This window comes from Aquirufa antheringensis, from assembly GCF_023921165.1.
Taxonomy (GTDB): domain Bacteria; phylum Bacteroidota; class Bacteroidia; order Cytophagales; family Spirosomataceae; genus Aquirufa; species Aquirufa antheringensis.
This window is the reverse complement of the sequence record NZ_CP049835.1, coordinates 2,001,544-2,058,795: the sequence shown is the minus strand read 5'-3', so window position 1 is coordinate 2,058,795 and position 57,252 is coordinate 2,001,544. Positions and strand designations below refer to the sequence as shown.

Below are 57,252 nucleotides of genomic sequence, written 5' to 3'. Positions count from 1 at the left end.
CCAACCTGAAAATGAGGACCTAATTAACAGCCCCTCCATTCCAAATTTGTTTGTTAGGTTGCACTAATGCCAGACTTCCGTCTGCATCTTCTGCCATCAAAATCATCCCCTCACTCTCAATTCCCATCATTTTACGCGGCGCTAGATTTGCTAAAAAGGTCACCTGCTTACCTACAAGATCTCCCGGTGCGAAATGCTCTGCAATACCAGATAGGATCGTTCTAGTCACAAAACCATCATTCACCTGAAGCTTTAACAGCTTCTTACTCTTCTCCATCTTCTCTGCCGCAACAATTTCACCGATGCGAATATCCATTTTGGCAAAATCATCAAAAGCCACCGTCTCTTTTAGAGCTGGCACCGTTTTAGTCGCTAATTCCATCTGCGCTTTCGTTTGAACTAATTTATCTACCTGCTTTTGAACCGCTTCATCTTCTATTTTCTCGAATAACAAGCCCGGATTTTTTAAGGTTGTCCCTGCAGCAATCACCTCAAAATAACCAATACTTGACCACTCAAAGCTCTCCATACCTAGCGCAGTACGCAATTTCTGAGCACTAAATGGAATGAATGGCTCTAAGGCAATACTTGCTTGAGCGACTAACTGCACGGCATAATTCAAAACCGTTCCAGCCTTCGCCGGATCTTCTTTCATGATTTTCCAAGGCTCCGCTTCCGCTAAGTATTTATTACCTAATCGAGCAATCTCCATCGCTAACACAAGTGCATCGCGGAATTTATAATTTTCTAATGCTACCGCTAGTTTAGCTGGAATTTCAGCCACCGCCGCCATTAAATCAGCTTCTAATCCTGTTCCTTCACTTTTAGGAGGCACAACAGAATCAAAGTTTTTATCAATTAATACAAAGGCCCGATTCACGAAATTGCCTAAAATGGCGACTAATTCGGAGTTGTTTTTGGTCTGAAAATCAGCCCACGTAAAATCGGCATCTTTCGTTTCTGGACTGGAAGCCGTCAACGCATACCGCAATACGTCCTGCTTGCCCGGGAAATCCACTAAATATTCATGTAACCAAACCGCCCAATTACGCGAGGTAGAAATCTTATCCCCTTCCAGGTTCATGAATTCATTCGCCGGCACCTGATCCGCTAATTGATAACCTCCGTGCGCCATACACATGGCGGGGAAGATCAAACAATGGAACACAATATTGTCTTTCCCAATAAAATGCACGATGCGGCTATCCTTCGCCTTCCAATACGTCTCCCATTCCGGCGTTAATTGCTTTGTCATCGAGATATATCCGATGGGAGCATCAAACCACACATAGAGCACTTTGCCTTCCGTATCTGGCAAAGGAATAGGCACACCCCAGTTCAAATCACGCGTCATCGCACGAGGCTTCAAGCCTTCCTGCAACCAGGATTTAACCTGACCCGTCACATTCGACTTCCATTCTGGGTGTGAATTAATATATTTTTCTAATTCCGGCTGCCATTGATCTAAAGGCAAAAACCAGTTTTTGGTCGGCTTTAAAACAGGTTTAGAACCACTCAAAGCCGATTTAGGATTCAATAATTCTGTAGGAGAAAGCGTCGTTCCACACTTTTCACACTGATCGCCATAGGCGCCTGGCTGCTTACAAGAAGGACAATCGCCCGTGATATAACGATCCGCCAAGAATTGTTTCGCTTCTTCATCATAGAATTGCTCCGTCACTTCCTCGATAAATTTCCCTTCGTTATATAATTTCAAAAAGAACTCTTGAGAAACTTCGTGATGTACTGGATCAGAAGTTCTTCCATATATATCAAATGAAATGCCGAATTGCTCGAACGAATCCTTGATTTCTTTATAATAATAATCGACTACTTGCTGAGGTGTCTTCCCTTCTTTCGCAGCCTTAATGGTAATAGGCACGCCATGCTCATCTGTTCCAGACACGAAAATCACGTCCTTTTTCTGCAAGCGCAAATAGCGCACATAGATATCTGCAGGTAAATAACATCCGGCCAAGTGACCGATGTGAATAGGTCCATTCGCATAAATTAACGCTGCAGTAACGGTAGTCCGTGAAAAGTCTGACATAAAATTGGGTAAAATGAAAGCACAAAAATAGGCAAAAACATTCATTGAAATAATCGATTTACCTATTGCGCATCAAAAAAATATGACTATCTTTGCACACAATTTAAAAAAACAGACAAAAGAAAATGTTAATTATTTCGATAAAAGAGAACGAATCAATTGATAAGGCTTTAAAGCGCTTCAAGAAGAAATTTGAAAAAACAGGTGTAGTAAAAGAACTACGTAGAAGATCTGCTTTCGAAAAACCTTCTGTAGGTCGTCGTAAAGAAATGATTCGTGCTGCTTACAAGCAAATCACTTACGGAAATATTAATAACTAATTTCCTATACAATCTTTAAAGGAATTGACTAATTTCGATGATGAATCGTGAATTAGTCAATTTTTTTTTGGACCACCTGTCCATCGAAAGGCGCCTCAGTTCGCATACAATTACCTCCTACTCCACTGACTTAGAACAGTTTAGCGCTTTCATCGCTCCTACGGAGCTATCACAAGTCCAAGCGTTAACCATTCGAAAATGGCTCATCAGTTTATCCGATGATTCCATACAAAACCGCAGTATTAACCGCAAATTAGCCACACTTCGCACCTTTTATAAGTACCTTTTAAGAACAGGAAAAATCGCAGAAAATCCCATGACCTCTATTCGGATGGTCAAAACCACCAAAAAAATACCCCAATTTGTCCGGGAATCAGAGATGGAAAACCTGGTGAATAACCGGAAAATCGCCATGAATTTCAGCGAGGCGAGAGACGAACTTATCCTATTTTTACTTTACGGAACAGGAATTCGTCTGGCAGAATTGATTTCTCTACAAAACAATCAAGTCAATCTAGCGGCTAAAACAATCCGAGTAATCGGAAAGCGAAATAAGGAACGGATGATTCCTATTCCTAGCTTACTTGTTGACTTAATAGCAACGTATCGCAGCTTTTGCACAGTAGAACACGCCCATTTACTACTCACAGATAAAGGGGAACCCTTGTACCCGATGTTTGTGCAACGCTTAGTGAAGAAAAACCTAGGGGAATTTAGTCAGCTAGAGAAGCTTTCTCCACACGTATTGCGTCACACCTATGCGACACACCTTTTGAACAAAGGGGCGGATTTGAATGCCATCAAAGAGTTATTAGGACATGCGAATTTGGCAGCTACGCAAGTATATACCCATAACTCGATGGAGAAAATGAAAGCGATCTACTTACAAGCGCATCCGAAGGCCTAATCGGCTAAAACAACTGGACCTTTTTGGTTGATTTGAGAAACATATTGCTCTGATCCAATACCCAAGGCGGCAAATTCTGCGGCCATCGCTTTCGCTACTTTTTGGGCAGTTTCTTCTCCTTTAGATAAGGCAAATAACGAAGGTCCAGAACCTGAAATGGAACAACCTAGCGCACCGCTAGCAATCGCAGCAGCTTTTACTTCCGCAAAACCAGGGATTAAGATCGCTCGAGAGGGCTCGATGATCACATCGACTAAGGAACGACCAATCAGCTCATAATCGGGCAATAGTAACCCTGCTACTAGTCCGGCAACATTCCCCATTTGGGTGATGGTAGTGGCCAATGAGATTTCTTTATCTAAAATTCCGCGCGCATCTTTCGTATTCACCTCGATTTGCGGGTGGACAATACTCGCATATAGATCTGCAGGCACAGGCACTTGAATGATATCTAAGGGATCGTAGGAACGAATGACAATAAAGCCTCCTAAGAGCGAAGGACCTACGTTGTCTGCGTGCGCGGAGCCGCAGGCGACGCGCTCGCCTTCCATCGCGAAGGGCAAGAGGTCCTTTTGTGATAAAGGGCGGCCCATTAATTCATTTGCTGCAAAAACGCCCGCAACCGCTGAAGCAGCTGAAGACCCTAAGCCGGAGCCTAAAGGCATATCTTTATGCAGCGACAATTCAAATCCTTGATCTTCGCGACCGATATGTGCTAAGTACTTTTGGATGGCAATACCAGCGGTATTTTTCTCTACAGCCTTAGGCAAACGGCCATCATCCCCTGTGATTTCTTTAATAACGATTCCTGGAGTCGCTTTCTTTTCTAACACGACCTCATCTCCAGGATGATTCACAGCAAAGCCGAAGATATCAAATCCACAAGCTACATTCGCTACCGTCGCTGGCGCATATACGCGTATCTTTTCCATATTATGCGAGATGACTACCGATGGATACAATATCTGCAAAAACACCCGATGCAGTCACTTCAGCTCCAGCACCAGGCCCTTTAATCACTAAAGGACGGTCATGGTAACGCTTTGTGGTAAAGGCAATCACATTATCAGCCCCATCCATTTGGTAGAATGGATGAGCTGGACCGACAGAACGCAAACCGATGGTGATTTTTTGGTCTTCTAAACAAGCGATGTAACGTAAAACTTCGCCTTTCGCAGCAGCCTCATTCACCAATTTCTCGAAGAAATCATTGGCCTTATCTATCTCCTCGAAGAAGGCATCCACCGTGGGAGCTGCCTCACAAGCCGGAGGAATGATCTTTTCTATGGTTATATCAGAGAATTCTAATTTCAATCCAATCTCGCGGCTCAAAATCAAAATTTTACGCGCCACATCCATTCCACTTAAATCTTCGCGAGGATCAGGTTCCGTATACCCTTTTTGTTTGGCCGTACGTAATACTTCACCGAATGACTTCCCTGGCGTAAATTGATTGAACAAGAAAGATAGAGTACCGGATAAAATTCCTTCAATTTTCTCAAAGCGATCCCCAGAAGCAATCAAACCTTGAAGGGTATTAATTACTGGTAAACCAGCCCCCACATTCGTCTCATACAAGAACTTAACTCCCTTAGCTAGAGCTGTTTGATGCAATTGTGCATACAAATCATAAGGCCCTGAATTAGCCACCTTATTAGGTGTTACGACCGAAATATTGGACTGGAATAAGCCTAAGTAATTTGTATAAATCTCTTTGTTCGCTGTACAATCTGCGAAAATGGAATTAGGCAAGTTTAAAGCTTTGATTTGGGAAATAAATCCAGCTAAATCGGCTGGTTCGCCTGCGGATTCCAACAAGCTCAAAGCTTGATCTAACTCAATTCCTTCCTCTTTTAATACTTGTTTGCGGCTATTCGCGATTCCGATTAACCTAATTTTAATGCCTTTGTATTTGGCCAAATAATGCTCCTGACCAATAATTTGCTCAATTAAAGTCTTTCCGATTAAACCCGCACCCACTAAATAGAGATGTAATGTTTTAATCTGAGAGAAGAAGAACGTCTCATGAATAACATTCAAGGCCTTAGAAAGGTCCTTATTTTCAATGACGACTGAGATATTTAACTCCGATGAACCTTGTGCTGTAGCGACAATATTGATCCCGTTTTTCCCTAAAGAGGAGAACAACTTTCCACTCACACCGGTGTGCTTACGCATCCCCTCACCCACTACAGCAATAACTGATAAATCTTTTTGGATATCAATTCCCTCAATGTCACCCGCTGCCATTTCAGCCGCGAATTCTTTTTCAAGTATTTTTCGCACTTTATCTGCCACAGAAGGATCAATGGCAAAACAGATGCTGTGCTCAGAAGAGGCTTGAGAAATCAAGACAACTGATATTTTTTCGCGGGCTAAAACCGTAAATAATTTGGCAGAAACCCCAGCTACTCCGATCATCCCTGAACCTTGTAAATTAACTAACGCAAGCTGGTCAATCGACGAAATTCCTGTGATAATGTAAGGACTCCCTGTAGGCTCTTTACTAACCACGGTGCCTTCAAAAGAGGGGTTAAACGTATTAAGTACCCGAATATGGATATTCTTTGCGAAAGCAGGCTGTAAAGAAGGAGGATAAATGACTTTAGCCCCAAAATGAGTCAATTCCATTGCTTCCGCATACGAAATCGAAGGAATTGTAAAAGCTGATTTCACTTTTCGCGGATCAGCTGTCATCATTCCGTCTACATCTGTCCAAATTTCAATCTCTTTTACCCCTAAAGCAGCACCAATTACCGAAGCGGTATAATCAGATCCACCGCGACCCAAGGTTGTTGTCTCCCCTTTAGCATTAGACGCAATAAAACCGGTAACTAAACCAATTTTACCCTTATTCGCTTCAAAATAACTAGAAATCAACGGATTAGTCACCGCAAAATCTACTTCGGAATGACTAAAAGAACTATTCGTTTTAATAATTTCCCGAGCATCTACATAGAAAACGGGAAGACCTTTTTGCTGTAAAATGGCAAAGATTAAATAAGTGGATAATCGCTCCCCAAAACTAACTAACGCATCAGAAGTCTTAGGCGATATCTCTTTAATCAAGTTTATTCCTTTCAACACATCCCGCAATTCATTCACCAAAGTCCGCACATGTGCGATCACTTGGCTCTGACCTGTCACCGGAATAAAATGCTTAATTACGTCGAAATGACGTGTTTCAATCGTCTCAATCAGGGTATTTACCGTGCTTTTCGGCTGAGCAGCCAGTGTGCCCGCTTCCAACAAATGATTGGTCACACCGCTCATCGCAGAAAAGACAACAGCAAAATCTGTGGAGGATTTCCCGTTTGACTCGATAATCGCCAAAACGGATTGAATGCTTTCGATGCTACCACAACTGGTCCCACCGAATTTTAGGATTTTTTCCATTAATTAAGAAAACAAAATGATTCTCAACTCTACAAACAGTTGAGATATAGGACAAATATACGATTTTAGGCCGTATTTTGCCCAAAAAATCGGTGTTTTCTATTTTTTCTTTTCCGCAGCCATCACCATTGACAACTTCAATTTAGCTGCCAGGTCATAGATATTGGTTAATTCTTGAACTGTCTGATTTCGATCCATTCGAACTACTAAAGTCACCGCTTTTTTAGAAGTCACCTCATTCGAAAGTTCAGTCTCTAAGTTCACGACATCTACTAAACGATCATCGATATAATAGTTCAATTTTTCGTCCACAGTTAAACGAATCACTTCATTCGCAGGCGTAGGCATGGGCTTTGCCGTCTCAGGCAAAAGCAATTTGATTGCATCCGGCGAAGCTAACGTCGAGATCATTAAAAAGAACATCAATAGAAAGAAAAGAATATCCGCTAGGGCTCCTGTTTCTACCTCCGATGCTTCTCTGGCTCTTTTTCTGAAGTTCATCGAATTAGGCTTTAGACGCTGGTTTGTGAAGAATATCTAAGAAATCAATGGCTGTAATTTCCATTTTATTAATCGTACGGTCAATCATCGTCGTCAATAACGTATACAAAACATACGCAATAATACCCACGATCAATCCCGACGCAGAAGTCACCATCTTCTCATAAATACCACCGGCAATCGTTGAAATATCAATTTTATTCGAGATAGAGATGTTATGGAAAGTACGAATCATACCCGTCACCGTTCCCAAGAATCCAAACATCGGGGCAATACGCGCGATAGCACTCAGAATCCCTAAATTCTTCTCCATGTTGTAGATTTCTACTTTGGCCTTATTTTCAATCGCCGCTTCAATATCACGTATAGGAGAACCTAAACGGGATAAACCTTTTTCCAAAAGCTTCGCAATCGGATAAGAAGTCGCTTTGCAAAAATTAATCGCCCCTTGCACATTCCCAGCCTGCAACATGTCGTTGATCGTGTGTAAAAAATTCTCATCTAATTTTGCTGTCTTGCGAATGTATAAATAGCGCTCAATAAACAAGAAAACGGCCGCAGCAAACAGGAAACCGATAGGATACATCACATATCCCCCTTTTCCTAATAAGTCTAACACCGAAAATTCTTCTACGACTACTTTAGTCACTTCTTGAACGGGACCAGAAGCATTAACGATAGAATCTGCTACTGCAGAAGAAAGAGAATCGACGGTCGCACCCGCCTGAAGTAAAATAGTTGCTAGCGATAAAGCCATAGGATGAATTGATTAATCTTATTAACTACAAGTTTACACTTTTTTTTTGAAATTCTAAGGCTGACTTACGGAAGATTGGAGTTCTGTAAACCAAAATCCTTCCTTCAAACTATACGACGAAAACCAAAGCTCCTTTATCTCCAATTCCCGGAGCACTTTCTCCACTAAAAAAGTAGCATAAGGGAATATACTTGCCCTGAACGCCTTCATTCCTGGATAATCCACCCGATCTTCATAGGGCAAAGCATCTAAAGTTGTCTTATGCTGCAAAAACACGTCAACATCGATTTCACAAGAGGCCGGAGCTCCACCAGGCCTATTCTCTAATTCCAAAATAGTTTCGAAAGCCCCCGCAGCTCCGATCAAAACGCTGGGCTTTGCCTCGCGACAAGCTTCCAAAAGCGAAATCATTTCCTTCGAAACATACGCATCTAAACCTCCTACTACAGAGAGATTAAACTCATTATCTACCGAAAAAAGCGATTTCAACCGTAATCCCCCTATTTCTAAACTCACTCGATATAATACCTGTTCACCTTTAAATAAGATAAACTCCACACTTCCCCCGCCTATATCCATCACCAAACTTGTTTTCTCCCAACGTTCGGGCAAGGAATTTCGTATGCCGGCATAAATATATTCAGCTTCTTGGATTCCATCGATGATGCGAATCTGAATCCCTAATTCGTTAAAGACTCGGTCCAGAAAAGCACTTGCATTAGAGGCTCGGCGTAGAATGCTCGTCCCGATGGCATAAAAATCACGTAAATCCCCACCTTTGGTGAGAAAAACCTGCTTAAATTCAGCTAGACAGGCGATTGCCCGATCCATCGCATCAGCTTGCAAAGTCACTTCTTCCATCGCCCCCATCCCTAAACCGACCGGTCGTTGCAAGTGCTCCTCCACCAGAAAGGCAGCCAAGGGAGAAATCAATAATTGAAAAGTGTTCGTACCGAGGTCCGCAATGGCGCAGATTTTTGACATTATCAGATGTTTGGAACAAAATTAAGCCGAAAAGGCGTTCAAGAATAAATAATATTCTTTATTTTAGTGAAAATGTATCCAAAAAAATGCTAGATCCCGAATTCGACGAGAACAAAGAAGACATTCAATCTTCCGTTCAACGGTACGAGAACATGATTAATCAGCAAGAAAACGCGTTTTTCGATGCAGAAACTTTGGAACAAATCGCAGAACACTACTTCGTGCAGTCGCGTTTTGACCAAGCCTTAGAAGCGGTGGATTTAGGCCTCAGCCATTACAGTTACTCGCTGGAATTAATTACCCTGAAAGCACAAATTTTAGGCGAAATGCAGAAGCCAGAAGAGGCAATGGAATTAATTGAAAATGCCATTTTACTCTTCCCCAATGACATCGAATTAACGCTCGTAAAAGGTTATTTACTCAGCCAGTTAGGGCAACACGAAGAATCCATACAACTTTTTCTAGCTTCTTTAGACCGAACTGAAGAAAAAGATGAGGTCTATTTTCGCATCGGCCTAAGCTACCAAGCCTGGGGCAAACCTCGTGAGGCGGTAGATATGCTGAAGAAATGTTTAGAACTCAATTCAGAAAATGAAAATGCGCTAGTGGAGCTGGCTAATTGTCTAGATGAAATCGGGAAAATCGAGGAAAGTATCCCCTATTACAAGCAATTCATCGACGCAGATCCCTTTTCATTTACAGCCTGGTACAATTTAGGTATTGCTTATTCGAAGCTAAAGCAGTTTGAAAAAGCGATTGATGCCTACGAATATTCCCTGGCCATTGAACCTACCTTTGGGTCCTCCTTATTCAATCTGGGGAATACCTACATGAATATTCAGGAGTATGCGAAGGCGGAAGAATCTTATCAGCTTTGTTTAAAATACGATGATCCGAATCCGGAACTTTATTGCTGTTTAGGCGCTAGTATTGAGCGTCAACGTCGTTTTGACGAGGCTTTAACTCACTACAAAGAGGCGATTAAGGTCGACCCTCTTTGGGATGAAGGCTATTATGGTCTAGCCGTTTGCTTGACTGAACTGGACAAGTGGTTTGAGGCCTTGCATTTTCTGAAGAAAGCACTGAAATTAAATGATACGAATCCTCTGTATTGGACAGGTTTAGCGGACGTAGAGGCCTACCTAGGCAATCCTGTGTCTTCTGATGAGGCATATGCCAAATCCGTAGATCTAGACTCCTTCTTCGCTCCCACTTGGGTGAAATGGGCACAATTGCACTATGATTTGAATGATTTCGAAAAGTGTGCCGAAATAATGCTTTCCGCCATCGATGAACTGCCAGAAGAAGCAGATTTATATTACCGCGCGGCGATCTTCTTAATTAAAGCAGGTCAATTCAAGGAAGCCTTTCATTTCTTAGAATCCGGTCTTCTTTTAGATTATGATAAACACGAAATTATTTTCGAGTATTTCCCAAACATGGAAACACAAAAGGCGATTTACAAGTTAATCCAGCAATACAAGAAATAATTTTTGCCGTTCATCATTTTATCAGCATCACCGATTTAATTAATTTTTAATTTTCTATTCTAAAAACAAAATACCCCTATGAAGAAAATTATTCTATCGGGTTTACTACTTTGTCTTTTGCAACCTGCATTAGCTCAGCCTAAACCCACTCCAACCACACAAAAGGCATCTGCTAGCCTTCCCATACCTGAAAAGGTAACGGAAGCGGAAGGAATTACGGAATACAAATTAGCCAATGGCTTAAAAGTATTGTTATTTCCAGACCCATCGAAGCAAACCATTACCGTTAACATCACCTATTTAGTAGGTTCTCGTCATGAGGGCTATGGTGAAACAGGTATGTCCCACTTGTTAGAGCACATGGTGTTCAAGGGTACAAAAGAAAAACACAAAGAAGTAGCGAAAGAGATCTCTGATCATGGTGCTCAATTCAACGGAACCACTTGGTTAGACCGTACGAACTACTTCGAAACATTCGCTTCAACGGATGAAAATCTAGATTGGGCTTTAGATATGGAGGCTGATCGCATGATCAACTCTCGTATCTCGAAGAGCGAATTAGAGACCGAAATGACGGTAGTTCGCAACGAATTCGAGCGCGGAGAAAACGATCCAGGGAGTGTTTTAATGGAGCGTATCGTTTCTACCGCTTTCTTATGGCATAACTATGGCAACTCCACTATCGGTGCTCGTTCTGACATCGAAAAAGTGCCTATCGAAAACTTACAAGCTTATTATCGTAAATACTACCAGCCAGACAACGCGGTTTTGTTAGTGGCAGGTAAGTTTGACCCAATTAAAACATTAAAGTTAGTTAACGAGAAATTTGGAATTATTCCACGTCCTGAGCGTGTTTTAACGCCTACTTTCACGGCTGAACCTACACAAGATGGAGAAAGAGAAGTGTCTCTTCGCCGCGTGGGTGATGTGCAAGTTGTAGGTATGGCCTACCATATTCCTTCTGGCTTACATCCTGATTATGTGGCGGTAGATGTGATGGCTGATTTATTGACAGATGCACCATCAGGACGTTTATACAAGGCATTAATTGACACGAAGAAGGCAAGTAGCCAGTTTGGATTCTCCTTCCAATTAAAAGAGCCAGGATTAATTTATTTCGGCGCGGAAGTTTTAAAAGAGAAATCTGTGGACTCTGTTCGTCAGATTATGTTTAATACTATTGAGAATTTTGCCAAAACTCCTCCAACTAAGGAAGAAGTCGATCGCATCAAGACCAAAGGCATTAAAAATATTGAGTTATTATTAAACAATGCACAACGTGTGGGCGTAGGTCTATCAGAATACATCGCACAAGGTGATTGGCGTTTATTATTCCACACACGTAATGAATTAGAGAAAATAACTCCTGAGGATATTCAGCGTGTGGCAGCAGCTTACTTCAAATCTTCTAACAGAACATCTGGAACTTTCTATCCTACCGAAAAACCAGAACGTGCAGAGATTCCAGAGGCGAAAGACGTAGCTACGATTTTAAAAGACTTCAAGCCAAAGGCAGCAGTAAGCCAAGGTGAGGCTTTTGATCCATCTCCAGCTAACATTGATGCACGCACGAAGACGGAGAAAATCGGTGGAGTTCAATTAGCGCTATTAGCTAAGAAAACACGTGGTAATTCAGTTTATGCGCGTATGACTTTACGTTTTGGTGATGAAAAATCATTAATGGGAACAGTGACAGCAGCTGACTTAGCAGCTGATATGTTAACAAAAGGTACAGCGAAACACACACGTCAACAATTCCAAGACGAATTAGACAAGTTAAAAGCGCGTGTAAGTATTTCTGGAGGTGCTACTCAAGCCAACGTTTCTATCGAGACGACGCGCGAGAATTTAATTCCGGCTTTAAAATTAGTAGCTGAAGCATTAAAGCAACCCGTTTTCCCAGCAGCTGAATTTGAGAAATTAAAGCAAGAGAACTTAACCGCTATTGAAGGCCAAAAAAGTGAGCCACAAGCAAAAGGTTCAGAAGCTTTAGGTCAATTAAGAGCGGGTCACTATGATAAGAAAGACGTTCGTTACCAACCTACGATGGCGGAGCAAATCGCTAATTATGGTGCGGTTAAATTAGAAGAGTCTGTTAATTTCTACAAGAGCTTCTATGGCGCATCTGATGCAACATTCTCTGCAGTAGGTGATTTTGATGAAAAAGAATTGAAAGATGTAATTACAGCAGAATTTGCTAACTGGAAGTCTCCGAAGCCTTACAAACGCGTTCAGGATGTATTCAAAGAGACGGGAGGAAAAGCGATCTCCATCGAAACGCCGGATAAAGCAAATGCCTTCTTCTTAGCTTATCAACCGTTAAAAATTTCTGATAGCGACCCTAACTATGCTGCGTTGGAATTATCTAACTACATGTTAGGTGGTGGTAGTGGTTTAAGCTCCCGTTTAATGAACCGTATTCGTCAAAAAGACGGTTTATCTTACGGTGTAGGTTCACAATTTGTGGCTAGTCCTTTAGACCAAAGCGGCGCGTTTATCGGCTATGCGATCTATGCACCAGAGAACCTAGCGAAGCTTGAATCTGCTTTCAAAGAGGAAATTGAAAAAGTATTGAAAGAGGGTTTCACTCAGAAAGAAATCGACGAAGCGAAGAAATCTTGGCTACAATCTCGTCAAGTGACGCGTTCTCAAGATAATGCATTAGTGGGAAGCTTGAACAGCAACTTGTTCTTAGGCCGTAACATGAAATGGTCTGAAGAATTAGAGAACAAAGTGAAGAGCTTAACCCCAGCACAAATTCAAGAAGCAACTCAAAAATCAATCGACTTATTGAAGATGTCCTTCATTAAAGCGGGTGACTATGAAGGTGCTGCGAAGAAAATGGCTGAGAAAGCCAAAAATAATACGTCAGAATCAGGAGCGATGGGCGGTGCACCAAAGCAATAATACTTACTGAAAGGATATAAAAAAAGGGAGCTCCTGATGGAAGCTCCCTTTTTTATGGTATTAATATTAACAAAACTCGTCAAATACACCTTCTAAATGTCCAGCAATCATATCTGCTGAACGACCTTCAATGTGGTGACGCTCTACGAAATGAACTAACTCGCCATCTTTGAACAAAGCAATCGATGGAGATGAAGGAGGGTAAGGTAAAGTATACTCACGTGCTTTTTGAACTGCTTCTGGATCTACACCCGCGAAAACCGTCACTAATTGATTAGGTTTCTTCGCTGATGAAGCTACTGCGTGTTTTACACCTGGACGAGCTGTAGAAGCTGAACATCCACAAACTGAGTTAAAAAATACCAAGGTAGTACCTGGCTTAGCCATCACGTCTTCCACTTCTGAAGCTAACTTCAATTCTTGGAAACCTCCGGCAACGATATCCATCCGCATAGGATGTACTAAATGTTCTGGATACATATATTTTTATATTAGATTTTAAATTAAACGCAATTACATAAAACCAAGTTCCAATTTGGCCACTTCAGACATCATATCCTGCTCGTAAGGAGGATCAAATGTTAATTCTACTGAGACTTCCGCAATACCTTCTATCTCTCTCACTGCTTTTTCAATATCCACCGGAATACTCTCTGCAGATGGGCAAGAGGGTGAAGTTAGAGTCATTAAGATATACACGTTATTGACCGGAAAAATCTTGATTTCATAGATTAATCCGAGCTCGTATACATCCACTGGGATTTCTGGATCATAGACGGTTTTGATCGCCTTGATCACTTCTTCCTTTAATTCTACCTCATTCATTTGACTTGAATTTTCCATACTAAATAATCGCTTAAGAGAAGGCCAACGCATAATGTTGCATTTGTTTTACCATGGAAACTAATCCGTTTGATCTGGTTTGGGCTAAATGCTGGCTCATACCAATTTGCTCGATAAAGTATAAATCCGCGGCTAAAATCTCCGCTGGCGTGTGATTCGACAAAACCCGAATCAACATCGATATCATTCCTTTCACAATAATGGCCTCAGAATCCGCCTGAAAAACGACTAAATCGCCTTGCTTTTCGGCGTGTAACCAAACACGGCTTTGGCAGCCTTTAATCACATTTTCCTCCGTTTTTAAGGCATCTGACATAGGCTCTAACTTCTTACCTAGGTCAATTAAATATTCGTATTTATCCGCCCAATCTTCAAAAAGACCGAACTCTTCAATTAATTCCTCTTGTATTTCATTAATCGACTTTCCCATTATCCTAACATCTGTAAGGTTTTCTCTAAACAAAGTACAAAACGATCGATCTCCTCGAACGTATTGTAGAAAGCAAAGGAGGCACGGCACGTACCCACTAACTCGTAGCGCTGCATCAATGGCTGCGCACAGTGATGTCCGGTACGTATCGCAATGCCAAATTTATCTAATAACACCCCAATATCTTGCGGGTGAACTCCGTCAATCACAAATGAAATAACGGCGATCTTTTCAGGAGCTGTACCCACGATACGTAAACCAGGAATCAATTGCAATTTTTGTGTAGCATAGGCTAAAAGCGCCTCTTCTTGCGCGGCTAAAGCTTCCGAAGGGATAGCCTGAACATAGTCCAAAGCAGCCCCAAATGCGATTACATCTGCAATATTAGGCGTTCCTGCCTCAAATTTATAAGGTAATTCGTTGTAGGTCGTACCCGAAAAACTCACCTCTTTAATCATCTCTCCTCCTCCTTGGTAAGGCGGCATCGACTCTAATAAATCACGCTTTCCGTACAAAACTCCCACACCCGTAGGGCCGAAAAGTTTATGCGCAGAAAACACAAAGAAATCCATATCCAAGGCTTGCACATCTACGGCTAAATGCGCAACTGATTGTGCTCCATCAATTAATACCTTAGCCCCTACTTCATGTGCCAAAGAAATAATCTCAACAATGGGATTAATCGTCCCAATCGCGTTAGAAACGTGATTGACTGCGACTAATTTGACTTTGGGATTCAATAAAGCTTTATAAGCTTCGATATCTAAAACACCGGCATCACTCACCGGAATCACCTTGATCTCTGCTCCTTTTTCCTCCGCAATCATCTGCCAAGGCACAATATTCGAGTGATGTTCAAGGTTAGAAACAATAATTTGATCTCCTTTACCGACGTTCGCACGTCCAAAAGTTTGGGCTACTAAATTAATCCCTGCTGTCGTCCCCGAAGTGAAAATAATCTGATCTGTGGAAGGAGCATTCAAAAAGGCCGCTAGCTTTTTTCTAGTCAACTCATAAGCGGTTGTTGCACGTTCTGCCAAGGTGTGAATACCTCGGTGAATATTCGCATTATCCTGCTCATAATAAGCTGAAAGCGCATCAATGACAGCTTTCGGCTTTTGAGTGGTCGCTGCATTATCAAAATAAATCAATGGGGCCTTGTTCACCTGCTGATGTAAAACAGGGAAATCGGCTCTAATTTGATCTATATTCAATGTTTCCGTCATGATTAAATCGATAAGGAAGTCTGGATTTTTGAAATAATTTTATCTGTCAAACGCAACTTCGTTTCCTCGTGTGTTACGCGATCGATCACCTCTTGAACAAAAGCGAGTAACAATAAAGTTCGCGCATTCGCTAAAGAAATACCTCTTGAACGTAAATAGAATAAAGCTTCTTCGTTCAATTGACCTGTCGTCGTTCCATGGGAACATTTCACATCATCCGCCCAAATCTCTAATTGAGGCTTCGTATTCATCGTAGCACGAGTAGACGCAAGGACGTTTTTGCAACTTTGGAAAGCATTGGTCTTTTGCGCATCTGGACGCACAAAAATTTTACCATTGAACACTCCAGTCGCGTTTCCTAGTAACACGCCTTTGTATAATTCATGCGATTCGGAGTTCGGTTTGCGGTGATCTACCACCGTGTGAGAATCCATTAATTGATCTTCTCCTGGCACGTACAGGCCATTCAGATTCGAAACCACATTTTCGCCATCGCTGTAGAAATGCAGATTATTACGTAAATAAGCCGCATTCAGGGAGAATGTAAACAAATCAACCTGACTATTCGAAAGCTGAGTGATAAACGTATGATCGATGTGGGTCGTGTTTTGGGCCAAATCTTGCTCCTTCACATAGGTCAAATTCGCCTTCTCACTCACATATATTTCTTGTACAAAATTGGACAAAACCTCCGCAGAACCCGCTATTGTAAAGGCACGCTCGATTAAGGTTAAGGAAGCATCTGGTTCTAGATAGACGATTAAACGACTTTGAACCGCTGAGGCTTTTGCCACCGATAAAATATAATCGTGTGTAATTGCCTGATCAACTGAAACACCTGCTTTTACCCATAAAACCTGCGTATTTAGGGTAAGCGCTATGTTTAAATCGTACAATGAGTTCTGATCTAAAATAGGCAAACGTTGCTCCCAAGTAGCTGCAAACGTTGGATTAGCTGCAATGAAAGCATCAAATGAAATGAATTCTACCCCTGCAGGCAATACGCCATGAAAACGAGTGTTCCCATTTTGCGTTTGTAGACTCGCTGAGGAGGTTTCATTTAAAGGAGCAGGTGTCCAATCTAGGTCTTTTTCATTCCACGATTTCAAGGACGCATACTTCCATTCTTCCCATTTGTTGGTAGGAAATCCTTTGGCTTTAAAACGATCTAAAGCCTCTTTCTGAGCCGACGAAGTTAATTCTGTATACAACATCTTATTCTCCTAAAGCTGAAATGATCCAATCATACCCACGCTCTTCTAATTCAAGCGCTAATTCTTTCCCACCTGATTTCACGATCTTTCCCTTGTACAAAACGTGTACAAAATCCGGTACGATGTAGTCCAAAAGACGTTGGTAGTGAGTCACCACAATCGTCGCGTTATCTGGGGATTTCAATTTATTAACTCCTTCTGCCACGATACGCAAAGCATCGATATCCAAACCAGAGTCTGTTTCATCCAAAATAGCCAACTTAGGTTCTAAGACTGCCATTTGGAAAATTTCATTTCTCTTCTTCTCACCTCCTGAAAATCCTTCATTTAAGGCACGAGACAACAAACTTTGATCAATATTCACATAGCTCATCTTCTCTTTGAACATTTTCAAAAATTGAACAGCATCTAATGGCTCTTCGCCGCGGTATTTGCGAATTTCGTTTACCGCTGACTTCATAAAGTTCGTTGTAGATACCCCTGGAATCTCCACAGGATATTGAAAAGCAAGGAATAAACCCTCTGCTGCACGTTCTTCCGGAGCTAAATCCAATAAATCTTTACCCAAAAACTCCACAGATCCACCGGTCACTTCGTAATCTTCACGACCCGCTAAAACGGACGCTAAGGTCGATTTACCTGATCCGTTGGGTCCCATAATGGCGTGAACCTCACCGGCTTTGATTTCTAAATTAATCCCCTTCAAGATTTCCTTCTCCCCTATTCTCGCTTGTAAATTCTTTATTGAAAGCATGGTATGTGTTTTTAATCTGCATTTGAAACACAAAATTAAGACCAATGGTTTTGAAAAACTATACTTTATTTAGATTCACTCTAAATAAAGGTTTTTTTTATCAAAAAAAGGGCTACTTTTGTATCAGATTTTCATCAAAATACGACCATCATGCTTACGATAACGGATTTAGCTGCCAATAGAATTAAGGAATTACGTTCTAAAGAAGGTTTAACGGAAGAATTCAACATCCGCGTGGCTGTAGAAGGAGGCGGTTGCTCTGGCTTAATGTATAATTTAGATTTCGCCGCAGAAGCACAGCCAAACGATATGATTTTCGAAGACAAAGGGGTAAAAGTAATGGTAGACAAGAAATCAATCCTCTACCTGGCTGGCACCGAATTAGATTTCTCAGACGGCTTGAATGGAAAAGGTTTTCAATTTAAAAACCCGAACGCAAGCCGCACCTGTGGTTGTGGCGAAAGTTTCTCTATCTAATCAGAAGCTGCTTCCCGTCTAAAATATAAGGTTTCATGAATTGATACACGTCAAATATGGGCAAGCCCATGACCGTGTAAAAAGATCCCTGAATGGACTCTATGCCTACCATTCCTAAGAAATCTTGCACACCATAAGAGCCTGCCTTGTCTAAGCAAGATCCTTCTCGAACATAAAAATCAATTTCCCAGTCCTCGAAAGTCCTGAATTTGACTAAGGCCGAGTCTGCTTTGGTAAACAAACCTTGAGGGGTATGTAACGCAATCCCTGTGACCACTTCGTGCGTTTTTCCAGATAATTGTTGCAACATATAGATTGCTTCCGATTTATCCTGCGGCTTATTCAGAATATCATTTCCAAGTATAACAACCGTATCAGCCGCTAACACTAAGGCATTAGGGGAAATTCGCGCTAATTCATTCGCTTTTCTTTCTGCCAAATGTACCGGCACCTCTTGAGGCCTCATATCAGCAGAAAAGGATTCATCCACATCACTGGGTAAAACTGCAAATTCGAAACCAGCGGAACGTAAGATCTCCTTTCTACGAGGTGAATTAGAAGCTAATATAAAAGGATACTGGAGGGATAAGGATGTCTGCATGTTCAAAAATAGGCCAAAAATTAAAAATATCAGGGTTTTTGAAAAAATAAATTTATTTTCCTTTGCATTTAATGTAATTACATTTAATTTTACGACATCAAATTTTAGTCATGGGTATTTCCGAGGATTTAAAACAGTCAAAATTTCCGTCCGAGGCCGCAAAAGCTGTCGTAAACGCGATTTATACAGGCAACTGGATCGTTCAGCAACAACAGGAATTATTGAAACCTTTTGGACTTACGGTACAACAATATAACGTACTTCGTATTCTTCGTGGACAACAAGGAAACCCAATGACCGTTTTAGCTATCACAGAGCGTATGCTTGACAAAATGTCCAACGCCTCTCGCCTAGTGGATAAATTAGTAGAGAAGAAATTAGTGCTTCGACGCGAATGTCCTCAAGATCGCAGAGCTGTAGATGTATTGATTTTACCAGCTGGACTGGATTTATTAACCCAAGTAGACCAAGTCCAAAATGACTGGGGAAAACATTTCGACGCTTTAGGAGTTAAAAGGCTCGAAGAAATGAACCAAATTTTGGACGAATTTAGAACCGTATTTTCTCACAATTAAACAATAAATTATATGAAATCTGTAAAAGTAGTAATCGCAACGTTGGCATTAGGCCTACTTACTTTCGCTGGTGTAGCTGCACCGAAAGTAGTGAACGTAAACAAGTCAGCTAGTTCAATCGCTTGGTTAGCTAAAAAAGTAACTGGTGAGCACAATGGAACAGTAGGAATCTCTGCTGGCGCTTTAAACATTGATGGCAGCAAATTAATCGGAGGAAATTTCACCATTGATTTGAAAACTATCAAAGCACTTGATATCACGGATCCAGGTTACAACCAAAAATTCATCGGACACATCACTTCAGGTGATTTCTTCGAAATCGAAAAATTCCCAACAGCGTCTTTCGTTATCACTAAAGTGGCTGGCAACCAAGTAACGGGTAATTTAACGATCAAAGGAATTACAAAATCTATCACTTTCCCAGCTGAAATTTCAGTTAAAGGTGGAAAATTGAACGCGAAAGCGAACATCACGATCGATCGTACGGATTTCAATATCAAATACGGATCTAAGAAATTCTTTGATTCAATTGGTGATAAGGCGATTTATGATGATTTCGCTCTTACCGTATCTTTAGTATCTGAGTAAATTTAAATAGGGGGCTGTAAAATGGCCTGTGTCATATTTTACACGCCCCCTATTCAAATTTAATCAATACTCGAGATACTCTTTCGCTCTCTCAACTGTGAGAAGGTGTTAAAGAAACTGAATTATTTAATTCGATAAAATTTAAGGCTTATTCGCAGAAAATAGATCAAAAGCTATTTTCTCTATAATCTCCACTCTCTAATCTATAATCTACAATATGTCTTTAATCGACTCATTATCATGGCGCTACGCCACCAAAAGAATGACTGGAAACAAAGTTTCCGCAGAAAAAATGGATGCTTTATTGGAAGCAATCCGCCTATCAGCATCAGGTTTTGGTTTACAGCCATACAAGATTTTGGTTATTGAAAACCCTGAATTAAAAGCTAAAATTCAACCAATCGCCTATGGTCAACCACAGGCAGTTGAATCATCTCATTTGCTAGTATTTGCGGCTTGGAATGACATTACAGAAACACAAATCGATGCGTTCATCCAATTAGTGGCTGACACACGTGGTCTTTCGGTGGATATGCTAGGAGATTACCGTGGAGCAATCGCTGGTTCACTTTTAGGTCGTCCAGTAGAAGCAAAAAGAAACTGGGCAGCACGCCAAGCGTATTTAGCGATGGGCACTGCTTTAGCTGCAGCAGGTGAATTACAAATCGATTCTACTCCCATGGAAGGATTTATTCCTGCGCAATTAGATGAATTATTGGGTCTAGAAGCAATGGGCTTACACTCTGTATTAATGCTTGCTGTAGGTGAGCGTGACGCAGCGAATGACTTTATGGCAACTGCGACTAAGGTTCGTTATGCGAAAGAAGATCTAGTGATCAACTTGTAATATACATCTGCCTAAGAATGTGAAAAGGCTCCGAATTCGGAGCCTTTTTCATTGAATTTCAGCGAGAGAAACGACCGGTTTTAAATCCAATTTTCGTCCCTCTTCCAGAAGCAAATCCCAACCAGAGGCCAATTCATTTCGAATGGTTCCTTCCAGAACGGCTTCTCGCATCGCAATTTTAATCAAGCCAATTTCGCGGCCTGGACCAAGATCGAATACTTGCATGATGATTTCGCCAGAGAAAACGGGCTGGAAATTACGAAGCGAATCGCTTTCCTCTACCTCTTTTAGTTTTTGCTCAACAGTATCAAAATTACGCAAGTAACGTTTGACTTTATCTCCATTTTTCGAAGTAATGTCTGCTCTACATAATGTCATCAAAGCTTCTAATTCCTCACCTGCTTCGAATAAAAGGCGACGCAAGGCAGAAGCGGTAATTTCTTCTTTCGATAAGGCAATGGGACGTAGATGTAGGCGAACTAGCTTTTGGACTAGCTTCATCTTCTCGTTTAGCGGCAATTTCAAGCGTTTGAAGATGTTCGGTACTTGACGTGCACCCATTTCTTCATGTCCATGAAAAGTCCAGCCTTTACCTTGGGCGAAACGTTTGGTTTGCGGTTTGGCAATATCATGTAAAATCGCAGCCCAGCGCCACCAAAGGTCATCTGTGTTTTCGGCAATATTATCCAGCACCTGTAAAGTGTGGTAAAAATTATCTTTGTGCCCCTTGCCATCCTCCGTGTCCACGCCTTTCAGCTTCATAAACTCGGGGAAAATGATGGGGAGAATTTCACAGGCATCAAGCAAAAGAAAACCGTAAGACGGTTTTTTACAGAGAATCATCTTGTTCAATTCATCCGAAATGCGCTCCATCGAAATGATCGATAAGCGATCTTTTTCTGTTTTTAGGGCTTCAAATGTTTCAGGTAAAATGTCAAATCCGAGTTGAGCTGCGAAACGAACCGCGCGCATCATCCGAAGTGGATCGTCTGAAAAAGTAATGCCAGGGGCTAAAGGGGTGCGAATGATTTTGGCCTTCAAATCATCGAGCCCATTAAATGGATCCAATAATTTACCCCAGTTCGATTTATTCAATTGAACGGCCATTGCGTTGATGGTGAAATCGCGGCGATTTTGATCGTCTTCTAAGGTTCCTTCTTCTACTACCGGCTTGCGGGAGTCGCGGTTATAGGATTCTTTACGTGCGCCTACGAACTCTAGATCCCAATCATCGACTTTGATCATCGCCGTGCCAAAATTCTTAAAAACAGACACAGCGTGCTCAGGCAAATCAAATTCTTTGGCTACTTCTAAGGCTAAATCAATGCCCGAACCGATGCAAACTACATCAATATCCTTGCAATCACGCCCTAAAATCGCATCGCGGACATAGCCTCCTATGACATAACTATCTACCCCCAAACGATCAGCCGCAAGGCCAATTTTGGAGAATATCGGATCTGCTACAATCTCCTTCCCTTCTTTCATCTATCCTCTGATTAACTTATAGTCGCCATGAAGGCCTAATTGCACAATTTTACTCGCCTTTTTAGCGGGTCCCTCTCCTGCTGGATTTTTTAAAACCCCATCAACGCCAGTAACAATAGAGGGAGCTATTCCAGCAAAATTAAGTGGAGAAGGCTCTCCTGAAAGATTCGCCGAAGTGGAAACTATCGCACGTTGGTAGCGGTAAATCAATCCTTTACAAAACTCATCTTTGACCAAACGAATAGCAATACTGCCGTCTGGTGCTAATAAAGAGGGGGAAACATTTTTTCCTTTGGGATAAATAATCGTCAAAGGATCCTCCGCAAATTCAACTAAATCCCAAGCAAGATCTGGCACCTGTTCCACGTATTCGCTCAATTGCTCGATTTTAGAGATCAAGACTATCAAACCTTTAGATGCAGGCCTATTTTTTAGTTCCAAAATCTTCTCAATGGCTTGCTCATTTCGAACATCACAGCCTAAACCCCAGATTGTGTCGCTAGGATACAACAGCACGCCTCCTGATTTTAAAGTTTGAATTGCCTCGTGGTACATATTTTGCATAATAAGGGCAAAGGTAAGATTAATTTATTCATTTCTGAGCATGAGAAGCAAGGTTTAGAGTGAATTTAGCTACCTTTGCAGATTGATAAATCAGAGCCATTTAGATGTCAAACATTCAACAAACATTACAGCAAGAATTAGTAAAAGGATTAAAAGCCCTCTTTCAAATCGAAGTAACCGAAATCGCGTTACAAGAGACTAAAAAAGAGTTTGAAGGCGCCTACACCTTAGTTGTTTTCCCATTTACGAAGCAAGCCGGAAAAGCTCCAGCAGCCATTGCAACGGATTTAGGCGAATATATGTTAGCGAATTGTTCCATCGTAAAAGCATTCCAAGTTGTTCAAGGTTTTTTAAATTTATCCATTCACGATTCCGCTTGGTTAGGTTTATTAGCCAGCGTAGCCTCGGATAAAAATCCATTCCAAATTGAATCAAAAGGCGAAAAAGTACTCATCGAATACTCCTCTCCTAACACGAATAAACCCTTACACTTAGGCCATTTACGCAATAACTTTTTAGGTTTTTCTGTAGCACAAATCTTAGCGGCAGGTGGCTATGACGTTGTTAAAACGAACCTAGTGAACGACCGCGGCATACACATCTGCAAATCGATGTTAGCCTACCAGCTTTTTGGCAATCATGAGACACCTGAAACCTCTGGATTAAAAGGCGATCACTTAGTAGGTAAATACTACGTGGCTTTCGATGTAGCTTATAAGGAAGAAATCGCAACATTAAAGGCCGGAGGTTTAGACGAAGAACAAGCTAAAAAACAAGCCCCTATCCTATTGAAGGCACAAGAAATGCTTTTGAAATGGGAACAAGGTGATGAAGAGGTGATGAACTTGTGGAATACCATGAATGCGTGGGTTTTCGCTGGTTTTGAGAAATCCTACCAAACGATGGGCGTTTCTTTCGATAAAATCTACCGCGAATCCAATACCTATTTGCTAGGAAAGCAATTAGTGGACGAAGGATTAGCTGCAGGTGTATTTTTCCAAAAGCCTGACGGATCGGTTTGGATCAATTTAGAGGCCGAGGGACTAGATGAAAAACTGGTATTACGTAAGGACGGAACTTCCGTTTACATCACCCAAGATATGGGAACAGCCCAGTTAAAATACGAAGATTTCAAAGCAAATCAATCAGTTTATGTGGTGGGTAACGAGCAAGATTACCACTTCGAAGTACTTTTCCATATTCTAAAGAAATTAAACAAACCTTTCTCACAAGGCAATTTCCACCTTTCCTACGGCATGGTTGATTTACCGAGTGGCAAGATGAAGTCTCGCGAAGGAACGGTGGTAGATGCCGATGATTTGATGGCTGATATGATTCAAACAGCGAAAGATCGCACACTAGAATTAGGGAAAATTGATGGCTTCACAGAAGCGGAGTCAAATGAATTATTCCATAACCTAGGATTAGGAGCCTTAAAGTATTTCTTATTAAAAGTGGAGCCTAAGAAACGAATGTTATTTAATCCAGAAGAATCCATCGACTTCCAAGGTAATACAGGTCCTTTCATTCAATATACACACGCTAGGATTTGCTCGATTTTACGTAAAGGAGGAGAAATTACAGCTGTTTCGACCGATTCCGAATTAGCTGAATCGGAACAAGAATTAATCTATTTATTAGGCGAATACAAGACGTCTATTGCGCAAGCTGCGGCGAACTTTGCTCCTTCGGTCATCGCGAATTATGCCTATGATTTAGCGAAGACTTTTAATAAGTTCTATAATGAATTGAGTATTCTATCGGAGGAAAATGAGGTGAAGCGGAACATTCGACTTACCTTAGCTGAGCTGACAGGAAAAACAATTCAGCATGCTACGTTGTTATTAGGTATAGTTTCACCTAATCGAATGTAATTTGAAACGTAAATACCTTTACCTCACCTTTTTAATCATCATTATCATGATCGCAAGTTTTATGAAAATCGGATCGTTATTAACGGCTTTGGCCTTACCATTCACTCAAAAAACCGTCTTAAACAGACCAGAAAAAATGGAAACTCCCGCTGCAACTACCAACTTCCATTCCTTCAAAATGAAAGGAATCGATGGAAAAGAGATTGATTTCTCTCAATTCAAAGGAAAGAAAATCATCGTATTAAATACCGCATCTAAATGCGGATATACACCACAATACGCTGATTGGGAGAAATTCCACAAAGAAAACAAAGACATCGTTATTTTAGGCTTTCCAGCCAATGAATTTGGTGGACAAGAACCAGGGTCTAACGCAGAGATTTCTTCTTTCTGCTCATTAAACTATGGCGTTTCCTTCCAAATGATGGAAAAAGTCGTGGTTAAAGGATCCGAAAAATGTGAATTATACCAATGGCTTTCAGACAAATCGAAGAATGGTTGGAATGAAAAAGAGCCAAGCTGGAACTTCTGCAAATACGTAATCAATGAAAAGGGCGAATTGCAAAACTTCTTTGCTTCAGGTATCAAACCAAATAGTCCAGAATTTTTAGCTGCGATCGGAAAATAAGATGAATAGATGGGTAGACGCGGCAAGACCTAGAACCTTACCGCTGGCGGTTGGTAGTATATTATTAGGTAATTTTCTGGCTTATGCCTCTGGAAAATTTGATTTCCTAATTGCTCTACTAGCGACACTCACTACGCTTCTTTTGCAAATCCTGTCGAACTTCGCGAATGACTTAGGCGACTACTCGAATGGAGTCGATAATGCAGACCGCAAAGTGGCTTTAAGAGCCGTTCAAACCGGAAAAATCAGTCAACAAGAGATGAGAACTGCCGTTATAGGGACTGCAGTTCTTTCTTTTGTTTCAGGCATCTCCTTATTATTTTTCGGACTAAAGAATGCCACGCTAGAAGTATGGGGCACTTTTCTGGGTTTAGGTGTATCCGCCATTGCCGCAGCCATTGCGTACACCGTAGGCAAAAGACCTTATGGCTACATGGGATTAGGAGATATTTCCGTCTTTCTATTTTTCGGTTTAATTGGGACGCTAGGAACCTATTATTTACAGACTTATCACTTAGATGTAGCCATTTTCCTCCCGGCATCTGGCTGTGGATTATTATCCGTGGCAGTATTGAATTTAAATAATTTACGAGACATCGATAATGATATCAAGACGGGTAAGAATTCAATTCCCGTTCGAATAGGCAAAACCTTTGGTTTTTATTACCAGAAAGCACTTTATATAGCAGCTATCGCCTGCTTTTATGCCTATCCTTTCGTAGCTGGAATAAAAATAGGTGTCAATCAACAATTACTAATTGTAGGTATATACCCTATTATTGGGTTGTTCCGCGAATTACATTCAGGGATGAACTCGGAACAAATTGATCCCTATTTGAAAAAAACAGCTTTAAGAACGCTTTTTTTGATCATCGTTTTCGGGATCATCCAAATTTTAACAAGCCAGTAATTTCGCTTATTTTTACAAAAAATAAGTTACTATGAAATTCAAAGTGGGCTTTCTTGCCTTCGCCTTATTGGCTTTCCAATTCCCGTTATCAGCGCAAACAGCTGAAATCAATCATTTAGAGATCGGTTTAAACCAAAATAAAACAGGAAATTACGCGGACGCCTTACGCAATTTCAGTTTAGAAATTGAAAAAAACGCTGCTAACCCTAATCCCATTGCTTTTTATAACCGGGGTTTTGCAAAATACAATTTGAAAGATTTTCAAGGAGCGATTTTGGACTTCAATAAAGCCCTGGAATTGAAGCCCAATTACTTCGAGGCGTTTATTGCACGTGGCCAAAGCTTCAGCAAGCAAGACAACCACCCCTTAGCGATTCAAGATTACAACGAAGCGATTCGTTTGAATCCGTTAGAAGGAACTGCCTATTTAAGTAGAGGTATTTCCAAAAACAAATTAGAAAACTACCGTGGAGCCATCACTGATTTCAACAAATCGCTGGAGTTATTGCCCGACTATGCCCCTACCTTAGCCGTGAGAGCAGATAGTAAGTCAAAATTAGGGGAGTATGCTGGCAGCATTGAAGATTACAACAAAGCCATCGAGATAACGCCAAAGCGTACGAATTACCTATCAGGACGCGCCTTTGCGAAGATGAAAATAGCCGACTTCAAAGGCGCATTAGCGGATTTCACTGAGGTATTAAAATTGAGTCCTGAGAAATCAGAGGAGTGGTATTATTCTGGCTTATGCAAAACGCAGCTGGAAAATTACCGAGGTGAAAATGGAGAGAAAGGAGCGCTAGAGGACTTCAACAAGGCCTTGGAATTAGATCCTGAGAATATTGAAGCGATGTATGGCCGCGGCTTCGTTAAAGCCAAATTAGGCGACCAGCGTGCAGCGATGGAAGATTTTACCAAAGCAATCGAATTCGGAAATAATGAAAATGCGAAGATTCTCTACACCGCTAAACTGGGTAAAATTCAACTAGATGAAATCCGCAATGGATTAGTTGATCGCACGAAAATGACCGACATGAGTTCAGGAAGAGCGGAAGTGTTTTTCCACCGCGGCTTAGCCAAAGTGAAATCTGGTGACCCTAAAAGCGCGATAGATGATTATAATCGAGCTATTTCCTTCCATCCTACGTACGCAGATGCCTATTTCCAACGTGGTATCGCTAAATCAAGTCTAGGAGACCAACGCAATGCCATTCAAGATTGCAACAATGCCATCGAATTGAATGACAAATTTGCCGAAGCCTATTTCATTCGAGGCATCATCAAGCTGGCCTTAAACGATTCAACAGGTTGCCTGGATTTAAGCAAAGCAGGCGAACTGGGTTACGCAGGAGCCTATAATGTGATTCGAGATTATTGTAACTAAAAAAAAGGCCTTCTGAATAGAAGGCCTTTTTTTTTAATCAAATCGTAAGTGTTTCACGGACTCACCAGAATTCGCTAATTCCTCCAGCGCATCGATACCGATTTGAAGGTGTTTGTCGACAAAATTAGCCGTCACCTTCTTATCGCTAGCATCTGTCTTTACTCCATCCGGTGTCATCGGATTATCAGATACTAACAAAAGGGCGCCATGAGGAATTTTATTTTTAAATCCGACCGTAAATATCGTTGCCGTTTCCATGTCAATTCCCATCGCGCGAATATCCGACAAATAGGTCTTGAACACTTCATCGTGCTCCCAAACTCGACGATTCGTGGTATAAATCAATCCAGTCCAATAGTCCAATTCGTGTTTCTTAATCATCGATGAAACCGCACGCTGTAAACGGAAGGAAGGTAGGGCTGGCACTTCTTTGGGCATATACTCATCCGATGTTCCCTCTCCTCGCACCGCGGCAATAGGAAGGATTAGATCCCCTAGGGCTAAATTCTTTTTCAAACCGCCACATTTACCTAAAAACAATACCGCTTTCGGACTAATAGCTGATAAAATATCCATCACCGTCGCGGCCATAGGAGAACCCATCCCAAAATTAATGATGGTAATATTATGTGCTGTAGCCGTCTGCATGGGGCGATCTAGGCCTTTAATGTCAACCCCAAATTTCTCCGCAAACATATCCACATAATTCTTAAAATTGGTCAATAAGATATACTGTCCAAAATCTTCCGAATTCGTTCCCGTATAGCGGGGTAACCAGTTCTGTACAATTTCCTCTTTGGTTTTCATATTTATACTCTCCTTTGTGATGAATTAATTAAGCAAATAGATTAATTTAGAGCTTATATTGATAAAGATGATCACATCTCCCGAATTAAACTTAGTCTTTCCTGCCTATTCACACAAAGTAAAGAAAAAGGAAGGGAAATTGTATATTTTGGAAGAGATCACCAAGAAATATCGATTACTTACGCCTGAAGAATGGGTTAGGCAACACTGCTTGCATTATTTAGTGAACGATTTGAAATACCCAGCGTCATTATTCCAAATAGAAGGAAGCATGAGGGTAGATCAATTAAACAGACGTACGGATATCCGGCTATTTAAAAACAATGGGGAGGTTTTTATGCTGATAGAATGCAAAGCACCTCATGTGGATATTAGTTTAAATACCATACAACAAATCAGCCAGTACCAAAAAATACAGCAAGCAGAGTACCTAGTCATCACCAATGGCCTACAAAATATTATACTACATCATTCAACAGAAATAGTAAACGAATTCCCCTCATACTCATGAAAAAAGCCCTTTTCATTTTCTTAGGACTCTTATCTTTTTCCGGCTTAGCCCAAAAGAAACCAGCCTTAGTAGTAGGTATTGTCGTAGACCAAATGCGCTATGAATACCTCAATAAATATTACGATCGCTATTCGGATAAGGGTTTCAAGCGACTGATGAGAGAGGGAATGAATTGCACTGATAATCACTACAATTACGCACCTACGGTCACGGCAGCTGGGCACGCAAGTGTTTACACAGGCACTGTTCCTGCTATTCACGGCATCGTGGGAAATGATTGGATCGAAGTAGCTACGGGTAAAAAGATGTATTGTGTGGATGACACTACAGTACAAACCGTGGGCAGCAAAAGCAAGGCGGGTCTTATGTCCCCTAAAAATATGTTCACCTCCACCATCACGGATCAGTTAAAGATGGCGCAAAATTACAAGTCGAAAACGATCGCCATCGCTCTGAAAGACAGGGGTTCTATTTTACCAGGTGGACACACGGCAGACGCAGCCTATTGGTATGATTCAGCGGAAGGATATTGGATTACCTCTTCTTTTTATGCCAAAGAATTACCTACTTGGGTTCAGAAATTCAATCTAGAGGGTCGCCCTCAGAAATACATTCAAAAGGGCTGGAATACGTTGTATCCAATCGCATCCTACACTCGCTCAGCAGAAGATGATAGCCCGTATGAGAGCAAATTAAGTGGAGAGAAGGCACCCGTATTTCCGCACGAACTGAAAGGGGGTAATGCATTGGAAGTTATTCGTACGACACCATATGGCAATAATCTAACGAAAGACTTCGCTATAAAAGCAATAGACGAAGAAAAATTAGGTAAGAACGGGACAACCGATTTCTTAGCGATTAGTTTCTCATCGACGGATTACGTGGGTCACTCTTTTGGACCTCAATCGATCGAATTAGAGGACACCTATTTACGTTTAGATCAAGATATTGCGGACATCTTGGCACATTTAGATGCCAAATTAGGCAAGAATCAATACTTGGTTTTCTTAACTGCAGATCACGCAGTCGCAGAAATCCCTTCTTATATTAAAAGCAAACGCCTTCCGGGTGGATCATTTGATAATGGCAAAGCGATTAATGAAGCAAAAGCAGCTTTAAAGAAGGAATTTGGAGAGGTGGAATTGATGACTGGAGCAGATAATTACCAAATTTACCTAAATCACACGAACCTGGAGCGATTACATATTACGAAGGAGGCGGTGGCTAAGGTTTTGGAGAAATCGTTTAAAAACCAAGCAGGATTCGCTGAATTAGTGGACATGAGAGCGGCCGCTTTAAGTCCCATCCCTGCCATTTACCGCGAAATGATCATCAACGGTTATAATCAAGCCAGAAGTGGCGACTACATGTATTTATTGAAGCCACAATGGTTCTCCGGCTACAAAACAGGCACATCACATAGTGCTGTTTATGCCTACGACACACACGTTCCTTTGTTATTTTTTGGCTGGAACGTAAAACCAAAAGAAATTAACCAAAGAACACATATCAGTGATATTTCTAGCACCTTGGCCAATTGGTTAAAAATCAACGAACCGTCAGGAAGTATTGGAAAAGTAATACAGTAATTATATGAAAATAGCCGTTGTAGGAACTGGATACGTAGGTTTAGTCACAGGAACTTGTTTCGCCGAAACAGGAAACCAAGTGACTTGCGTAGACATCAATCAAGAAAAAGTACTGCAAATGCAGGCCGGGAAAATTCCCATTTATGAGCCTGGATTAGATGATTTATTCCAAAGAAATACCCAAGAAGGACGCCTTCATTTCACCACTTCGTTAAAAGAGGGTATCGAAGGAGCTAAAGTCATTTTCTTAGCCCTCCCTACCCCTCCAGGCGCGGATGGATCCGCAGATTTAAAATACATTCTGCAGGTGGCCAATGATTTAGGACCTATCTTATCAGATTATACCGTTATCATCGATAAAAGCACCGTTCCCGTAGGAACCTCTGATAAAGTGAGAGCAGCCATCGCGAAAAACGCTACCGTCGATTTTGACGTCGTTTCTAATCCTGAATTCTTACGCGAAGGCGTGGCAGTGGAGGATTTCATGAAACCAGATCGTGTCGTGATCGGGACCCAATCTGACCGTGCGAAGGACTTAATGTCTCGCTTGTATGCGCCATTAGTTCGCCAAGGAAATCCGATCATCTTTATGGATGAACGATCTGCGGAGTTAACAAAATACGCAGCAAACGCCTTTTTAGCGACCAAAATCACCTTCATGAACGAAATCGCGAACCTATGCGAACTCGTAGGCGCGAATGTAGACGAGGTGCGCAAGGGAATCGGTACGGATTCTCGGATCGGGAAACGCTTCTTGTTCGCAGGTATCGGTTACGGTGGAAGTTGCTTTCCCAAAGACGTGCAAGCGCTAGCTAAAACTTCGGCAGAGAACGATTACGAGTTCAAGATTTTGGACTCGGTGATGCAGGTGAATGAAAGCCAGAAAACGAAACTTATTCCACATTTGGCGAAACACTTCAAAGGCGATTTAGCTGGAAAGAAAATTGCCATGTGGGGTTTAGCCTTCAAACCCTATACCGATGATATCCGGGAGGCACCCGCCTTGTACAATATCGACGCTTTACTGGAATTAGGTGCCACCGTGAGTGCCTATGACCCTGAAGCAATGGGCCACGTGAAGCAATTAATGGGCGATAAAATTACGTTTACTAAAAATCCATACGAAGCTTTAGAGAATGCGGATGCGCTTTTAATCGTCACAGAATGGCCGCAATTCAGAACGCCAGACTTCGAGCGAATGGATAGTTTATTGAAAAACAAAGTCATTTTTGACGGCAGAAATTTATACGAATTAAACCAAATGCAGGAACTAGGCTACACCTATTATTCCATTGGCCGCCAAACCATACACTAATATGAAACGAATTTTAATCACCGGCGGAGCTGGATTTCTAGGATCTCATTTATGTGATCGCTTTATCAAAGAGGGTTACCACGTCATCGCCATGGATAATTTAATCACAGGCGATCTAAAGAACATCGAACACTTGTTCAAATTAGAACACTTTGAATTCTACCACCACGATGTTTCCAAGTTCATCCACGTTCCGGGCGAATTGGATTATATCCTGCATTTTGCCTCGCCAGCCTCTCCTATTGACTATTTAAAGATTCCGATCCAAACCTTGAAAGTGGGATCACTGGGAATCCATAATTGCTTAGGTTTAGCTAGGGTTAAAAAAGCGCGCGTTTTGATTGCATCCACTTCCGAAGTGTATGGTGATCCGAACGTACATCCACAACCAGAAGAGTATTGGGGAAATGTAAATCCAGTGGGACCACGTGGCGTATATGATGAGGCCAAACGTTTCCAAGAAGCCATGACAATGGCGTATCATACTTACCACGGTTTAGAAACTCGCATCATTCGTATTTTCAATACCTATGGACCACGCATGCGACTGAATGATGGTCGCGTTTTGCCTGCTTTTATTGGACAAGCGTTGCGTGGAGAGGATTTAACGATGTTTGGGGATGGTTCTCAGACGCGTTCGTTCTGCTATGTAGATGATTTAGTCGAAGGCATTTATCGCCTCTTATTGAGCGACTATGCACAACCTGTGAATATTGGAAATCCGGATGAGATAACGATCAAAGAATTTGGCGAAGAGATCATCAAATTAACGGGTACATCACAGAAGTTAATTTCTCTTCCATTGCCAACAGATGACCCCAAACAACGTAAACCTGACATTACCAAAGCGCGCAGCATTCTAGGCTGGGAACCCAAGGTGAGTCGTGCCGAGGGATTGAAGATTACGTACGATTATTTCAAGTCGTTGAGTAAGGACGATTTGTTTAGAATGGCGCATCACAAAACGTTTTAGTCGCGAAGCGGACTAAAACAGTAGCCAGTGGACAGTAGACAGTGGTCAGTTCAGAGGAAAAGAGTCCAGAGGAACCTATTTCCTATACAAACAAAAAAGGCGCGAATTGCGCCTTTTTTGTTAACCTACTTTATACTCTATGCTCTATAATCTATACTCTAAAACAGTAGTCAAAGAGTCGCCTCAAGCGGCGGAGCCGCCCTCGGCTCAGTCAATGAGTCCGGAGGAAATTATTTTCTATACAAACAAAAAAGGCGCTTAAAGCGCCTTTTTTGTTAACCTACTTTATACTCTATGCTCTATAATCTATACTCTATAAAAAAGGGGACCTAAGTCCCCTTTTTTATTAATTAAAGATATAACGTACACCAAACTGTGCTTGCCATCTTGATCCTAAACCAAAGCTACGTTGGAATGAATCTGTCAATGGAACAGATGATGTTGGGTTACCTTGGTAACGGTGAGGGAATTCAAACGTTGGCTTACCTGTAGCAGCATCATTACCTAAGTAAGATAATAAGCCAGCACGTAAAGGCGTTTGATTTAAGCCCCACTGTGAGGATGCATAATTACCTAAGTTAAATACATCTAACGTGAATTGTAAGGTATTTTTCTTACCACCGACCTGGATGTAGAAATCTTGGATTACTTTGAAATCAAAGTTAGCAGCCCAAGGTAATTCAGCTCCGTTACGCTCAGCATATTGACCACGACGAGAGCTTAAATAAGCATCTTGAGAGATGTACTTATCTAAATCAGCCCATTGTTGTGCTGCTGTGTAAGTGAATTTCTGAGAAACGTTGTAAGAAATAACTTTGTCTTTCAAGATGATTTCACCTTCTCCACGAGGGATGTACATTAAGTCATTAGCTGTTTGGCCATCACCATTCATATCACCTGAGTACGTATAAGAGAAACGACCTGCTGGAGCTACTGAATACGTAAATCCAAAAGTAGTTGCTGCCTTTTCGTTCAAGTAATTTAATTTATATGAACCATACGCGTTGAAACGGTGTGATTGCATGTAAGATGAATAAGAAGCTACGTTTTCGTTCGGATCACCAGACACAACGCGATCTCTCCATTGTGATTGAGCAATAGATCCACCGTCATTCACTGAACGTGAATCAGAGTTTGTGTAAGATAAGGATGCAAATAGACCATTATCAAATGCCTTAGAAACCGTTGCAGTTAAGGCATAAGAATAACCTAATTGTGTATTCTTGATCACAATCGCATCTGAGATATTAGGATTCAAGCCTGAATTACCTGCAGCTGGAGCATTAACTCCTTTAACGTTACCATATATTTGGTTAATCTTCGTATTCGTTGGAATACCCGCTGAAGAAGCTGTGTAATAAATAACACGGTTATCAGCACCTACCGCCTTCACTTTCGAATCTGGCAAGTTGACGTTTTCCAAATAGACTGCGTTGATATCTTTCGTGTAGATACCTTCTAATGATACTAACCAACCATTTCCTAAGCTCTTGTCTACCGCTAAGTTAGCACGGAATACTTGAGAGAATTTGAAGTTAGGATCTGTTACCGCTAAGTTATAAGACGTAGGGATAATAGAGGTAGCTACCGCCGGACGGTAAGCATCTACATTCGCGTTGAATGGACGGTTTGTTGGATTTGTTAAACGCTCAGATCCAAATAACACACCATTATTAGACAATTGGTTAGATAACCAAACGTAAGGAACACGTCCAGAGAAGATACCTAAACCACCACGTACTTGTGTAGTCTTGTCATCTTTCACATCCCAGTTAAATCCAAAACGTGGAGACCATAAAGTCGTAAAGTCTGGTAACTGATTTGTTCTTAATACCGTATTGTTACGGAACGTTAAGCTAGGAACATAAGCGTTGTTGTACTTAGGATCATTATCCACAGGGAATGAAGTTCCATCTGCACGTAAACCGAATGTTAATTTCAAACCTTTCGCAGCGGTGATTTCATCTTGTACATACAAGGAAGTCGTATTACCCTTCATTTCCGCAAATGGGAATGTCGCGTAGTTAGACCATGATTGCTGGTATTGAACCGCATTAGAAACACCCGTGTTTACAGAGGCAATAAAATCATCTACTGATTTGAATTGGTAGCCACCGTAGTAGTTAGGAGCAAAACCGTTTCTAAATGCATTCATCTCAAATGCAGCACCTAACGTAAATACGTGCTTTCCAGCATAGTAAGTTAAGTTATCTGATGCTTGGAAGATATCTGAATCTAAGATATTGTTAGCTGAGAATGGCTCGAAACCAAAAGCAGTTAACTCATTCAAGTTATTGTTACCGATATCAACTGTTGGGAACGGAGTGTTGTTAACAGGTGATTGACGGAAGTCACGCATTTGTGTATAACCTACAGTCAAGTTATTCGCTAATTTGTCAGAGAACGTTGAGTTCAATTCAGCAATGTACGAATCCAAGTTGTTATTAATACGGTATAAAGAACCTTGGAAAGGTAAAACCGTAGCTGATGGGTTACGACCACCTGATAAAGATCCTGATGATGATGGGCTAACATCAGCATAAGAACGTAGGTAGTTGTATTTCAAGTTAAACTTGTGCTTGTCAGAAATATTCCAGTCTAAACGAACGTTCGCTTTTTGAGAATAATTTTCTTTGTCCCAGTTCTCGTAAGCACCTGGATCGTAGTTGAACTTCGATTTCAACAAACTCTTAATGCTTTCTAATTGCTCCACAGTCGCAATAGATTGATTACCTGCTGTAGAACCAGCACGGCGCGCTACAAAGTTAGAACCTGGTTGTGTTTGTAATTCTTGCTCGAATGAGGCAAAAACAAACAATTTATTCTTTACTAAAGCACCACCGATACGACCACCGAATTGACCCCTTTGGAAGTTACCATATTGGTTAGTCACATCACCGATCTTGTTACCTACTTGGTTTTGGTCTGTACCAAAATAGTAAGCAGAACCAGACCAATCATTTGTACCAGATTTCGTTACCACGTTGATGTTAGCACCAGTTGCCATACCTTGACGAACGTCATAAGGAGCAATTAATACTTGGAATTGATCGATCGCATCTACTGAGATAGGTGAAGCACCAGCTTGTCCACCAATGGTAGGTGATAAAGCGAACGCATTGTTAAAGAACGCACCGTCTACCGTTACGTTGTTGTATAATGCATTACGACCAGCGAAGTTCAATCCGTTTGCACGTGGATCTAAACGAGCAAAATCACCTAACGAACGATTTAACGTAGGTAAAGTAGTGATAGAGCTGTTAGAAACCGTCGTAGCAGCACCCGTACGACCTGAGTTAATCACAGAGGAACGAGACGCAACCACCTTAACTTCTTCTAGTTGAGCTTGGTTTAATTCTAATTTGAAGTTTTGACGAAGTTCTGAAGCTAACGTCAAAGAAATACCTGATTGAACAGATTCTTTGTAACCTACGAAAGATACAGTCACTTTGTAAGGACCACCTACACGCATGTTAACGATATTGTAACGACCATCTCCACGAGTGGATGCACCGTAACGAGAACCCGTAGGTTCGTGAACTGCGATTACCGTAGCACCTGGTAATCCTTCTCCTTTTTCATCCACAACAGTACCCGACAAAGCGGATGTTGTAGACCCCTGAGCAAAGGCTTGCCCAACAGGTAGTGCCATCACAAGCGCGAAAAACGCTCCCAATAACACTGATTTAGTAATAAACCTTCTCTGCATAAATTTGGAATTTAGTTATATAATAATTTGAGAAATGATAGCACAAAATAAACGAGAAAAATCAAATACTCCAAAATATCTCAATAAAGTATTTTCACCGAAAATGGGTTAATTCGTTGATATTTAGGACTAATCTCGAAAAAACCTGCAATATCCTAACAGCTGCAGCCTCTTATAGTCCTATAAATCGCATTTATTTAACAGAAACTTAATTTTTAATTATTTAAAGAATAATTTTGTAGCCTAATTATTCCAGATGTCAGAAAATATCAAATTAACTTCTTTTAGCCACGGCGCAGGTTGCGGATGTAAAATATCCCCTCAGATTTTGGACCAAATCCTTAAATCAGATAAACCAAAGGCTTCCCATCCCCTCTTATTAGTCGGAAACGAGAGCCGAGATGATGCGGCCGTATTTGATTGGCAGAATGGCGAAGCCGTAATCTCAACGACGGATTTCTTTATGCCGATTGTGGATGACCCCTTTGATTTCGGTAAAATTGCGGCCACTAATGCGATCTCTGACATTTATGCGATGGGCGGAAGTCCGTTGATGGCCATCGCCATTTTAGGCTGGCCGATTGATAAATTAGCCCCAGAAATTGCAGCACAAGTACTTGAAGGTGGACGCGCTGCTTGTGCAGAGGCTGGCATTCCGCTAGCGGGAGGCCATTCGATTGATTCCCCTGAACCTATTTTTGGGCTTGCAGTCACTGGAAAAGTGCGCAAAGAACATTTGAAACAGAATGATACAGCCACGAAAGGCTGTATGTTATACTTAACGAAGCCATTGGGCGTGGGTATTTTATCTACAGGCCAAAAACGAGGCATCGTTAGTCCTGCCGATTTGGCTCGTGCGGTGAAGCAAATGAGCACCTTAAATTCATTTGGAGAAAAGCTTGGACCACTTCCTTATGTTACCTCTTTAACGGATGTGACAGGATTCGGGTTATTTGGTCATTTAGTGGAGATGGCGGATGGATCTGGATTGAGCGCTAAAATTGCGTTCGAAAACTTACCATTGCTTCCCAATATTGATCATTATTTAGACCAAAAGTGCTTCCCAGGTGGAACAGCACGCAATTTAGCCAGCTATGGCGAACGTTTAAGCGAAGAAATTTCAGAACGTCAACGTTACATAGGAGCGGATCCTCAGACTTCTGGTGGATTGCTAGTCGCTGTAGAAGCGGAACATACGGCAGCCTTCGAAAAGTTTGCACTGGAGCAAGGATTAGAGTTAAGTCCGATAGGGGAATTAACAGACAGAAAAGAAAAAGCCATTTACTTAGCCTAATGAAATTATTCTATCGCGCACTTGGTGAATCGGGCACGCCGGTTATTATTTTACACGGCATTTTTGGGACCTCCGATAATTGGTTAGGTTTTGGAAAAGCCATCTCAGAAAATCACCGCGTATTTTTAGTGGACCAAAGAAACCACGGACAATCTCCCTGGGGAGACGAATTCAATTACGAGGTGATGGTGGCTGATCTGTTGGAATTCATCCAGGAGCATCAATTAGAAAACCCTATTTTTATAGGCCACAGCATGGGAGGCAAAGTAGTGATGCAATTTGATTTGTTACATCCGGGCATCGCTTCTCGCATCGTGATAGTCGATATCGCCCCTAAATTCTATCCAGTACACCATACGCACATTTTGGAAGGATTAAACAGCCTGAATTTAACTACATTGGAAAGTCGCCAAGCAGCCAATGAGCATTTGAAGCGCTTTGAAGAAAAAGAAGGCGTTCGTCAATTCCTTTTAAAGAATCTGTACAGAAACGCGGAGCAGCAATTTGCGTGGCGAATTAATCTGAAAGTAATCACCAAAAATATTGATGTAGTGGGGCACGAATTATTCGTCCCTGCTGCCTCCAATACCGAAACGCTATTCATCAAAGGAGCTGATTCCCATTATATTCAACCGGAAGACGAGCGATACATTGCGGAAATTTTCCCTAATTTTGAATTTGTAGAAATTCCAGGCGCAGGCCATTGGGTGCAAGCGGACCAACCGGAGCTATTTTTACAAGCGCTTCAATCGTATTTATGAAAATTTTTCTCATCCCCTGCCCGATTGCTGAAAACACTTCAACCGAAGTCCTACCTCCTCAAATCTTAACGGCCCTTCAGCAGACGACGCATTTTTTAGTCGAAAATGTGCGAACGGCCAGGAGATTCATCAGTGAATTGAAATTAGGAATTCAGATTGAGAGCTTGACTTTTGAAGTATTAGATAAGGATACACAGTCTAAAACGGTCACCGATTTCTATAAAAAACATAGTTCAGTCGAATACATCGGTGTTATTTCAGAAGCGGGTTGCCCTGGGGTGGCGGATCCAGGAGCTTTAGCCGTTTCGATTGCACAGCAACAAAACATCGAAGTCATTCCTTTAGTAGGCCCTTCCTCTATCCTATTGGGATTAATGGGGTCTGGATTTTCAGGCCAAAGTTTCGCCTTCATCGGCTACCTTCCTATCGATAAAGCCGCTCGTATTCGCAAGATAGAGCAACTAGACAGAGATGTAGCCAAATGGGGTCAGACACAAATCTTCATCGAAACACCCTATCGTAATAATGCACTACTAGAAGATTTGATTGCACAATGTGCCCCAGATTCCCTAATTTGCATTGCCTGTGATGTGACCGCGCCCTCTAGTTTTGTCCAAACAAAAAAAGCCAGCGACTGGGCAAAAGCGCAACCCGATTTGCACAAAAAACCTTGTATTTTTCTTTTAGGTAAATAAATATGATCTTTCACCAAGCCTTCACATTAAATCCGTTTCAAGAAAACACCTATGTTATTTGGGATGAAAAGGGAATTGGTATTATAGTAGACCCTGGATGTTATACCTATGAAGAACGCCAAACATTGAAAGCTTTCATTGAGGAGAAAAATATTACCTTAACCCATATCTTAAATACGCACGCACATATCGATCACGTGCTAGGAGTTGAATATTTCCGTCAAGAATTCAAGATACCTTTTTACCTACATCCGAAAGATGAGCCTCTATTAAAAGATGCAGCGAATCGGGCACAAGTATATGGATTTCCTCACTACCAACCCTCTGAAGTAGACGTTTGGTACGAGGAAAATCAAGTGTTGCACATTGGCGAAATGGAAATCAAGATCTTGTTTGTACCGGGTCACGCACCTGGTCATGTGGCCTTGTATTTTGAAAAAGAAGGCCTTCTATTTGATGGGGATGTCTTGTTTAGACGCAGTGTGGGCAGAACGGACTTCCCTTTGTGTAATCACGCAGATTTAGTGAACAGTATTCAAACGCAATTATACACCTTACCAGACTCCACGATTGTGTATCCTGGACATGGAGGAAGCACCACCATCGGAGAGGAGAAAGTATCTAATCCTTACGTAAAAGCATGAAAAAAGAAATCCCTAACTTATTAACACTAGGTAATTTATTAGCAGGTTGCATCGGACTATGGTTCGTAATGCAAGGCGATTTAGTGAGCGCCTCCTATTGTATATTTATCTCCCTTGTCTGCGATTTCTTCGATGGATTTTTAGCGCGCGCCTTGCAAGCCTATTCTGATCTGGGAAAAGAGTTGGATTCTTTGGCAGATATGGTCTCTTTTGGGGTGCTGCCTGCCTTTATCTTGTTTTCTTTAGTCGAACAAAGTTGCGGCACTCAATGCACCGTGGGTCTATTCGGGTTCTACAAGCCATTTATGGTGTTTGCTTTGGCTCTGATGTCCGCGTATCGTTTGGCTAAATTCAATATTGATACACGTCAAAGCGACCAGTTCATCGGTGTCCCTACACCAGCAAATGGTCTATTAATTGCGTCTTTACCCTTAATTCTACATTTCCAGCCGGAATACAGCGCTTATATTTTATCATTCAAAGGCCTGTTAATTTATGCGGTGGTGATGAGTTATCTATTAGTTTGCGAATTGCCCCTGTTGGCCTTTAAGTTTAAGACCTGTGATTGGAAAAGCAATCAAGTAAAATTCATTTTTCTTATTTTTTGCATTGCTGCCCTTGTTATGCTTAAATTTGCAGCAATTCCGGTTTTAGTGATTGCATACATCCTTCTTTCCGGCCTTATTTTCCTTTTAAATCCAAACAAATAATGAAATTCTTAGCTGAAATCAACGTAATGCCTCAAAAAGAAATCCTTGATCCTCAGGGAAAAGCGGTACTTATTGGCTTACAAAACTTAGGTATTAACCAAGTGGCAGGCGTTCGTATCGGCAAGCACATCACATTAACAGTGGATGCAGCTTCTGAAGCTGAGGCAAATGAGGTGGTAACTAACGCTTGCAAGAAATTGCTAGCGAACTTGATTATGGAAGAATTTGAGTTTACATTAACAGCTCAATAAGAGACTAAAACTGGCCTGTATGCAATAATACCAGCGTGCAGGCCTCTTCTACTTCTATTCCCTTATTCTGTAAAGCTTTCTCTAGCACCGAATTTTCTGTGCCTGGATTGAATATCACTCGTCTGGGTGATATAGCCGAAAGGTATGCTAAAAGACCCTCCTGATTCGCAGGACCTACATACAAAGTAACAGTGTCAATATTTTGCAACAAAGGTTGATCCTGCTGAATCGGTAGACCTAACACCTCCCCTTTTTTAATCCCCACTAATGAGACCTCGTGTCCATGTTGCAAAAGCAATTCCGTAGCGATATAGGCATATCGACTTGGATTCGTACTCGCACCGTAGACCAGAACTTTCATTAGAATAATTTTTCAGCGATAGCGCGTACGCTATCTGATTTACTCATCGTATAGAAATGCAAGGCAGGAACACCGGCTTGAATTAATTCTTTTCCTTGTTGGACTGCCCACTCAATTCCTAATTGCTTGATGGCAGCATTATTCGAGCATTTACGAGCCTCCGAGACAAATTCAGCAGGAATCTCTAAATGGAAAATCTCTGGCAAAATGTCTAATTGACGTTCTGTTGCCAATGGTTTTAGACCTGGAATAATGGGCACATGAATACCCATTTCACGGCATTTTTTAACGAAATCAAAATACTTCGTGTTATCGAAGAACATCTGAGTAACAATATAATCTGCACCCGCATCCACCTTTTGCTTCAAATAGCTTAAGTCTTGATCAAAGGAAACAGCATCAATATGTTTCTCCGGATAACCTGCCACGCCAATACAAAAGTTGGTGGGTAATGATTCCGTTTCTTCGTGCAATAAAATACCTTGATTCATCGCCGCTACTTGCTCCACTAATTCGTTAGCATAGGCGTGACCGCCTGGCTTAGGGATGAAATGAGCTTCCCCTTTTTCTTGATCACCGCGCAATAGAAGGGCATTTTCGATCCCCAAATAGTGTAAATCGATTAGGAAATCTTCGGTTTCTTCTTTGGTAAATCCACCACAAATCACGTGCGGAACGGCTTCGATCTGAAAACGCTGCATGATGGACGCACAGATACCCAAGGTTCCAGGACGCTTGCGAATAGGAATGCGCTTAGAAACGCCATCCACGACTTTATCTACATATTCCTCTCGGTGATACGTCACCTCGATAAACGGTGGCTTAAACTCCATCAAAGGCTCAATGTGCGACATTAATTCGCCCAAATGTTGGCCCTTCATCGGTGGAATAATCTCGATCGAGAAAAGTGTTTTTCCCGCCGCTTCTTCAAAGTATTTAGTAATCTTAGTCATAATTCAATACGGGGCTTAACCATCTTTCTACGTCGTCTAGGGACATACCTTTACGTTTCGCGTAATCTGTTACTTGGTCTTTCGCAATCTTACCTAAACCAAAATACGTACTCTCGGGATGAGAGAAATAGAATCCTGACACCGCGGAAGCCGGGTACATCGCATAACTCTCTGTTAATTGAATCCCAATCTGCTTTTCCGCATCCAATAATTCAAACAAACGCTTCTTCTCCGTGTGATCTGGACAAGCCGGATAACCCGGTGCAGGACGAATTCCGTCGTATTTCTCTGAAATTAAGTCTTCATTGCTTAAAGTCTCTTCTGAAGCATAACCCCAGAATTCTTTACGCACACGTTCGTGCAATAATTCGGCAAAAGCTTCCGCCAAACGATCTGCTAAAGCCTTGACCATAATCGAGTTATAGTCATCGTGCTCTTTTTCGTATTTATCTAACAGGGCTTCGATTCCTAGACCCGTCGTCACCGCAAAGGCACCGATATAATCCGTCTCCCCTGAGTTTAAAGGAGCTATAAAGTCACTTAAACAACGGTTAGGAAGCGTGCTCGCTTTTTGGCCTTGCTGACGTAAATGGTGCAACCATTGGCTCTTGTCAGAAGATTCGTCTTTGTGTTGAATCTCATAAGAAACCTGTTTGTGCGAACCGTGTTTCTCGCAAGCGACCTCAAGCGCCTTCTCCACGTAATCGTGCAAGATAATATCATCTCCTAGCGAGTTTGCTGGGAAGAATCCTAAAGCCGCCTTCGCCTGAAGCGATTTATTAGCTATAATCTCTTTCAATAAAGCCTTGGCATCATCGAATAATTTCTTCGCCTCTTTGCCTACCACTTCGTTATCGAAAATACGCGGGTATTTTCCGGACAATTGCCAAGTTGAGAAGAACGGCGTCCAGTCGATGTATTTCGCAATTTCCTCTAAGGAATAATCCTCAAAATACTTCACGCCTAGGAAAGATGGCTGTTTCGATTTGAATCCAGTCCAATCAATGCCGCTCGGTTTAGCACGCGCCTGATCGATGGACAAGTAATTTTTCTCTTGCTGACGAGCGGCGTGAGCCGTTCTTAATTCGGCATATTCTGTTTTAATCTCGTTGAAGATTTCCTGAGACGTTAATTCACTTTGCAATAAACGACCCGCCACCGGCACAGAACGCGAGGCATCTAACACGTGAATCACGGGTCCTGAGTAGTGAGGATCAATTTTTACCGCCGTGTGAATACGGGACGTTGTGGCTCCACCAATTAAAAGAGGCACTTTGAAACCAAGACGCTCCATTTCTTTGGCCACATACACCATCTCATCTAATGACGGCGTAATCAAACCGGACAAACCGATGATATCTACGTTATGCTCCTTTGCCGCAGCCAGGATCTTATCGCAAGGAACCATCACACCGATGTCGATTACTTCGTAGTTATTACATGCCAAAACCACACCCACAATATTCTTTCCAATATCATGCACATCGCCTTTCACCGTAGCCATCAAGATCTTTCCAGCCGACGAACTCTCCCCTCCTTGCTTCTCTGCTTCAATATAAGGCAATAAATAGGCCACCGCCTTCTTCATCACACGAGCGGACTTCACGACCTGCGGCAAGAACATTTTTCCTTCTCCGAACAAGTCCCCCACCACATTCATCCCATCCATCAGCGGACCTTCGATCACCTGAATCGGGCGCTCCACTAATTGACGCGCTTCTTCCACATCTTCATCGATGAATTCCGTCAAACCTTTAATCAAGGCGTGTTCTAAACGCTTGTTTACCGGCTCTTTTCTCCAGGCATCATCCACTACTAATTCTTTACCCGCGGACTTTACCGTTTCGGCATAAGCCACTAATTTTTCAGTGGACTCTGGATTACGATTCAATAAAACATCCTCGCATAAATCGCGTAATGTCGCATCAATATCATCATAAACGCCTAACTGACTAGCATTAACGATACCCATATCCATCCCCGCCTTAATCGCGTGGTACAAGAACACCGTATGCATCGCCTCCCGAACTAATTCGTTTCCACGGAAGGAGAAGGAAATATTAGAAACCCCACCCGAAACTTTCGCGTGTGGCAAGTTTTCTTTAATCCATTTCGTCGCTTTGATGAAATCAACCGCATAATTATTATGCTCCTCGATTCCCGTCGCAACTGTTAAAATATTAGGGTCGAAAATGATATCCTGAGCCGGGAAACCTACTTTATCGACTAAAATATCGTAAGCACGTTGACAAATCTCGATACGACGCTGGTATGAATCCGCTTGACCCGTTTCATCAAAGGCCATCACGACGACCGAAGCACCGTACATTTTCACTTTGTTCGCGGATTCAATGAATTTCTCTTCCCCTTCTTTCAAAGAGATCGAGTTAACTACCGATTTACCTTGTACGCATTTCAAACCTGCTTCAATTACTTCCCATTTCGAGGAGTCAATCATAATCGGTAAACGAGCGATATCAGGCTCTGCCATCAACAAATTCAGGAATTGAGGCATCATTTTCACGCCATCTATCATTCCTTCATCCATATTGATGTCCAAAATCTGCGCACCACCATCCACCTGCTCACGAGCCACTGCAATCGCTTCTTCAAATTTCTCCTCGCGAATTAAACGCGCAAATTTCTTCGAACCCGTCACATTGCAACGCTCCCCTACATTCACAAAATTGGTTAATTCCGTAATCTCTAAAGGCTCGAGACCCGATAGCTTTTGATTCACATTTTCCTCCGGAATCACGTGCGGCTTGTGCTTCGAAGCCACTTCCGCAATCGCTTGGATGTGCGCTGGCGTAGTTCCGCAACAGCCTCCAATGATGTTCAAAAAGCCGTTTGCTAAGAAATCATCGATGATAACCGCCATTTCAGCTGGGGATTGATCGTATTCACCCATTTCGTTCGGCAAACCCGCATTCGGGTGAGCAGAAACTAAGAAAGGGGATTTATCGTTCAAAGTCTTCACGTAGGGACGCATTAAATCCGCACCCAAAGCGCAGTTTAAGCCCACTGAAAGCAAAGGCATGTGGGATACCGAAGTCAAGAAGGCTTCCGTTGTTTGGCCTGATAAGGTACGCCCAGAAGCATCCGTGATCGTTCCAGAAACCATCACCGGCAAATAAGGCTTAGATGGATTTTGTTTGAAATAGTGATCGATGGCAAACAAAGCTGCCTTCGCATTTAAGGTATCGAAAATGGTTTCTACCAATAGTAAATCAGCCCCTCCATCCACTAAACCACGAATTTGTTCTGTATAAGCCTCAACTAATTCATCGAAAGTGACCGCTCTATAACCCGGATCATTTACATCTGGGGATAGCGAAAGCGTACGATTCGTTGGTCCGATGGATCCAGCGACATAACGTGGCTTTGAGGGATCCTTGGCCGTAAATTCATCCGCAACTTCGCGGGCAATTTTCGCTGACTCAAAATTTAATTCATAGACCAAATCCTCCATGTGGTAATCGGCCATCGCGATGGAAGTTCCGGAGAAGGTATTCGTTTCCGCGATATCTGCACCAGCTGTAAAGTATTTCGCGTGAATTTCTTTGATCACATCCGGACGCGTGATAGACAATAAATCATTGTTTCCTTTCACTTCGTGCGGGAAATTTTTGAAGCGTTCGCCGCGGTAATCCGCATCCGTTAAATTGTATTGTTGAATTAAAGAACCCATCGCGCCGTCAAGAATTAAAATCTTTTCACGCAATACGTCTTTGATGTGTGGTCTTTGCATAAGTATAATCGAATCTTTGACAGATGTTTATGCCAAAAATCTAGCAAATATACCGCTTTTCAGCCTAAATGAGGCCCATTTTTTGAATTTTTTCGAGATCTTCCGGGGAATCAATTCCTATGGTTTCAAATTGCGTTTCGATGGCCTTTATTTGAATGCCATTTTGAATCCAACGCAACTGTTCTAGGGATTCTGCCAGCTCTAGTGAAGTGGGCTTAAGTGCACTTAAACCGGGCAAAATATCAGCCCGATAGGCGTACAATCCGATGTGTTTGTAGAAAGTATGTCTATTTAACCATTCTGAAGGCTCCACCCCTCTTAAAAAAGGAATGGTTTGACGGGAAAAATAAAGAGCATGACCTTCCTGGTCGCAAATCACTTTAGGTGTATTGGTATTGAATAAAGTTTCTGTGTCTGTTATTTTTTTAATAAGAGTCAAAACAGGTGCTCCTGACGCAAATCCTGAAGCCACTTCGCGTAATTGTTCCGGCTCTATAAAAGGCTCATCCCCTTGGATATTCACCACATAATCGACCGTTTCACCTAATCGACTTAGTACTTCGGCACATCGATCGGTACCGGTTAAATGCGTATCAGCTGTCATCATCACCTCTGCCCCGAAGCCAACAGCCACCTCGAAAATTCGCTGATCATCTGTCGCTATCACAATACGATCAAAGCCTTTGACCGACTTGACGCGTTCATAAGTCCGCTGAATCATCGGTCTTCCTCCCAGATCTACCAGTGGTTTTCCCGGGAAGCGAGTGGATGCGAATCGAGCCGGAATTATGGCGACGACCTTTTTGCCGTGAATCATACTAATTACGTTTTTTGATAGAATTTTGCCAAATTTGCACATAATTTCCAAACATTCGAGCCTTTGCCTGTATTTTTCGAACATTCCTTTGCTGAACCAATCTGGAGCATCCGCTTCTGGGGAAAACCAGACGAACCTCGTTTGTGGGTCGAAACGAGAGGAAACGCTGAGGCATTTTGGCATTCGATCGATTTAGCGACTAAAGAGGTTTCCCTTTTAGGAAAGGCTCCCTCCGATTATGCCCAATTAAACTTTGTACACGGCTCAGAAAACGAGGCGCTTTTCATCAAATTACAGCAGTCAAAAAATCCAGGAATAGAGTCTATAAAAACCTATTCTTTAGAGCCACTGAAGCTACTGAAAGAAGAAAAACCTCGCCCAATAAGCACAGAAAGCGACTTTTCATTTCAAGTACCCCAGCATTACGAAGAAAGCCAAGACTATTTTAAAGACTTCCAAACCTTCTTCCAGCAGCAATTCAACGAAACGATCGCGAAAGGAATAGATTATTTTGAAGGTGAGGATAAGCTACTATTTTCTTATTATCTTTACGATAATGGCTGGAAAAACTACCTTCGGGTATGTAATTTAGCCTTTGAGACGATCCTGTTAGAACAGATCGCTGAAGGAGATACCATCGGATACCAAACCTTTACGTTACTCAACGAACAATTGATTTTTGTGAAGGATAAACTGAAATTGAAGATTTATGAAAAATTATAAACTAACCTTACTCATCGCCTTTTTATTTGCATTGCAGTTTTCTACTGAGGCGAGCACCCTTGATTCATTGGGCTTAAAAAAGGAGAACAACAAGACCTTTTTATTGTTCAAAGTGGGACCTAAGCAATCCCTTTTTTCGATTCTAAAACGCTATAATTTATCGTTAACCGAATTCAAATCGGCTAATACCGATGTCCAAATCCCGGTGAAAACGGGCGAAATCGTTTATATTCCTTTGCACTACTTAGAAGAAAGCAATCCTGCCCCTAAAGTAGTGGAAGAAAAAGCAGCAGAAACACCTAAGGAAGCAGAAATTCACATTGTAGCCCCTAAGCAAGGTTTGCTTTCAGTAGCGAACATGCACAAAGTAACGATGGCTGAATTGCGTAAATGGAATAATCTAACCTCAGATCGCTTACAAGAAGGTCAACGCTTAATCGTCTCAGATCCAGCTGGATCCACTTCCGCTATGGCAGTTGATAAGAGCAATTTATTGCCTGCAAAATCGGCAGCACCAGCAGCACCAGCCCCAGCTGAAACCGTCGTAGCTCCCGCGAAAGAAAAAGGACCTGAGGATATCAAAAAGAAGATTGAAACAGGAATTGCGGAACTAATTGACGTACCTGATAATTCTGGCAAATTCTTAGCCTTGCATCGCACCGCTCCGATTGGAACCTTGGTTTTAGTCAAAAATCTAACGAATAATCAAAGCATTTGGGTAAAGGTCATCGGACGTTTGCCGAACGGCGATAACAAAGTGATCATCAAACTTTCTCCGAAAGCTTTTGAGAAATTGAATGCCGTTGATAAGCGCGTTAGAGCTGAAATCTCTTATTTATTACAGTAATATGAACAAGAGAAAAAGGCCTATCACCGCAGGTCACGTTATTTTTGAGGTATTCTTCATTTTATCTTATCCCTTTATTGCGGCGTTTTCGGTTGCGGTAACGGTATTGGTCTGGATATTCTCCCTTCCCTCCCGTTTAATTGCCCTATTTAGCCGAAAATGATTTCAGAAAAAATAGCGGCCATCTTAGACGAGAAATTCGCTTTTTTCAATCATCCGCGCTTCATAGAACACGATCCTATCCAAATTCCGCATCGCTTCAGTCGCTTGCAAGACAAGGAAATTATGGGTTTCTGGGTGGCTATTTTAGCCTGGGGTCAGCGTAAAACGATACTTCAAAATGCGCAAACACTCATCGAATTGATGGATGGCACACCGTATGAGTTCATTTTAGGACATCAAGCATCTGATCTAAAACGATTCGAGCATTTTAAACACCGGACTTTTCAATACCCAGATACGCTGTATTTTATTGATTTCTTCCATAAGCATTACCAAAACAATAATTCCCTAGAAACGGCGTTCAACCAAGGTTTGAAAGCAGAAGATTTAAGTATAGAAAATGGGCTAAACGGATTCTACGATTATTTCTTTCAATCCGAATGGGCTCCAGAACGCACAAAAAAACACATTGCTTCTCCACTGAAAAACTCGGCTTGTAAACGCATCAACATGTTTTTGCGGTGGATGGTGAGAAAAGATGAGGCTGGAGTTGATTTCGGACTATGGAATACCATCAAACCAGCACAATTAGTTTGTCCACTCGATGTGCACGCGATGCGCACAGCTGCCCAACTGGGTCTAATGAAAGAAGAGAAGGCGAATTGGAAAACGGCTTTGGCCCTTACCGAAACGCTACGTGAACTGGATCCAAGCGATCCTGTCAAATATGATTTTGCCCTCTACGGAATGGGCATCGAAGAAAAAACGCTATGGAAATAAGCAACAAAAAGACGGGTGATTACATTCGTATCGACGAAAAAACGGGAGCGAGTTTAATCGAACTAAATCTTGGTGGCCTATCATTAATCGACCTTCCCGGAAGCTCCGATCATCCCTTAGCGAGCAACCCTTACCACCCCAGCGCCTTGTTAACCCCCTGGGTAAATCGAGTTCGTAACGGAAACTATTCATTTAAGGGTAAAAATTACCAATTACCCATCAACGAACCCGCCTTAGGAAACGCTATTCACGGTTTATTGGCTAGAGTACCGTTTACCCTTGTACAAAAAACAGAATCGTCTGTCACATTAGAACATGCGTACCAAGGTGCTGAACCTAATTACCCCTTTCCATTTACTTTCCGATATACGTATACCTTAGCAGAGGAAGGCGGTCTTGAAATTACCTTTATGGCCCAGAACACGGGCTCAACGTCCATGCCTTTCGCCTGTGGCTGGCACCCTTATTTCAGCTTCCCAAACACAAAAGCAGCTGATTTATCTATCAAATTTCATCCCACTAGCCGTTTTTTATCAGACTCCCAAATGATTCCTTTGAAAGAGGAAAATCTACAAGGTAAGAGCGAATTTGTTTTCAGTCAAGAGAAAGTGGACCACGTTTTTCGACTAGAGCCTAGGGAAAAACACGTCACAGAATTCATCGATCATAAACACCAGCGTTCGCTTTTTTTAACTCAATCCTCTGTTCAATTTCCCTTTTTAGTCGTCTTTCAACCGGAAGGATATCACTCGGTGGCGATTGAGCCAATGACTGCCAATACAGACGCCTTTAATACCGGTGATGGCTTGATCGAATTAGCCCCTTCGGAGGCCTTTTCAGGACAGATCCGTTTATCCATAGGAAAATAGATCATTCATTCAGGTTTTTTGTACATTTGTCAAATGAAGTTTAATCTGTTAGTCATTTTACTGTTTTTAACTGCTTGGAGCCCTCTATTCGGGGAATCTAAGGCGGATTCTACAGCGAATAAATGGAAACAAGTGATGACCTCTGGGATTAACTTAAATCAGTCCAGTTTCAGTGATAACTGGAAAGGTGGCGGAACGAATACCTTAGCGATAGGCTGGTATTTGAATCACAGCGCTAACGTTTCGAATGAATCTTGGCGCTTGAATTCTGACCTGAATTTACAAGTCGGATTTCTCCAAAACAGAACTCAAAGTCTACGCAAAAACATCGACCGTATTGCATACGAATTCAAGGCGGGTTATCGCATCAGCCCTAAATGGGACTTTTATGGATCGACTAACTTCCAGACTCAATTCTTTAATGGATATGATTATGGCAAGAAAAATAAAGCGGGCGTTCCGGTAGACTCCTTAATTTCGAGTTTATTTGCTCCGGCCTATTTGACTTCCTCCATGGGTCTAGAATACCATCCAGACAAATCATTTTATACACGAATCGGTATTGGTTCTTTACGCCAAACCTTTGTCTTCGACCAAGCCATCTCCAGAGCAGGATTATATGGTCTAGAGAAACCAGGAGACAATATCAGAAATCAGTTCGTATTTCAATATTTAGTCAACGTGGACAAAGATGTATGGGAGAATATTAATGTAAAAGCACGTTATTCAGCCTTAATCGACTATTTCAGACTTACTTTATCGAACAGTATTGTACATCGATTAGATGCGAATGTAACGATGAAAGTGAATAAATATGTGAGCACTAATCTGCAAATGGTGCTTTTTCGAGATTATGACCAAGATCCTAATTGGCAATTCTCTCAAGTTCTATCCATGGGCCTTGTTTACCGCATCGAAAAATAACTATTTCTTTCGGTTTAAGTACCGATCATACAACATTTGGATAATACCGTCTTTTAACCCTAAATCAGGCACTAATATCGTCTGACAACCGCCTAATTCCATTGCTGTCAAATAGATGGACGCTGCTGGCACTATTACGTCCGCGCGGTCTGTATTTAAACGTAATTTATTCACGCGATCCTCAAAAGAGAACGAACCCACGTAGGCCGCCATTTCAAATAAGGCATCGAAAGTCATCGACTTTTCCTCGGCAGCAGGTTTAGACAAATTAAATAATTTAGCTATGTTTCCTCCTGTCCCAATTGCCTCAATATCTCCTGAAATCAACTCTTTTTGCTGAGAAATCCAATTCTTCATCTTCTCCCAATCTCCCTCTTTTTCCGTTCCTTCTAGTAATCGCACCGACCCTATTTTAAAAGACTTCGAAGCTAATTTTTCCCGGTGACGATAGATATTCAATTCCGTACTACCCCCACCCACATCGATGTGCAGGTAATTTTTCTTCGGATGTAAAGATTGAACGACCACATCATTGATTAATTCTGCCTCCCGGCTACCATCAATCAACTGGATTTTCATATCCAATATCTTATGAATTCGAGTGATAATCTCTGATGAGTTAGACGCTTCCCGCATAGCCGATGTAGCACAAATCGCATAGTCCTTCACTTCGTGCAAGTCCATCAATAATTTATAGGCGTGCATTAATTTGAAAATACGCACCTCAGACTCAGGCGAAATCATGCCATCACCAAAGACATCATGTCCTAAACGAAGAGCAAAACGCACATATTCAATCCGCTTAAAACTGATGACTCCCTCATTTTCTAATACACTAGATATTTGAAGGCGAGCGGCGTTAGATCCGATATCAATGGCTGCAAATTTCATACTTTAGGGGGTTTATGAAGATAAAAACCATTGCCTTGCACTTCGTACGAGATTTCTGTACCTAGGACAAATAATAATTCTCTTCGATCAATAATGACAGGGATATTTTCAATTAAATACTCCTCATCATTTTCTGTTTTAGTATCAAAACCAAGGACAAAAGTTCCTCCACAGGTTCCTCCACGCATTCCCACCCGGAGAAAAGGCTCCGGAAACGTAATTAAACGTAGGTTATCGAGGGCTGATTCGGTCAAACGAACGGGAGGATCTATTAACATGTATTAACGAGGATGTCGATGTAAAATTAGCTAATTTTAGGCTTGAAAGGTAAACAAAAGAGCGATGACGTATAAAATACTTTGGGCGGACGATGAAATTGATTTATTGAAACCCTATATCTTGTTTTTAGAGAGTAAAGGATATGAAGTATTTACGGTTAATTCAGGTGCAGACGCTTTAGAATTAGTAGAAACGCAGAAGTTTGACATCTTGTTCTTGGATGAAAATATGCCGGGAATGTCTGGCCTAGAGGTCTTATTACAGATCAAAAAGTTCAGACCGAATCTTCCCGTTATTATGATCACTAAATCAGAGGAAGAAGAATTGATGGAAGACGCCATCGGTTCGAAAATTGCTGATTACCTCATCAAACCACTTAATCCGAATCAACTATTGCTTTCTGTCAAGCGTATTTTTGATAAGAAAAGACTCGAAGAAGGAAAAACGAATATTAGTTACCAACAAGAGTTTTTGGCCTTATCGATGCAATACCAGGATCATTTGAATGCCAAAGAATGGTCTGACATCTACAAAAAACTAATCTATTGGGAACTCGAAATCGACACAACCGAAAACAAATCGATGGCCGAGGTTTTGAACAACCAAAAAAATGAGGCAAATGCCCACTTTAGTAAATTCATCGAGAAAAATTACGAGGATTGGTTGCAAAAACCCGATACAGAAACACCCGTATTATCGCATTTAATGCTGCGTAAACATGTTTTTCCGAAGATCAACGACAAGAGTCCTCTTTATTTTATTTTGATTGATAACTTGCGTTTTGACCAATGGAAAACCTTAGACAAATACATCCAAGAATACTTCCGATTAGAATCCGAAAATAACTATTATTCCATCCTGCCTACGACAACGGCCTACGCCCGAAACGCCATATTTGCCGGAATGATGCCATCTGAAATCGCTAAAAATTACCCCGACAAATGGGTCTACGATGTAGGCGATTCTGAAGACGAAGAAGGATTCAATAAACAGGAAGAATTTTACTTACAGGAGCAATTAAAGCGCCTAAAAATCAACGCTAAAAGCTCTTATCACAAGATTATTCACCAGTACCAAGGAAAACAATTAGTCGACAATTTCAATAAATTAGCGACTAATGATTTAAATGTCATCGTCTACAATTTCGTCGATATGCTCTCCCATGCTAGGACGGACATGGCTATGATCAAAGAATTAGCTCCAGATGAGTCAGCTTACCGCAGCTTAACGGCCAGCTGGTTCCAGCATTCTCCTCTTTTTGATTTATTAAAGAAGATTGCAGAGAAAAAGGGACGCGTCATCATAACGACCGACCACGGAATGATTCGCGTACAAAATCCGATTAAAATCGTGGGAGATCGGAATACGAATACCAATTTACGTTATAAACAGGGGAAAAATTTGAATTGGGATAACGCGAATAAGATGATGGTTTGCCGAAAGCCTGAGAACATTTTTTTACCCAAACCAAACGTTTCAACCACCTATGTGTTTGCAAAAGAAGATAACTTATTTGCCTACCCTAATAATTATAACCAATACGTAAATCACTATAGAAATACCTTTCAACACGGCGGAATTTCACTGGAAGAATGTATCATTCCGGTGATATACTACACGGGAAAATAGGATTATAGACTGGCTACAGGGAATATTTTACCGCCTTCGCATTTCAGGATTTGACCTGGAACCTTAGCCATTGTATTGTAGTCGTGACTCGCCATGATGATGGCCATTCCACTTTGATTCAGCTCCTTAAATAATTGCATAATTTCCAAAGAAACCTCCGGATCTAAATGACCTGTGGGCTCATCAGCAAGCAATAAAACCGGGTTATTTAGAATGGCACGCGCAATACAAATGCGTTGTTGTTCTCCGCCAGAAAGACGGTGAATACGCTTAGAAATGACAGAACTCATTCCCACACGCGCTAAAACCTCCTCGATTTTGAATCGTATTTCATCCTTATTCGTGTGACCTGTCGCCTCTAAAACAAAGGACAAATTCTTCTCGACATTGCGATCTGTCAGCAATTGAAAATCTTGAAAAACGAAGCCTAATTTACGTCTTAAGAATGGCACCTCTGAACGCTTAATGGTATTCAATGAATAACCCGCCACCGAAGCTGTTCCAGACTCAAGACCAATTTCCGCAATAATACTGCGAAAGAAGGTGCTCTTTCCGCTACCCGTTTTACCAATCAAATAATAAAAATCTCCCTCATTAATCGTTAAATTAATGTCTTCCAGTGTATTAACACCGTCTTGAGAAATACTTACTTGTTCAAAAGATAATACAGACATAAAAATCGCCTAGGTTAATTAAGAATTTGCTTTTGCGTGATCCGCTAAGAATTGCGCTAAACCACTATCCGTCAATGGGTGCTTTAATAAAGCTAACATGGCAGATAAGGGTCCAGTCATCACATCTGCTGCAGCTTCTGCACATTTAATGATGTGCATTGGGTGACGAACAGAGGCTGCTAAGATTTGCGTATCAAATTCGTAGTTATCGTAGATCAATCGAATTTGCTCGATCAATTCGATACCGTCGAAAGAGATATCATCTAAGCGTCCGATGAAGGGAGAAACGTAGGTTGCCCCTGCTTTAGCAGCTAATAAAGCCTGTCCCGCAGAGAATACAAGCGTACAATTCGTTTTAATCCCTCTTTCAGAAAAATATTTCAAGGCCTTGATACCGTCCTTGATCATAGGAATCTTTACTACGATTTTATCGTCCAGCTCCGCTAATTCTTCACCTTCGCGAATCATTCCATCGTAATCAGTGGCGATTACTTCGGCAGAAACATCTCCATCCACAATATCACAAATCGCTTTGTAATGACGTAAGACGTTGTCTTTCCCGGTGATTCCTTCTTTAGCCATTAAGGAAGGGTTAGTCGTAACTCCGTCCAAAACACCTAAATCTTGTGCTTCTTTAATTTGCGCTAAATTCGCTGTATCGATAAAAAATTTCATAGGTCAGATTTTTATAACAAAAAAATGGCAAATTCACCGCTACAACCGACCTACCCTTGCTTCGATCAAGACCTGGGGGATTCAGCGGGAGCTGGTAATTTGCCACCACAAAGATGACAAAAAAGCAGCTTTTTTCAAAATAAATATCGTTTTTTTGGATTAGCCCCTTAACTTTAAAATATGAAAAAATGGATTCTATTGGTTAGCCTTAGTGTTGCTTGGGCTTGTTCTACTTCGGGTGAGGCTTGGTTAGACGAGGCGAAAGCACGTTTACAGAAAGGGGAAACGGTTTCTGCGAAAGAAGCACTGCAGAAAGCGATTGAGAAAAATCCCGGTTTGGCGGAAGCATATAACCTTCAAGGGGTCATTCTATTTCAAGAAAAAAAATACCCAGAGGCAGAAGCCGCTTACCGAAAGGCGATCGATTTAAAACCTTCCATCTATACCGCTCAATTGAATTTAGGTGCGGTTTTGATGGAACAAGGGGTTTGGGATAAAGCCCTAGCGCCTACGGATAAAGCCATCGCTTCGCAGCCGGATTCAAGCGCAGGATATCTCCAAAGAGGGATTATTCAAGCGGCCCTTGCACAACCAGCCAAAGCTAAAATTGATTTTACACAGGCCATTAAACTGGCGCCAAAAGATATTAATGCCTTTTACAACCGCGGAAACATCCTTTTTCAAGAAGAGGATTACGCCGGAGCTGTAGCTGATTTTGCGAAGGCCGCTGAGATTAATCCGAATTTTGGCAAAGCTTATTACGCACTAGGCCTAAGCTATATCAAATCGAAACAAAACGACAAAGCATGCCTTGCCTTTCAACAAGCGCAAAAATTGAATTATCCAGGTGCGGCTGAAGCCGTAAAAAACCTATGTAATTAATATGAGAAACGTACAATTCATCTTGGGAGGTATTTTCGGCCTCGTCTTTTTAATGTTTACGTACTGGCAGTTGAATGACCCGGACCCTATTTTGTGGGTACCCGTTTATGCTACAGCAGTTTATACCGCTTTGCAGGCGATGCGTGGCAAAACGAATCCAGAGCTTTTGATCGTCTTATTTTTTCTCTCTGTATTCGCAGGATTGCAATTATGGGTTGAAATAACGGCTTGGGAAGGATTCTTAACAGATGGCTTGAGCATGAAGACACATAACCAAGAGTTAGCACGAGAAGCGGTGGGTCTTTGGATTGCATCCGGCTCGTTTGCTTTGTTTTACGTTTTAGAAAAAAGGAAATAAGATGTTAGATCTTGGTTTTGTCTCTGCGATTCTCCCTCACAAAAGTCTTTTTGAGGTTTTAGATTATGCGCAACAACAACATTTTGCCTGTGTAGAGGTCATGTGTTGGCCCTCTTCCTCTTCGGATGCGCGCAGGTATGCGGGTGTTTCGCATATTTCAGTAGACCAATTATCCACAGAGGATCTTGTAGCCTTGAAGGCGAAATTAGATCTACATCCGGTCAAAATATCCGCTTTAGGTTATTACCCGAATCCATTGGATCCTGATGAAAAGCAAGCTGCTTTTTACCGAGAGCACATCCAGAAAATCATTAAAGCAGCTGCCGTTTTAGGCATTTCGCGTGTGAATACCTTTGTAGGCCGTGATTATACGAAGAATGTGGCTTATAATATCGGTCGGTTTTCGGAGGTTTGGCCGGAAATTATTGCGTTAGCAGATACGCTACAGATTAAAATAGGCATTGAAAACTGTCCCATGTTCTTTAGCGATGATGAATGGCCTGGAGGAAAGAATTTGATGACGACGCCCAAGATTTGGGATGAATTATTTACGATCATTCCGTCGGCGAATTTTGGCCTAAATTATGATCCATCTCATATGGTCTTTCAGATGATGGATTATACCTACCCTATTTACCACTATGCGGATCGGATTCACCACGTGCACTTAAAGGATGTTAAAGTATATCCTGAAAAATTGAAT

At 41.6% G+C, this 57,252-nt stretch carries 57 protein-coding genes (1 of these 57 only partly in view); 32 read left to right on the top strand and 25 right to left on the bottom strand.

The window, feature by feature from the left end; all coding sequences use genetic code 11:
• Positions 1 to 19 precede the first annotated feature (19 nt).
• Positions 20 to 2,050 carry a methionine--tRNA ligase gene (metG, locus tag G9X63_RS09245; RefSeq protein ID WP_252622686.1) on the bottom strand — a complete coding sequence of 677 codons (2,031 nt, stop codon included), beginning with the start codon at positions 2,048 to 2,050 and terminating at the stop codon, positions 20 to 22.
• A gap of 125 nt (positions 2,051 to 2,175) precedes the next feature.
• Here metG and rpsU point away from each other — a divergent pair, with 125 nt between their 5' ends.
• Both rpsU and G9X63_RS09235 read left to right on the top strand, forming a co-directional pair.
• Positions 2,176 to 2,370: a 30S ribosomal protein S21 gene (gene rpsU / locus G9X63_RS09240; protein ID WP_130896373.1), complete on the top strand. Its 195-nt coding sequence runs from the start codon at positions 2,176 to 2,178 to the stop codon at positions 2,368 to 2,370.
• Positions 2,371 to 2,407: 37 nt separating this feature from the next.
• Complete coding sequence (locus tag G9X63_RS09235; RefSeq protein WP_338079067.1) at positions 2,408 to 3,277, top strand: tyrosine-type recombinase/integrase; 870 nt, start codon at positions 2,408 to 2,410, stop codon at positions 3,275 to 3,277.
• On the opposite strand, the gene G9X63_RS09230 is transcribed toward G9X63_RS09235, so the two are convergent.
• The 5 genes from G9X63_RS09230 to G9X63_RS09210 form a co-directional block, all read right to left on the bottom strand.
• On the bottom strand, positions 3,274 to 4,209 hold the full coding sequence (locus tag G9X63_RS09230; protein WP_130896369.1) for a homoserine kinase: 936 nt from the start codon (positions 4,207 to 4,209) through the stop codon (positions 3,274 to 3,276). The two genes, G9X63_RS09235 and G9X63_RS09230, sit on opposite strands and share 4 nt — an antisense overlap.
• Before the next feature lies 1 nt (position 4,210).
• On the bottom strand, positions 4,211 to 6,673 hold the full coding sequence (gene thrA, locus G9X63_RS09225) for a bifunctional aspartate kinase/homoserine dehydrogenase I (protein ID WP_252622684.1): 2,463 nt from the start codon (positions 6,671 to 6,673) through the stop codon (positions 4,211 to 4,213).
• Positions 6,674 to 6,772: 99 nt separating this feature from the next.
• A complete protein-coding gene (locus tag G9X63_RS09220; protein WP_252622681.1) occupies positions 6,773 to 7,174 on the bottom strand; it encodes an ExbD/TolR family protein in 402 nt (133 codons plus the stop codon).
• Positions 7,175 to 7,178: 4 nt separating this feature from the next.
• Entirely contained in the window at positions 7,179 to 7,931 is a 753-nt protein-coding gene (locus G9X63_RS09215) for a MotA/TolQ/ExbB proton channel family protein (protein WP_252622679.1), read from the bottom strand.
• 54 nt (positions 7,932 to 7,985) lie between these two features.
• On the bottom strand, positions 7,986 to 8,915 hold the full coding sequence (locus G9X63_RS09210) for a Ppx/GppA phosphatase family protein (RefSeq protein WP_252622677.1): 930 nt from the start codon (positions 8,913 to 8,915) through the stop codon (positions 7,986 to 7,988).
• 86 nt (positions 8,916 to 9,001) lie between these two features.
• On the opposite strand from G9X63_RS09210, the gene G9X63_RS09205 reads away from it, so the two are divergent.
• Entirely contained in the window at positions 9,002 to 10,405 is a 1,404-nt protein-coding gene (locus G9X63_RS09205; RefSeq protein ID WP_130896359.1) for a tetratricopeptide repeat protein, read from the top strand.
• A 78-nt stretch (positions 10,406 to 10,483) separates the two neighbouring features.
• The gene (locus tag G9X63_RS09200) at positions 10,484 to 13,312 is read left to right on the top strand and encodes a M16 family metallopeptidase (protein ID WP_252622675.1); all 2,829 of its coding nucleotides are present in this window, start codon (positions 10,484 to 10,486) and stop codon (positions 13,310 to 13,312) included.
• 66 nt (positions 13,313 to 13,378) lie between these two features.
• Here G9X63_RS09200 and G9X63_RS09195 read toward each other — a convergent pair whose 3' ends face one another.
• Genes G9X63_RS09195 through sufC form a run of 6 tightly spaced genes read right to left on the bottom strand, consistent with a single transcriptional unit; the run spans position 13,379 to position 17,779 of the window.
• Positions 13,379 to 13,792 (bottom strand): BrxA/BrxB family bacilliredoxin, encoded by a 414-nt coding sequence (locus G9X63_RS09195; protein ID WP_130896355.1) that lies wholly within the window; start codon positions 13,790 to 13,792, stop codon positions 13,379 to 13,381.
• A 33-nt stretch (positions 13,793 to 13,825) separates the two neighbouring features.
• On the bottom strand, positions 13,826 to 14,137 hold the full coding sequence (locus G9X63_RS09190; RefSeq protein ID WP_252624873.1) for an iron-sulfur cluster assembly protein: 312 nt from the start codon (positions 14,135 to 14,137) through the stop codon (positions 13,826 to 13,828).
• 31 nt (positions 14,138 to 14,168) lie between these two features.
• On the bottom strand, positions 14,169 to 14,585 hold the full coding sequence (locus G9X63_RS09185; protein WP_252622673.1) for a SufE family protein: 417 nt from the start codon (positions 14,583 to 14,585) through the stop codon (positions 14,169 to 14,171).
• Positions 14,585 to 15,811, bottom strand: a complete 1,227-nt coding sequence (locus tag G9X63_RS09180; protein ID WP_130896351.1) for a cysteine desulfurase — start codon at positions 15,809 to 15,811, stop codon at positions 14,585 to 14,587. Before G9X63_RS09180 ends, G9X63_RS09185 begins: the two co-directional genes overlap by 1 nt.
• 2 nt (positions 15,812 to 15,813) lie before the next feature.
• Positions 15,814 to 17,025 carry a Fe-S cluster assembly protein SufD gene (gene sufD, locus G9X63_RS09175; protein ID WP_252622670.1) on the bottom strand — a complete coding sequence of 404 codons (1,212 nt, stop codon included), beginning with the start codon at positions 17,023 to 17,025 and terminating at the stop codon, positions 15,814 to 15,816.
• Position 17,026: 1 nt separating this feature from the next.
• The gene (sufC, locus tag G9X63_RS09170; RefSeq protein ID WP_130896347.1) at positions 17,027 to 17,779 is read right to left on the bottom strand and encodes a Fe-S cluster assembly ATPase SufC; all 753 of its coding nucleotides are present in this window, start codon (positions 17,777 to 17,779) and stop codon (positions 17,027 to 17,029) included.
• Positions 17,780 to 17,929: 150 nt separating this feature from the next.
• Here sufC and G9X63_RS09165 point away from each other — a divergent pair, with 150 nt between their 5' ends.
• Positions 17,930 to 18,256 carry a HesB/IscA family protein gene (locus tag G9X63_RS09165; RefSeq protein ID WP_130896345.1) on the top strand — a complete coding sequence of 109 codons (327 nt, stop codon included), beginning with the start codon at positions 17,930 to 17,932 and terminating at the stop codon, positions 18,254 to 18,256.
• Here the strand turns inward: G9X63_RS09165 and G9X63_RS09160 are convergent.
• The gene (locus tag G9X63_RS09160) at positions 18,249 to 18,857 is read right to left on the bottom strand and encodes a Maf family protein (protein WP_130896343.1); all 609 of its coding nucleotides are present in this window, start codon (positions 18,855 to 18,857) and stop codon (positions 18,249 to 18,251) included. The genes G9X63_RS09165 and G9X63_RS09160 overlap by 8 nt on opposite strands.
• A gap of 110 nt (positions 18,858 to 18,967) precedes the next feature.
• Here G9X63_RS09160 and G9X63_RS09155 point away from each other — a divergent pair, with 110 nt between their 5' ends.
• From G9X63_RS09155 to G9X63_RS09145, 3 genes are all read left to right on the top strand, one after another.
• Entirely contained in the window at positions 18,968 to 19,432 is a 465-nt protein-coding gene (locus G9X63_RS09155) for a MarR family winged helix-turn-helix transcriptional regulator (protein WP_130896341.1), read from the top strand.
• Between the two features lie 12 nt (positions 19,433 to 19,444).
• Positions 19,445 to 20,020, top strand: a complete 576-nt coding sequence (locus G9X63_RS09150; RefSeq protein ID WP_252622668.1) for a YceI family protein — start codon at positions 19,445 to 19,447, stop codon at positions 20,018 to 20,020.
• Between the two features lie 217 nt (positions 20,021 to 20,237).
• A complete protein-coding gene (locus tag G9X63_RS09145; RefSeq protein WP_252622666.1) occupies positions 20,238 to 20,867 on the top strand; it encodes an NAD(P)H-dependent oxidoreductase in 630 nt (209 codons plus the stop codon).
• A gap of 48 nt (positions 20,868 to 20,915) precedes the next feature.
• On the opposite strand, the gene G9X63_RS09140 is transcribed toward G9X63_RS09145, so the two are convergent.
• Together G9X63_RS09140 and G9X63_RS09135 are read right to left on the bottom strand one after the other, a co-directional pair.
• Positions 20,916 to 22,355, bottom strand: a complete 1,440-nt coding sequence (locus tag G9X63_RS09140) for a CCA tRNA nucleotidyltransferase (RefSeq protein ID WP_130896335.1) — start codon at positions 22,353 to 22,355, stop codon at positions 20,916 to 20,918.
• Positions 22,356 to 22,910, bottom strand: coding sequence for an L-threonylcarbamoyladenylate synthase (locus G9X63_RS09135; RefSeq protein WP_252622664.1), 555 nt, complete (start codon positions 22,908 to 22,910; stop codon positions 22,356 to 22,358).
• Positions 22,911 to 23,023: 113 nt separating this feature from the next.
• Here G9X63_RS09135 and argS point away from each other — a divergent pair, with 113 nt between their 5' ends.
• From argS to G9X63_RS09115, 4 genes are read left to right on the top strand one after another with little or no spacing between them, the layout of a single operon-like run.
• On the top strand, positions 23,024 to 24,793 hold the full coding sequence (argS, locus tag G9X63_RS09130; RefSeq protein ID WP_252622662.1) for an arginine--tRNA ligase: 1,770 nt from the start codon (positions 23,024 to 23,026) through the stop codon (positions 24,791 to 24,793).
• A gap of 46 nt (positions 24,794 to 24,839) precedes the next feature.
• On the top strand, positions 24,840 to 25,421 hold the full coding sequence (locus G9X63_RS09125; protein WP_236633929.1) for a glutathione peroxidase: 582 nt from the start codon (positions 24,840 to 24,842) through the stop codon (positions 25,419 to 25,421).
• A gap of 1 nt (position 25,422) precedes the next feature.
• Positions 25,423 to 26,331 carry a 1,4-dihydroxy-2-naphthoate octaprenyltransferase gene (menA, locus tag G9X63_RS09120; protein WP_252622660.1) on the top strand — a complete coding sequence of 303 codons (909 nt, stop codon included), beginning with the start codon at positions 25,423 to 25,425 and terminating at the stop codon, positions 26,329 to 26,331.
• Between the two features lie 31 nt (positions 26,332 to 26,362).
• Entirely contained in the window at positions 26,363 to 27,715 is a 1,353-nt protein-coding gene (locus G9X63_RS09115; protein ID WP_252622658.1) for a tetratricopeptide repeat protein, read from the top strand.
• Between the two features lie 33 nt (positions 27,716 to 27,748).
• On the opposite strand, the gene G9X63_RS09110 is transcribed toward G9X63_RS09115, so the two are convergent.
• Positions 27,749 to 28,522, bottom strand: a complete 774-nt coding sequence (locus tag G9X63_RS09110; RefSeq protein ID WP_130896326.1) for an AMP nucleosidase — start codon at positions 28,520 to 28,522, stop codon at positions 27,749 to 27,751.
• Positions 28,523 to 28,589: 67 nt separating this feature from the next.
• On the opposite strand from G9X63_RS09110, the gene G9X63_RS09105 reads away from it, so the two are divergent.
• From G9X63_RS09105 to G9X63_RS09090, 4 genes are read left to right on the top strand one after another with little or no spacing between them, the layout of a single operon-like run.
• On the top strand, positions 28,590 to 29,033 hold the full coding sequence (locus G9X63_RS09105; protein ID WP_252622656.1) for a type I restriction enzyme HsdR N-terminal domain-containing protein: 444 nt from the start codon (positions 28,590 to 28,592) through the stop codon (positions 29,031 to 29,033).
• Complete coding sequence (gene pafA / locus G9X63_RS09100; RefSeq protein WP_252622654.1) at positions 29,030 to 30,622, top strand: alkaline phosphatase PafA; 1,593 nt, start codon at positions 29,030 to 29,032, stop codon at positions 30,620 to 30,622. Before G9X63_RS09105 ends, pafA begins: the two co-directional genes overlap by 4 nt.
• A gap of 4 nt (positions 30,623 to 30,626) precedes the next feature.
• Entirely contained in the window at positions 30,627 to 31,937 is a 1,311-nt protein-coding gene (locus G9X63_RS09095) for a UDP-glucose dehydrogenase family protein (RefSeq protein ID WP_252622652.1), read from the top strand.
• A 1-nt stretch (position 31,938) separates the two neighbouring features.
• Positions 31,939 to 32,910 (top strand): UDP-glucuronic acid decarboxylase family protein, encoded by a 972-nt coding sequence (locus G9X63_RS09090; protein WP_252622650.1) that lies wholly within the window; start codon positions 31,939 to 31,941, stop codon positions 32,908 to 32,910.
• A 346-nt stretch (positions 32,911 to 33,256) separates the two neighbouring features.
• On the opposite strand, the gene G9X63_RS09085 is transcribed toward G9X63_RS09090, so the two are convergent.
• Complete coding sequence (locus tag G9X63_RS09085; RefSeq protein ID WP_252622648.1) at positions 33,257 to 36,619, bottom strand: TonB-dependent receptor; 3,363 nt, start codon at positions 36,617 to 36,619, stop codon at positions 33,257 to 33,259.
• A gap of 256 nt (positions 36,620 to 36,875) precedes the next feature.
• On the opposite strand from G9X63_RS09085, the gene selD reads away from it, so the two are divergent.
• Genes selD through purS form a run of 6 tightly spaced genes read left to right on the top strand, consistent with a single transcriptional unit; the run spans position 36,876 to position 40,974 of the window.
• Positions 36,876 to 37,913 carry a selenide, water dikinase SelD gene (gene selD, locus G9X63_RS09080; protein WP_252622646.1) on the top strand — a complete coding sequence of 346 codons (1,038 nt, stop codon included), beginning with the start codon at positions 36,876 to 36,878 and terminating at the stop codon, positions 37,911 to 37,913.
• Complete coding sequence (locus G9X63_RS09075; RefSeq protein ID WP_252622644.1) at positions 37,913 to 38,674, top strand: alpha/beta fold hydrolase; 762 nt, start codon at positions 37,913 to 37,915, stop codon at positions 38,672 to 38,674. Before selD ends, G9X63_RS09075 begins: the two co-directional genes overlap by 1 nt.
• Positions 38,671 to 39,369 (top strand): SAM-dependent methyltransferase, encoded by a 699-nt coding sequence (locus G9X63_RS09070; protein WP_252622642.1) that lies wholly within the window; start codon positions 38,671 to 38,673, stop codon positions 39,367 to 39,369. Before G9X63_RS09075 ends, G9X63_RS09070 begins: the two co-directional genes overlap by 4 nt.
• A gap of 2 nt (positions 39,370 to 39,371) precedes the next feature.
• A complete protein-coding gene (locus tag G9X63_RS09065) occupies positions 39,372 to 40,013 on the top strand; it encodes an MBL fold metallo-hydrolase (protein ID WP_252622640.1) in 642 nt (213 codons plus the stop codon).
• Positions 40,010 to 40,723: a CDP-diacylglycerol--serine O-phosphatidyltransferase gene (gene pssA, locus G9X63_RS09060; protein WP_252622638.1), complete on the top strand. Its 714-nt coding sequence runs from the start codon at positions 40,010 to 40,012 to the stop codon at positions 40,721 to 40,723. Before G9X63_RS09065 ends, pssA begins: the two co-directional genes overlap by 4 nt.
• Positions 40,723 to 40,974: a phosphoribosylformylglycinamidine synthase subunit PurS gene (gene purS / locus G9X63_RS09055; RefSeq protein WP_130896307.1), complete on the top strand. Its 252-nt coding sequence runs from the start codon at positions 40,723 to 40,725 to the stop codon at positions 40,972 to 40,974. The genes pssA and purS overlap by 1 nt, the downstream gene beginning before the upstream one ends.
• 4 nt (positions 40,975 to 40,978) lie before the next feature.
• Here purS and G9X63_RS09050 read toward each other — a convergent pair whose 3' ends face one another.
• From G9X63_RS09050 to kdsB, 4 genes are all read right to left on the bottom strand, one after another.
• Complete coding sequence (locus G9X63_RS09050) at positions 40,979 to 41,335, bottom strand: CoA-binding protein (protein ID WP_252622636.1); 357 nt, start codon at positions 41,333 to 41,335, stop codon at positions 40,979 to 40,981.
• The gene (metF, locus tag G9X63_RS09045) at positions 41,335 to 42,288 is read right to left on the bottom strand and encodes a methylenetetrahydrofolate reductase [NAD(P)H] (RefSeq protein ID WP_252622634.1); all 954 of its coding nucleotides are present in this window, start codon (positions 42,286 to 42,288) and stop codon (positions 41,335 to 41,337) included. The genes G9X63_RS09050 and metF overlap by 1 nt, the downstream gene beginning before the upstream one ends.
• Positions 42,281 to 46,039: a methionine synthase gene (gene metH, locus G9X63_RS09040; RefSeq protein ID WP_252622632.1), complete on the bottom strand. Its 3,759-nt coding sequence runs from the start codon at positions 46,037 to 46,039 to the stop codon at positions 42,281 to 42,283. The genes metF and metH overlap by 8 nt, the downstream gene beginning before the upstream one ends.
• 64 nt (positions 46,040 to 46,103) lie before the next feature.
• Positions 46,104 to 46,856 carry a 3-deoxy-manno-octulosonate cytidylyltransferase gene (gene kdsB, locus G9X63_RS09035; RefSeq protein WP_252622629.1) on the bottom strand — a complete coding sequence of 251 codons (753 nt, stop codon included), beginning with the start codon at positions 46,854 to 46,856 and terminating at the stop codon, positions 46,104 to 46,106.
• 63 nt (positions 46,857 to 46,919) lie between these two features.
• Here kdsB and G9X63_RS09030 point away from each other — a divergent pair, with 63 nt between their 5' ends.
• Genes G9X63_RS09030 through G9X63_RS09005 form a run of 6 tightly spaced genes read left to right on the top strand, consistent with a single transcriptional unit; the run spans position 46,920 to position 51,161 of the window.
• Positions 46,920 to 47,579, top strand: a complete 660-nt coding sequence (locus G9X63_RS09030; RefSeq protein ID WP_252622627.1) for a hypothetical protein — start codon at positions 46,920 to 46,922, stop codon at positions 47,577 to 47,579.
• Positions 47,566 to 48,426 carry a septal ring lytic transglycosylase RlpA family protein gene (locus G9X63_RS09025; RefSeq protein ID WP_252622625.1) on the top strand — a complete coding sequence of 287 codons (861 nt, stop codon included), beginning with the start codon at positions 47,566 to 47,568 and terminating at the stop codon, positions 48,424 to 48,426. Before G9X63_RS09030 ends, G9X63_RS09025 begins: the two co-directional genes overlap by 14 nt.
• 1 nt (position 48,427) lies before the next feature.
• Positions 48,428 to 48,589, top strand: coding sequence for a hypothetical protein (locus G9X63_RS09020; protein WP_161566450.1), 162 nt, complete (start codon positions 48,428 to 48,430; stop codon positions 48,587 to 48,589).
• Positions 48,586 to 49,368 (top strand): TIGR02757 family protein, encoded by a 783-nt coding sequence (locus G9X63_RS09015; protein WP_252622623.1) that lies wholly within the window; start codon positions 48,586 to 48,588, stop codon positions 49,366 to 49,368. Before G9X63_RS09020 ends, G9X63_RS09015 begins: the two co-directional genes overlap by 4 nt.
• Positions 49,359 to 50,237 (top strand): aldose epimerase family protein, encoded by an 879-nt coding sequence (locus G9X63_RS09010; RefSeq protein WP_252622621.1) that lies wholly within the window; start codon positions 49,359 to 49,361, stop codon positions 50,235 to 50,237. Before G9X63_RS09015 ends, G9X63_RS09010 begins: the two co-directional genes overlap by 10 nt.
• Before the next feature lie 33 nt (positions 50,238 to 50,270).
• Entirely contained in the window at positions 50,271 to 51,161 is an 891-nt protein-coding gene (locus G9X63_RS09005; protein ID WP_130896291.1) for a DUF3078 domain-containing protein, read from the top strand.
• On the opposite strand, the gene G9X63_RS09000 is transcribed toward G9X63_RS09005, so the two are convergent.
• Entirely contained in the window at positions 51,162 to 52,052 is an 891-nt protein-coding gene (locus G9X63_RS09000; protein ID WP_252622619.1) for a Ppx/GppA phosphatase family protein, read from the bottom strand.
• A complete protein-coding gene (locus G9X63_RS08995) occupies positions 52,049 to 52,330 on the bottom strand; it encodes an iron-sulfur cluster assembly accessory protein (protein WP_130923876.1) in 282 nt (93 codons plus the stop codon). Before G9X63_RS08995 ends, G9X63_RS09000 begins: the two co-directional genes overlap by 4 nt.
• Before the next feature lie 64 nt (positions 52,331 to 52,394).
• Here G9X63_RS08995 and porX point away from each other — a divergent pair, with 64 nt between their 5' ends.
• Positions 52,395 to 53,960 carry a T9SS response regulator signal transducer PorX gene (porX, locus tag G9X63_RS08990; RefSeq protein WP_130896288.1) on the top strand — a complete coding sequence of 522 codons (1,566 nt, stop codon included), beginning with the start codon at positions 52,395 to 52,397 and terminating at the stop codon, positions 53,958 to 53,960.
• Positions 53,961 to 53,962: 2 nt separating this feature from the next.
• On the opposite strand, the gene G9X63_RS08985 is transcribed toward porX, so the two are convergent.
• Together G9X63_RS08985 and fsa are read right to left on the bottom strand one after the other, a co-directional pair.
• Positions 53,963 to 54,634 carry a cell division ATP-binding protein FtsE gene (locus G9X63_RS08985; RefSeq protein ID WP_252622617.1) on the bottom strand — a complete coding sequence of 224 codons (672 nt, stop codon included), beginning with the start codon at positions 54,632 to 54,634 and terminating at the stop codon, positions 53,963 to 53,965.
• 18 nt (positions 54,635 to 54,652) lie between these two features.
• Positions 54,653 to 55,309, bottom strand: a complete 657-nt coding sequence (gene fsa / locus G9X63_RS08980) for a fructose-6-phosphate aldolase (RefSeq protein WP_130896286.1) — start codon at positions 55,307 to 55,309, stop codon at positions 54,653 to 54,655.
• Positions 55,310 to 55,489: 180 nt separating this feature from the next.
• Here fsa and G9X63_RS08975 point away from each other — a divergent pair, with 180 nt between their 5' ends.
• The 3 genes in view from G9X63_RS08975 to G9X63_RS08965 are tightly spaced (at most 1 nt apart) and all read left to right on the top strand, a layout consistent with a single transcriptional unit that may run on beyond the window.
• Positions 55,490 to 56,191: a tetratricopeptide repeat protein gene (locus G9X63_RS08975; RefSeq protein WP_252622615.1), complete on the top strand. Its 702-nt coding sequence runs from the start codon at positions 55,490 to 55,492 to the stop codon at positions 56,189 to 56,191.
• A 1-nt stretch (position 56,192) separates the two neighbouring features.
• Positions 56,193 to 56,549 carry a transmembrane 220 family protein gene (locus G9X63_RS08970; protein WP_252622613.1) on the top strand — a complete coding sequence of 119 codons (357 nt, stop codon included), beginning with the start codon at positions 56,193 to 56,195 and terminating at the stop codon, positions 56,547 to 56,549.
• 1 nt (position 56,550) lies between these two features.
• Positions 56,551 to 57,252 carry the 5' portion of a sugar phosphate isomerase/epimerase family protein gene (locus G9X63_RS08965; protein WP_252622611.1) on the top strand. It continues 219 nt past the right edge of the window, so the window shows 702 of its 921 coding nt (coding positions 1-702); the start codon lies at positions 56,551 to 56,553; its stop codon lies off the right edge, out of view.

Excerpts from the sequence above, each read along its gene's own strand:
- metG (WP_252622686.1), bottom strand. The coding sequence starts at position 2,050 with ATGTCAGACTTTTCACGGACTACCGTTACTGCAGCGTTAATTTATGCG.
- rpsU (WP_130896373.1), top strand. The coding sequence starts at position 2,176 with ATGTTAATTATTTCGATAAAAGAGAACGAATCAATTGATAAGGCTTTA.
- G9X63_RS09235 (WP_338079067.1), top strand. The coding sequence starts at position 2,408 with ATGATGAATCGTGAATTAGTCAATTTTTTTTTGGACCACCTGTCCATC.
- G9X63_RS09230 (WP_130896369.1), bottom strand. The coding sequence starts at position 4,209 with ATGGAAAAGATACGCGTATATGCGCCAGCGACGGTAGCGAATGTAGCT.
- thrA (WP_252622684.1), bottom strand. The coding sequence starts at position 6,673 with ATGGAAAAAATCCTAAAATTCGGTGGGACCAGTTGTGGTAGCATCGAA.
- G9X63_RS09220 (WP_252622681.1), bottom strand. The coding sequence starts at position 7,174 with ATGAACTTCAGAAAAAGAGCCAGAGAAGCATCGGAGGTAGAAACAGGA.
- G9X63_RS09215 (WP_252622679.1), bottom strand. The coding sequence starts at position 7,931 with ATGGCTTTATCGCTAGCAACTATTTTACTTCAGGCGGGTGCGACCGTC.
- G9X63_RS09210 (WP_252622677.1), bottom strand. The coding sequence starts at position 8,915 with ATGTCAAAAATCTGCGCCATTGCGGACCTCGGTACGAACACTTTTCAA.
- G9X63_RS09205 (WP_130896359.1), top strand. The coding sequence starts at position 9,002 with ATGCTAGATCCCGAATTCGACGAGAACAAAGAAGACATTCAATCTTCC.
- G9X63_RS09200 (WP_252622675.1), top strand. The coding sequence starts at position 10,484 with ATGAAGAAAATTATTCTATCGGGTTTACTACTTTGTCTTTTGCAACCT.
- G9X63_RS09195 (WP_130896355.1), bottom strand. The coding sequence starts at position 13,792 with ATGTATCCAGAACATTTAGTACATCCTATGCGGATGGATATCGTTGCC.
- G9X63_RS09190 (WP_252624873.1), bottom strand. The coding sequence starts at position 14,137 with ATGAATGAGGTAGAATTAAAGGAAGAAGTGATCAAGGCGATCAAAACC.
- G9X63_RS09185 (WP_252622673.1), bottom strand. The coding sequence starts at position 14,585 with ATGGGAAAGTCGATTAATGAAATACAAGAGGAATTAATTGAAGAGTTC.
- G9X63_RS09180 (WP_130896351.1), bottom strand. The coding sequence starts at position 15,811 with ATGACGGAAACATTGAATATAGATCAAATTAGAGCCGATTTCCCTGTT.
- sufD (WP_252622670.1), bottom strand. The coding sequence starts at position 17,025 with ATGTTGTATACAGAATTAACTTCGTCGGCTCAGAAAGAGGCTTTAGAT.
- sufC (WP_130896347.1), bottom strand. The coding sequence starts at position 17,779 with ATGCTTTCAATAAAGAATTTACAAGCGAGAATAGGGGAGAAGGAAATC.
- G9X63_RS09165 (WP_130896345.1), top strand. The coding sequence starts at position 17,930 with ATGCTTACGATAACGGATTTAGCTGCCAATAGAATTAAGGAATTACGT.
- G9X63_RS09160 (WP_130896343.1), bottom strand. The coding sequence starts at position 18,857 with ATGCAGACATCCTTATCCCTCCAGTATCCTTTTATATTAGCTTCTAAT.
- G9X63_RS09155 (WP_130896341.1), top strand. The coding sequence starts at position 18,968 with ATGGGTATTTCCGAGGATTTAAAACAGTCAAAATTTCCGTCCGAGGCC.
- G9X63_RS09150 (WP_252622668.1), top strand. The coding sequence starts at position 19,445 with ATGAAATCTGTAAAAGTAGTAATCGCAACGTTGGCATTAGGCCTACTT.
- G9X63_RS09145 (WP_252622666.1), top strand. The coding sequence starts at position 20,238 with ATGTCTTTAATCGACTCATTATCATGGCGCTACGCCACCAAAAGAATG.
- G9X63_RS09140 (WP_130896335.1), bottom strand. The coding sequence starts at position 22,355 with ATGAAAGAAGGGAAGGAGATTGTAGCAGATCCGATATTCTCCAAAATT.
- G9X63_RS09135 (WP_252622664.1), bottom strand. The coding sequence starts at position 22,910 with ATGTACCACGAGGCAATTCAAACTTTAAAATCAGGAGGCGTGCTGTTG.
- argS (WP_252622662.1), top strand. The coding sequence starts at position 23,024 with ATGTCAAACATTCAACAAACATTACAGCAAGAATTAGTAAAAGGATTA.
- G9X63_RS09125 (WP_236633929.1), top strand. The coding sequence starts at position 24,840 with ATGATCGCAAGTTTTATGAAAATCGGATCGTTATTAACGGCTTTGGCC.
- menA (WP_252622660.1), top strand. The coding sequence starts at position 25,423 with ATGAATAGATGGGTAGACGCGGCAAGACCTAGAACCTTACCGCTGGCG.
- G9X63_RS09115 (WP_252622658.1), top strand. The coding sequence starts at position 26,363 with ATGAAATTCAAAGTGGGCTTTCTTGCCTTCGCCTTATTGGCTTTCCAA.
- G9X63_RS09110 (WP_130896326.1), bottom strand. The coding sequence starts at position 28,522 with ATGAAAACCAAAGAGGAAATTGTACAGAACTGGTTACCCCGCTATACG.
- G9X63_RS09105 (WP_252622656.1), top strand. The coding sequence starts at position 28,590 with ATGATCACATCTCCCGAATTAAACTTAGTCTTTCCTGCCTATTCACAC.
- pafA (WP_252622654.1), top strand. The coding sequence starts at position 29,030 with ATGAAAAAAGCCCTTTTCATTTTCTTAGGACTCTTATCTTTTTCCGGC.
- G9X63_RS09095 (WP_252622652.1), top strand. The coding sequence starts at position 30,627 with ATGAAAATAGCCGTTGTAGGAACTGGATACGTAGGTTTAGTCACAGGA.
- G9X63_RS09090 (WP_252622650.1), top strand. The coding sequence starts at position 31,939 with ATGAAACGAATTTTAATCACCGGCGGAGCTGGATTTCTAGGATCTCAT.
- G9X63_RS09085 (WP_252622648.1), bottom strand. The coding sequence starts at position 36,619 with ATGCAGAGAAGGTTTATTACTAAATCAGTGTTATTGGGAGCGTTTTTC.
- selD (WP_252622646.1), top strand. The coding sequence starts at position 36,876 with ATGTCAGAAAATATCAAATTAACTTCTTTTAGCCACGGCGCAGGTTGC.
- G9X63_RS09075 (WP_252622644.1), top strand. The coding sequence starts at position 37,913 with ATGAAATTATTCTATCGCGCACTTGGTGAATCGGGCACGCCGGTTATT.
- G9X63_RS09070 (WP_252622642.1), top strand. The coding sequence starts at position 38,671 with ATGAAAATTTTTCTCATCCCCTGCCCGATTGCTGAAAACACTTCAACC.
- G9X63_RS09065 (WP_252622640.1), top strand. The coding sequence starts at position 39,372 with ATGATCTTTCACCAAGCCTTCACATTAAATCCGTTTCAAGAAAACACC.
- pssA (WP_252622638.1), top strand. The coding sequence starts at position 40,010 with ATGAAAAAAGAAATCCCTAACTTATTAACACTAGGTAATTTATTAGCA.
- purS (WP_130896307.1), top strand. The coding sequence starts at position 40,723 with ATGAAATTCTTAGCTGAAATCAACGTAATGCCTCAAAAAGAAATCCTT.
- G9X63_RS09050 (WP_252622636.1), bottom strand. The coding sequence starts at position 41,335 with ATGAAAGTTCTGGTCTACGGTGCGAGTACGAATCCAAGTCGATATGCC.
- metF (WP_252622634.1), bottom strand. The coding sequence starts at position 42,288 with ATGACTAAGATTACTAAATACTTTGAAGAAGCGGCGGGAAAAACACTT.
- metH (WP_252622632.1), bottom strand. The coding sequence starts at position 46,039 with ATGCAAAGACCACACATCAAAGACGTATTGCGTGAAAAGATTTTAATT.
- kdsB (WP_252622629.1), bottom strand. The coding sequence starts at position 46,856 with ATGATTCACGGCAAAAAGGTCGTCGCCATAATTCCGGCTCGATTCGCA.
- G9X63_RS09025 (WP_252622625.1), top strand. The coding sequence starts at position 47,566 with ATGAAAAATTATAAACTAACCTTACTCATCGCCTTTTTATTTGCATTG.
- G9X63_RS09020 (WP_161566450.1), top strand. The coding sequence starts at position 48,428 with ATGAACAAGAGAAAAAGGCCTATCACCGCAGGTCACGTTATTTTTGAG.
- G9X63_RS09015 (WP_252622623.1), top strand. The coding sequence starts at position 48,586 with ATGATTTCAGAAAAAATAGCGGCCATCTTAGACGAGAAATTCGCTTTT.
- G9X63_RS09010 (WP_252622621.1), top strand. The coding sequence starts at position 49,359 with ATGGAAATAAGCAACAAAAAGACGGGTGATTACATTCGTATCGACGAA.
- G9X63_RS09005 (WP_130896291.1), top strand. The coding sequence starts at position 50,271 with ATGAAGTTTAATCTGTTAGTCATTTTACTGTTTTTAACTGCTTGGAGC.
- G9X63_RS09000 (WP_252622619.1), bottom strand. The coding sequence starts at position 52,052 with ATGAAATTTGCAGCCATTGATATCGGATCTAACGCCGCTCGCCTTCAA.
- G9X63_RS08995 (WP_130923876.1), bottom strand. The coding sequence starts at position 52,330 with ATGTTAATAGATCCTCCCGTTCGTTTGACCGAATCAGCCCTCGATAAC.
- porX (WP_130896288.1), top strand. The coding sequence starts at position 52,395 with ATGACGTATAAAATACTTTGGGCGGACGATGAAATTGATTTATTGAAA.
- G9X63_RS08985 (WP_252622617.1), bottom strand. The coding sequence starts at position 54,634 with ATGTCTGTATTATCTTTTGAACAAGTAAGTATTTCTCAAGACGGTGTT.
- fsa (WP_130896286.1), bottom strand. The coding sequence starts at position 55,309 with ATGAAATTTTTTATCGATACAGCGAATTTAGCGCAAATTAAAGAAGCA.
- G9X63_RS08975 (WP_252622615.1), top strand. The coding sequence starts at position 55,490 with ATGAAAAAATGGATTCTATTGGTTAGCCTTAGTGTTGCTTGGGCTTGT.
- G9X63_RS08970 (WP_252622613.1), top strand. The coding sequence starts at position 56,193 with ATGAGAAACGTACAATTCATCTTGGGAGGTATTTTCGGCCTCGTCTTT.